Here is a 55,429-nt window from a genome sequence, read left to right as displayed (position 1 = left end):
CGACCGCGCCCACGGTGTCGTGTCCGCCGAACCGATCCCGGACCCACTGGAGGTGGGCCTCGCCCAGTTGCGCCGGCGGGTCGGCTCCCTCCCAGCGCCGCCGTGTCCCGTCCGTCCAGAGGTCGACCCCGGTGTCGATCCCACACATGGCCGCGAGGTCGACGGCCTGCTGGCCGGCCACCAGGACGTGGGGCGTCTCCGTGGCGACGGCGTGAGCGACGTCGACGGCGTGGGCGACGCCGGGCATCGAGCAGGCCGCGCCGGCAGTCCCGTCGGCGGTCATCAGGCCGGCGTCCGTCCGAACCACCCCGTCGCTCTGGACGGCCCCACCGACACCGGCGTTGAACGACGGGGCGCGTTCTAACGGGCGAATCGCCGCGCGGACGGCCTCGGTCGGTGTCGCCGCGTCGCTGGCGACCGTCGCAGCCTCACTGAGTGTCGCGTGGCGATCAGTCGGCTGCTCGGGTACACTCCCGGCCCCGCCGTGGACGATCACGTGCATGTGCCGACATCAGGTGCCAGCCCGAAAGGGGCTTGCACCAGCGCCCGCGTACCAGCCCGGACCGCAGCACCGATAGACAGGCCGTCACCCTCCGTACCGGCCCAGTCGACGGTGTCCGCCCCCGGATTCGCGGGGGCCGGCGACCACGACGGCGCGCGGTTCGTCTCCACCGGCGTCGAAACGGCCGACGGATCGTAGTCACAAGCCCTTTTGTAGGCTCGCCGACTATCTGTAGTATGGACGACGGCGACGCGCCGGAGGAACGACGGGCCACAGACGAGAGCAAGCGGTTCGTCGACGAGTACGAGAACGCCACCGAGGCCGACGTCATCACGGTGGACGAGCCCGCCGGTGACGACCCGGTCGAGGGGGACGACCCCTACGAGGACGGCAGCGAGGTCGGAACCTTCTCGCCTGACGTCGAGGTGACACCCGGACGCCCCCGACTGGAGAGTGTCGTCTTCGTCGCGCTCGGCGTCTACATCGGTCTGTTGGCCGTCGGTGGGATGTTCGCCGGGCCGGCCCTGTCCTCGCCGGCCGTTCTCGGTGGGATGACCGCCGCGGTCGCCGTCGGAGCAGCAGTACTGTACGGGCTGTTCGTTCGTCTCGACCCGGACACTTAATCCTGCGCCGCCCCTAGCGGCTGCTATGGTAGGCTCGCTGACTGTCCCTGTCTTCGCCCCTGCCCAGGTCGACCCACTGTTCGGGCTGTCCCTCTCGGTACTGCTGTTTCTCGCCGGGGCCGGTCTCATCGTCGGGGAGGCGTTGGCACCGGGGACACACTTCTTCGTGCTCGGCGTCGCGCTCCTGACCGCCGGGTTGGTCGGCCTGTTCATCCCTGCGAGCCTAGGCATCCTCGCACCGGTCGTCCTCACCGTCGTCGTCCTGGCGACGACGGCAGTGACGCTGTGGGGGTACCGGAAGCTGGATTTCGCTGCGCCGGGCCGCGGGCAGACGCTCAGTTCCGATTCGCTGAAAGGCCAGTTCGGCGTCGTCACCGAACGGGTCACGGAATCCGAGGGCCAGGTCAAACTCGAAGACGGCGGCTTCAACCCGTACTATCAGGCCCGCAGCATCGACGGGACCATCGAGGAAGGCGAGGAAGTGTTGGTCGTCGATCCCGGCGGCGGGAACGTCCTCAAGGTCGAGCGGGTCGCGGCGGCCGGCGACGACATCGACCGCGCGCTCGAACGGGATCGGGAGCGGTCGACCGAGTCGGAGAAAGCGTGACAGACGTGAGTATGTGACACAGACACCGAAGGCTTTTCTTCGAGGGAGACGGAGTTCCAGGCGTTATGCTCCCCGCGCTAGTACCGCTGCAAATTCTCGGTGGCGTCATCGGGTTCGTCGCCGTGGTGTTCCTGCTCATCGCTATCGCGCTGGTGTACTCCAGCGTCGTGATCATCAGGCCGTACCAGAAAGGTGCCTACACGGTCCTGGGTACCTATCGGGGCGTCCTCGACCAGGGAATTCACTTCATCTACCCCTTCGTCTCCGACGTCACCCGCTTCGACATGCGGACCCAGACGTTAGACGTTCCGCGGCAAGAAGCGATCACCCGCGACAACTCGCCGGTGACCGCCGACGCCGTCGTCTACATCAAGGTGATGGACCCCAAGAAGGCGTTCCTCGAAGTCGACAACTACGAGCGTGCCGTCTCGAACCTCGCCCAGACGACCCTCCGTGCCGTCCTGGGCGACATGGAACTGGACGACACGCTCAACAAGCGCGGTGAGATCAACGCCCGCATCCGGAAGGAACTGGACGAACCCACCGACGAGTGGGGCGTCCGCGTCGAGAGCGTCGAGGTCCGCGAGGTCAACCCCTCCAAGGACGTCCAGCAGGCCATGGAGCAACAGACCTCCGCCGAGCGGAAACGCCGTGCTATGATCCTGGAGGCCCAGGGTGAACGGCGCTCCGCCATCGAGACCGCGGAAGGTGACAAGCAGTCCAACATCATCCGCGCCCAGGGTGAGAAACAGAGCCAGATCCTGGAAGCCCAGGGTGACGCCATCTCGACGGTCCTGCGTGCGAAATCCGCCGAGTCGATGGGCGAACGTGCTATCATCGACAAGGGGATGGAGACGCTGGAAGGGATGGGTCAGTCCGAGTCCACCACCTTCGTCCTCCCGCAGGAGCTCACGTCGCTGGTCGGCCGCTACGGCAAGCACCTCCAGGGCTCCGACGTGAAGGAGAACGGCCACACCCTCGAAGCGCTGGACTTCACCGAGGAGACCCGCGAGATGCTCGGCCTGGACGACATCGAGGAGATCCTCGGCCAGATCGACGAGGAAGCACAGGTGGACGTCGAAGCCATGGAAGAGGAAGCCCAGAAGATCAAACACGGCGAAGACTCCGGCGTCGACAGCGCCGACGACGTCATCGAAGAGATGGACGCCGAGATCGACAACGATCCCAGCAAGACCGACGTCGCCGGCGGTCCCGACGACGACGGCAGCGACCCACCGAACTGACAGTAGCCGAAGCCTTTTTACAGCAGAATCGCCTCCCTCGACATAGATTATGGGTCGGGACGGGGACGTCGACGAGGACAAGCGGGATACGCTGCGTCGCTTTGCCGCCCTCGGCGCAGCGAGCCCGTTTGCCCGGTTCGGCGAGGACAACGGGGGCAGCGACAGCGACGCTCCCGGAGCCATCGCCGGCTACGTCTCGGCCCATCCCGGAACGCACTTCTCGAAGCTCCGTGACGACCTCAAACTCGGGACGGGTGAGACACAGCACCACCTCCACCGCCTGGAAAACGAGAACGTCGTCACCTCTCGAAAGGACGGGGACTACCGCCGATATTTCCCGGCCGAGCAGTTCTCCGAGACGGAACAGGTGGTTCTGGGCTTCCTCCGGCGTGAGACTGCCCGAGGGATGCTCGTGACGCTGCTTCGAACCCCGGAGGTGACGGCCGCGGAACTGGCCGACGAGCTGGGTGTCTCACGGCCGACTGTCAGTAACTACGCCGGCGATCTGGAGGCAGCCGGCCTGCTCTCGCGGGCCGACGGCTACGCGATCACGAACCCGGAGACGGTGTTGACGCTGCTGGTCCGCTACGCGGACTCCTTCGGTGACGACGCCGCCGCACTGGCGAGCGAGGCGGACTCGCTGGTTCGGTACGATCCCGAGTAAGGAGACGGTTCGATAGCGGTGTTCTCGGTGGGGGAGCTACGCTTCGACCATCCACGTCGTCGACGAGGAGTAGCCCCACTTCTCGACGTCGATCGTGGTGGCGCTGTTGGCGATGGCGGTCATGTTTGCGCCGACTTCCTTGGCGGACATCTCCAGTTCGTCGCCGATGAGTCGCGACTTGAAGTAGGTCTGGCTGTCGGCGTTGGCTTCGAGGTACTCCAGGATTCGACGCTGCTTGTCCGAGAGTGGGGCATCGGTCGCCTGTGCGGTCGCGCTCATTGGTACACTACAGGGTAACACCGACACTCCCTTAGGGGGTTTGGTACAGTCGGTTAACGCCGCGCTGTCATGCGGTTTTCCGTCTCAAGTCGTGGAATCGAGACCGCCACAGCGGGCTTACACCGCCGGTTGGTACAGGGGGAAAACAGGCACTGAACCGTCCGGCAGTTCTATAGTGATGGGCAAACAGTAGCGCAAACGGAGGTCTACTACATTGGAAATCTCGGAGAAACTCCTGTGTCTGTTCAGTGCGGACGTGACCGACGAAGGTGACCGATACGTCGTGGAGGTCCCGCGCCGGGAGATCGAAACCGGCGCGGTCGAGGCCGGTGGTACCTATCGCGTCGCACTCATCTCCGCCGACGACGAGAGCGCAGACAGCGAGGGAGCAGCGAGCGAGACGCCCCCGGACCAGCCACAGCCGCCCGTCGAGCCCGGCGAGACACGGTACGTCGAAATCGAAGACATCGGCAAGCAGGGCGACGGGATCGCCCGGGTCGAGCGGGGGTACGTCATCATCGTCCCCGGTGCCGAGATCGACGAACGAGTGAAGATCGAAGTGACGGAAGTGAAATCGAACTTCGCGGTCGGCGAGATCATCGACGAGAACGTCTAGGTCACAGGATCGGCCGGACTCACTCTCTGTGGGTTCCGTCGGGGCGCTTTTGCCCCTCTGAGTCGTGGACGACGACCTCGCCGGCCCCCGTCTCGACCGGCTGGTACTGCTCGCGGACGCCGATCGCTTCTTCGAGTTCACGGACTGCTCGCTCTTTGAGCGCCGCCGCCAGTTCCTCGGCGTCCTCTCGGTCGATCTCCCGGCCCAGTCCCTCACACTCGTGGGCCCGGACCATCCCCGCCTCGTCGACCGCATCGCCCATCGGCTGTGTCGTCCCGCCCAGCGCGACGCTGAACGGGTAGGTCCGACAGATGAGCGGCCGGTCCTCGTGGACCGTACAGGCACCGGTGCCGTCGGTCTCCTCGTAGAAGGTACAGTCGCCACAGTCGTCAGTCTGGAGCGCCCACTCGAACGTCTCGCCCTCGGGGCCGTCCGGGCCGTCGGTGAGCCCGTAGGGCATCGGCCGCGCCACGTCCCGGAAGTCGTACTCGGTATCGCCGGGTCCGGACGCCTGGAGCCGACGGATCTCGTCGGGAAAGACCGTCGCCGTGTGCGGATCGTCGGGAGCTCCGGGTTCGGCCTCGCTGTCACAACCGGCATCGGCCGTACAGCAGGCCCCACAGCGTGTACACTCGAACCCGATCGATTCGATGGCGTCGGCCAGGTCGGCCACGTCGAGGTCCCGGGCACGGTCGAGTTCGGATTCGAGCGATTCCATACGCAGTTGTTCGTCCGAGCGGACAAAAGGTGCGTGTCACGGGCCGCCCTCAAGCGGGCACCACACGCTCGCCGTCCCAGGCGAGCGCGCCTTCGACCGCGAGTTTCTCCAGATGGGCACGGACCGTCGCACGGGCGAGGTCCCGGACGCCGGAGAGATCCTTCTCGTAGGCTACGTCGAGGATCTCGTCGAGAGTAGCCGCGCCGTCCTCGACCGCCGCCCGGACACGCCACTCGCGGTCGAGACGGTGGGCGAGCAGGCGTCGACACGCCTGCTGGGGGTCGTCGATACGGGGGCCATGGCTCGGAAGCAAACGGTCGGGGGCACGAGCGACCAGCCGCCGCAACGAGGTCAGGTACGCCCGCATGTCGCCCTCGGGCGCGCCGACGACGACGCTGCCGGCGGCGACAGCGAGGTCTCCCGAGACAACCGTGTCGTCAGCCTCGAAAGCGACGTGTTCTGGTGCGTGGCCGGGCGTGTCAAGCACCGTCACCGCGCCCTGGCGGGTCGGGATCGTACCCCCCTCGCTAAACGTCCGATCCGGTGCGACACCGGTCGCTCGCTCGAAGGCGGCCGTCCGGCCCGCACGAGCCCAGACGGTCGCCTCTGTCTCCGCCGCGTAGTCGGCGACGCCGCCGACGTGGTCGGGGTGGTGGTGTGTAACCGCGATGTGTTCGACCCTGGACGTGAGAGCGTCGAGCGCGTCGCTCCCGGCAGCGGGGTCGACCAGGAGCGACCGCCCGACCAGATACGCCGCCGTTTGGCCCGTCGGTGCGCGCGTCGCCACGGGAACGTCGACCCGTGTCCAGTCCATGCCCGGACGTGTCGGTCAGGTCGACAAAAAGTACACCTGTTTGCGCGCGTCGGTGAAGCTATACCGGGATTCGACGAGTCCGGAATCCTCCAGCCGGTTCAGCGCGTACCGGACGGTGCGGTCGGGGAGCAACGAAGCGTCTGCCAGTTGTCCCTGCGAGAGCGGCGCCTCGTCTTCGAGCACCTTCGCGACGAGTTTCGCGCTCGGCGGCAGGTCACGGAGCCGCTCGCGAAACTCCTCGGTCGCGAAGGGAGTTGCCAGCGTTTCATCGGAGATCGTACTCATACTGGACAGAGGTACAAACATCCTGGTAAAAGTTGGCTACATGTGTGACCAAACAATACAGAGAGTATTGACTGTATAATGTAACCTTATATGCGCGTTCCCTGCAACGGTTTCTCACCGACTATCGATTCCAGTATCGTTTTATTCTCCCAGCGGGGAGGTTCCAAGCGTGAAAGGGCAGGAGTGGTACCAGGCCGACAACGTGGCCGAGGAGTACGACGACAAGCGCTTCTCCCGCGGTGGCCGGCTCATCGACCGCCGCGAAAAACAGGCCGTACTCGACGCGCTCGGACCGGTCGACGACCGGAGTATCCTCGAAGTCGCCTGTGGTACCGGACGCTTTACCGTCATGCTCGCCGAGCGCGGCGCCGACATCGTCGGACTGGATATCTCCGGCCCGATGCTCCAACAGGGTCGACAGAAGGCCGCTGCGGCCGACGTCGACGACCACGTGGAGTTCATGCGCGGCGACGCTGCCCGCCTGCCGTTCCCCGACGACCACTTCGATGCAGTGCTGGCGATGCGGTTTTTCCACCTGGCGGATACGCCTGCGGCGTTCCTCGCGGAGATGCGGCGGGTCGCCAAAGAGCAGGTCGTCTTCGACACGTTCAATCGGTTCTCGACGCGGTCGACGTACAACTGGGCGCTCCCGATGGGGTCGCGGCTCTACTCCCGGTGGGAGGTCGACCGGCTACTCGACGGCGCGGGGCTCGAACTGACCGAGGCGACCCACGATTGGGTCCTCCCCTACGGGTTCTATCGAAAGATCCCGAACGAACTCGCCGCGTCCTTCCGCTCGATCGACACCGTCATCGGCGGGACGCCCCTGGGCAAGAAAATCGCGTCGGTCTCCTACTGGAACACCCACGTCTAGGCCGTGAACGCGGCCCATCGAGACGACGACTCTGCCCCGCGGGGTTTATGCGGTTCCGGGGAACTACCGGATACCATGGAGCTATCGGTGGTGGTCCCGACGCTGAACGGCCGGGAGGAACTCGCCGGCTGTCTGGACGCACTCGCCGAGCACGTCCCCGACGCGGAGGTGATCGTCGTCAACGGACCTTCTGCCGACGGGACGACGGGGATGGTCAGAGACCGCGACGACGTCTCGGTGCTGGTCGAGATCGCCGACCGGTCGGTCAATACGGCGCGCAACGCCGGCCTCGACAGGGTTACCGGCGAGGCCGTCGCACTGGTCGATCAGACTCTCTCGGTGAGTGAGGGGTGGGCCGACGCGGTCCGCGCCGGACTCGGTGCCGGGTCGGTCGTTACCGGCCCGACCCACGAACGCCTCATGGCCGGGCTGACGACTGACAGCGAGGAGAGACGGACGATCGCTGGCCGGCAGGTGACGTATTTCAACCCCGGAAACGTCGCCTTCCGGCGGGAAGTCTTGGAGGCACTGGACGGGTTCGACGAGTCCGTGGCTATCGGCGGCGCCCGTGACCTGGCACACCGGCTGTCCGGGACGGGTCACGAGGTCATCTGGGATACCTCGATGACCGCCAGCCGGGAGTTCGAGTCCGACGGCGGGATGCTCGCGACCGACTGGGGCAACAAGTATCGGTCGCTCGCGTATCGGCTGGTGAAAAACTACGGGCTCCGCCCGACGGTCGTCCGGCGGATCGTCAGCCACGCGGGCCGGGACGGCGGCGACGCGTTACGAGGCGTCCTCAGAAACGAGACGACCCTCTCGGAGTGGGTAGGCACCGGGCGATCGGTCGTCGGCGGTATCGCCAGCGGGACGAAAGACGGCCTCATCGCGTCGGTCAGGGACAGGACCGACCGTCGCAACCCCAACGGACGGTCGGTGCGGGCCGACCGTGCGGTGACCGTCTACGACTGGCGCTAGAGCGCCAGCGGGTCGAAGACCCGTCCTGGGTTGTTCGAGAACACTTTCTTCATCGCGTCTTCCGGGATATCCAGCGTCAGGATCTCCATCACGGCTACGTTGGGGTGGGCGTCGGGCGCGCCGCTGCCAAAACAGACCCGGTCCGGGTGTTCGCGGATCGCCCGCTCTAGCGGGTCGCGATAGCGGACGAGGCTAGTGTCGAGATAGAGGTCGTCGTAGCTGTCCAGAAGGTCGATCGCCTCGGTCATCAGGTCCCTGCGAAGCGGGTGGGCACCGAAATGTGAGAGGACGACCGGGAACTCCCCCTCGAGCAACGATTCGGCGACCGCTGACGGGGGGAACCGTTCGCCGCCGTGGACCAGAACCGGTTGAGAAACCGTCGATAGTTCCGCCAGCACCGCGGAGTCGGGCAACCCGTCTTCGGCCGGGTCGAGCACGAACCCACAGAACCGCTCGTCGTAGGCGAACTGCTCGATATCCTCGGGAGAGACGTGGTCGGGACCGCGACTGATCGCGAGGTTCCGCAGCGCCGCGGTCGGACCGTCCCCGACCTCCTGGACGCCGTTCAGTCGAGCGAGTGCGACCAACGGGCGCCCGACCGTCGTCCGGGCGACGGCGTTGTTCGCTTTCAGGTAACTTCCTTCCCGTGTGCTCGGATGGACGAGGGCTCTCGTGATCCCGGCCTGGCGCATCTCGCGCTCGAACTGCTCGGCACCGCCGATTCCGGGCCGTGGCCGGCGTCCTTCCTCGGGTTCGATCTGGCCCGCGACATCGACGATACGGAACCCGTGCTCCAGTTCGAGCATCACCGAACGGTACGTCCACCGCCGCATTAAACCACCGGCGAACCGGAGTTGTGGGACCGCCGTCGTCCGCGGATACGAGGGGAACCCTGTTCGGAAGTTTTATATAGAACCGCTTACGACGTTTTAGGTGAGGAAACCCACATATGTCATCTGGCCAGCGACGCATGGGCGGCCAGCCCCTCTTCATTCTCGACGAGGACGCCCAGCGCACACACGGAAAGGACGCACAGTCATCGAACATCTCCGCCGGAAAGGCCGTCAGTGAGTCGGTACGTACCACGCTCGGTCCGCGTGGGATGGACAAGATGCTCGTCTCCGACGACGGGGACGTCGTCATCACCAACGACGGCGCCACCATCCTCTCGGAGATGGATATCGAACATCCCGCGGCACAGATGATCGTCGAAGTCGCCCAGACCCAGGAGGACGAGGTCGGCGACGGGACGACGACGGCGTCTGTCCTCGCCGGCGAACTGCTGGCGAAAGCCGAGGACCTGCTGGACGACGACGTCCACCCGACGACGATCGTCGAAGGGTACCACGCCGCGGCCCAACTGGCCCAGGCGTCCATCGAGGAGAACGTCCTCGACGTCGACCTGGACGACGACACGCTCGTCGAGGTCGCCGAGTCCTCGATGACCGGCAAAGGCACCGGCGACGTCGAAGCGGGTCGCCTGGCCGAAGTCATCGTCGACGCGGTCCGTCACGCCAAGACCGACACCGGTGTCGTCCGTGACAACATCGAGATCTACACCCAGACGGGTGCGGCCTCCTCGGCGACGGAACTCGTCGAAGGCGTCATCATCGACGAGACGCCCGTCCACGACAACATGCCTACCTCCGTCGAGGACGCGGAGATCGCCGTCGTCGACGCCGAACTCGGCGTCAAAGAGAGCAACATCGACGCAAGCTACAACGTCACGAACGTCGACGAACTCAACGCCGCACTCGACGCCGAACAGGAGGAACTGCAAGGCTACGCCAAGGCCATCGTCGACAGCGGCGCCGACGTGGCGTTCGTCACCGACGACATCTCCGATCTCGTCGCCTCGACCCTGGCCAAGGAAGGCATCTTCGCCGCCGAGAACGTCGACTCCTCGACGGCGAAAGACATCGTCGAGACGACCGGTGCCAAGCGCGTCGGCTCCGTCGAGGACTTGACCGAGGACGCCCTGGGTCACGCCGAGAGCGTCGCCGTCGAGAAACACGGCGACGACGAGGTGACGTTCATCCGCGGTGGCGCCGCCGCCGAGTCCGTCACGGTCTTCGCCCGCGGTTCCACCGACCACGTCGTCGACGAGATCGAGCGCGCGCTGAACGACGCGCTGGATGTCGTCGTCGCCGCACTCGACAAGGGCGGCGTCGTCCCCGGTGCCGGTGCGACCGAGATCGCGATCGCCGACGAGATCCGCAGCGAGGCGGCCTCTATCGAGGGTCGCAAGCAACTGGCCGTCGAGGCCTTCGCCGACGCCGTCGACGTCCTGCCCCGTACGCTCGCGGAGAACACCGGGCTGGACGCCATCGACGCGCTCGTCGACCTGCGCTCGGAACACGAGAGCGAGGGTATCGCAGGCGTCATCAGCGAGGGTCAGACGGGCCTCGTCGGCGACCCCGTCGAGTACGGCATCCTCGACCCCGCCGCAGTCAAGCGGGAGGCCGTCGATTCCGCGACCGAGGCCGCGACGATGATCGTCCGGATCGACGACGTCATCTCTTCGTCGTAAGTCCACGGCGACACGTTCGACAAGCCGCTTTTATTTTGCGAGTCGACACCCCACCCGTAGCAGCCGGTGAGTCGGCGAAACACAGCCAGTAGTGGCTGCCGGAGCGAGCGGTCGGGAGAATCGGCGAAAACTGCTGGGAGATTCCGGAGTGCCCGCGGACGCGGGCGAGAAGATGGGACAGACACGAGTCGGCACTCGTGTGTGCGGCGACGAACCGCGCCCACGGTAGACGCCGCCGCGCAGCCATGAACCGAACATGGACAGCTACAGTTCCTGACAGCCACCCCCCGTCGTCCTCCTTGCTCCGGGTCCAGCGAGCGGGAAGCCGGCGTCTCTCGACACACACTCTCCCCGGCAAAGACGTTCACACCAAGCCGCTCGGTGACCCGGCATACAGTTGTTTAGGCTAGCCTAAAGCACAAAAAGGCATCGATCTTTGGCCGGCCTAGATCATTCCTCGACGACGATCGTTCCGACCATCCCCGCGGCCTCGTGGGGCGTACAGAAGTACTCGTGCTCGCCGGCCGTCTCGAAGGTGTGGACGTAGCTCTGGCCGGACTGGACGGCACCCTCGCCGCTCTCCCAGCCTTCGCGGGCCGCCGATTCACTGTCGAAGCCGCCGGAGGCCCAGTAGTCGGCACCCTCGGGGATGCCGTCGTCGTAGGCCACGACGTTGTGTGCCTCGCCGGCGGCGTGTTCGAAGGCGACCGTGTCGCCGACGTTGACGGTCAGTTCCTCCGGGTCGAAGGCGACCGCCTGCATCCCCACGACGTGGTCGGCGTCCTCGGGGACCCCCTCGACGACGTTCGGCCCGCCCGAGAGAGACGGGTCCGACTCGGACTCCCCGCCGGAGCCGCCAGTGCCGCCACTGGGGGCGGCGTCGACGGCACCCACGACGGCGAACTGTGCGGTACGGGCCGCGGCAGCGAAGGAAGCAGGGTCACCGCTGCCGGACTGGAGCCCCTGGACGTAGTCCGAGAGCGCCGACTCGAACCCTTCGTAGGCCGACTGGGAGGCGCTCTCCAGGCGGTCGTGGACCGACGCGTTCTCGAAGGTCTGGAAGATACCCTGCGCGATCGGGACCGGCGCGTCGCTCCCCCCGCTGGCCGCGGTGATCGCCGACACCGTCTCCACGGCGGCGTCGCCGAAGCTCTTGGCGGGCGGGTAGACGTCCTCGCCGTTCTGCGCGGCCGAGATCACTGCGCCGAGCGCCTCGTCCTCGAACCGGTGGTAGAGTTCCTCGTCGGCCTCTTCGAGGGCTTCGTGGTAGCCCGCCGCACCGTTCTCGAAGAAGGCGAGGGCTTGCTGGCCGAGTTCGGCCGCCCGGGCGTCGTGACCCAGCGCGTCGACCGCAGCCGCGTCGAACCCGAGCGCGGCCATGTACGTCGCGCCGGAGCCGCTGGCGACGGCGGGCGTGTACTCGCTCTCGAAGGACAACAGCGCGTCGAGCACACCCTGGTGGTGGGTGTCGACCGCCGCGTCGTCGCCGTTCTCGTAGGCGGTGATCAGGCTCGTGAGATGCTCCTCCTCGAAGGTCTCGTACAGCGACTCGCTGGTCTCCTCCAGCGTCTCGTGGAAGTCCAGTTCGTTGGCCTCGAACCGTTCGAACAGGTCCTGGGTGACGGTGACCGCCTGTGCGTTCTTGTCCTGGCGGTACAGTTCCCGGGCGTCGGCGAAGCGAGCCTTGAAGAAGCCCGACTGGAGGACCGGAGCGGACCCGCCGGCCAGCGCCTCGATGCCGGCCACGAGGTTCGTATCGACCGTCCCGACCGCGTCCCCGATCCCGCTCGTGTCCCCGTCGTCGATCGCCGTCGTCAACGACGAGAGCCCGGACTCGAAGGCCTCGTAGGCCTCGCTGTTGGCCTCTTCGAAGGGATCGTGGGCGGCGGCGCCCTCGAAGTGGGCGAAGACGTCCTGTGCCATCTGGCCGGCGGTGTCGGTACCGCCGCGCCGAGCGAGCCACTGGGCGTCGGCGACCCGCGCCCGGTAGCTGTTCAGGGTCGCCGCGTGTGCGTAGTCCGCGCCGGGACCGCCCAGCAGCGAGACCGCGGCGGCGTCCCAACCTCGGGACTGGAGCGTCGCGAGGTGGCCGGTGTCGGCGACCGCCTGTGCGCTGGCGATGGCGTAGGCTCCCTCGACAGCGGCGTCCAGAGCGGTGCCGGCGGCCTCGACGACGCCCTCGCCGTCGCCGCTACCGGCCGCCGACTGCACCGTCGACAGCGCGCTCTCGAAGCGCTCGTAGACCCCCTCGTCAGCCGATTCGAGGACATCGTGGACGAGGCCGTCTTCGAACGAGATGGTGGCCGCCTCGGCGACCGGCCCGGCCGCCTCGACGGCTCCAGCGCGGGCCAGGCCGCCGGCGTTGTTCGCCCGCGATCCGATCACGAGCAGGTCGAACACGCGGGTCGCCCTCTGGGTCGTCGCGGCCTGCTGTGCGGTCTGGAGGGCACTGCTGGCCGTGTCCGCCGCGTCGGCGGCGGCTTCGACGTTGCCCTCCGAGAGCGCCGACTGGAGGTCACCGAGCGCTCCCTCGAATCCCTCGTAGGCCGCCTCGGATGTCGATTCCAGCCGTTCGTGGGCGCCGTACTCGCCGTTCGCCCCCTCGAAGCGAGCGAAGATGTTCCCCGCGACGGTCGCCCCTGCGGCGGGCGCACCGGCGCGCCCGAGCGCCACGGCGTCGTACAGTCGGGCACGGTAGACCGACCACTCGGCCGCGACGGCGGTCATCGGGCCGACCGGCGTCGGCTCAGCGGTCGCCGTCGGCTCCTCGGTCCGTGTGGCCGTCTCGGTCTGTGTGGCCGTCGATCCGTCGTCGGTCTGTGCGTTCGAACTCGAACCCGGACAGCCAGCGAGCAGGCCACTCGCTGCGATACCGACCGTCTTCAACAGGTCTCGTCTGTCTGGCATATTTGATTAGGCTGGCCTAAAGAACTTAACCCCGTCGATTTTTCGGCCACCCTAAAACATGATAGACCGAACGGATTCGGCTACAACGCCAGGGACACTGGATCGCCGACGCCGACGCCGAACGCGTCGTCGCCCCGCCCCTGGGTGACCGCGAGTTCGACGTTGCCGTGGCTGCCGACGGTCACCAGTCTGTCCCCGGGATCGAGGGCCGCGTAGGCGCGGCGGACTGGGATCGGGTCGCCGTCGACGGTGACGGTCCCGCCGAAACGACTCTCCAGGATCGATCCGGGTATATTCGTGACGACGTTGCCGAAGCCGTCGACGACGAGTACCTCGCCGCGCGCGCCGCCGTCCACGAGTTCGGCGGTCGGGAACTGCAGGTCGACGTAGTCGTCGGTCGGCGTCGTCCGGTCGAGTTCGGAGACGACGTCGACACCGGCCTCGTGGACCGCGGCCGCGGCGGGCGCGAAGACGTCCCGCCCGTGAAACGTCGAACTGGCCGGGTCGTCGTAGGCCCAGGTGAACACCTCGACAGAATCGGCCAGTTCACGAGCGACCGGAAGGGCGACGCCGTTGTCGGGGGCGACGAGCGCGTGCGTGCCGGCGCGGACGACGACGGCGTCCCTGTCTGTGCCGACGCCGGGATCGACGACCACGCAGTGGACTGCCGGCGGGAAGTACGGGAGCGTCTGTGTGAGCCAGAACGCCGCGGCACGGACGTCCTGTCGGGGGAAGTCGTGGGCGATGTCCTCGATGCGAGCGTCGGTCCGCGTACAGATCACACCACGCATCGCGGCCGGATACGGCGTCCCGAAGTCCGACGCGAGCGTGATCATCCGTCCTCGCCGACCGCCGGCCGGTCGATCTTCTCGTCCTCGGCGGTGTAGCGGTCCAGCGAGTCGCTGTCGGAGACGTGCTGGAGGCGCTTGACGCCGTGGATCTCCTCGATGACGTCGACCACCGAGTCCGGGACCCGGTCGCGCCAGGACTCGTCGTGGATCATCCGCTGGCGGATCTCGCTGCCTTCGAGACGGTCCCGGTCGAACATCGGGGACTGCCGGACCTCGATGCCGCTCTCCTCGAAGAGTCGGACGACGAGCGGGTTGTTCGAGTAGGCGACGTCGAAGTCCGGGCACATACTCTCTACGTGGCTCACCCAGACGGCGTTGCGGTTGATGTCCTCCAGCGGGACGACGTAGGTCGTCAGGTCGAACTCCGCGACGGCTTTGGTGATCATCATGATCCGCTCGCCGGCGGTAAACGGGTCGTGTGTCGTATGCGAGTCGTCGGCGCTCCCGATCCCGAGGACGAGTTCGTCGACCTCGTCGGTGATCCGATCGACCATCGCGTGATGGCCGTCGTGATAGGGCTGGAACCGCCCGATGTAGAACCCACGCATACCCGACTGTGTGACTGGTGGTTTGATAAACCCGACGACGGAGGCGAGCGGAGGACCTGACGACGGCCGGATCGGGAGCCCTCGTGCGGTTTTCGGTGTGTATCGACCCCGGATGCGGGGAGAAAGTATATCAGTAGACAGCCCTTGAAATCCGGTGTTAGCAACGTTTGTATGAGCGATAATACCGAACACGACGCGGCTCCCGACGCCGGCCGGGAGAACACCGACGCCGGCGAGGCCACGGCGGCCGACAGCCCTGCTGAGACGGACGACGAGCGGGCGTCAGAGCCGACCGTCGACGGTGACGACGGGGATACGACCCTCGGAAGCGACGTCGAGGTCGAGGGAGAGAGCAACCTCGACGGCGAAGAGGAGGACTTGCTCGGCGGTCTCGAAATCGATTCGACCGCCGACATCGAGGTCCCCGACCGTCTCGTCGATCAGGTCATCGGGCAGGATCACGCCCGGGACGTCATCAAGAAAGCGGCCAAACAGCGCCGACACGTGATGATGATCGGCTCGCCCGGGACGGGCAAGTCGATGCTGGCCAAAGCGATGAGTCAGTTGCTCCCCCGTGAGGAGCTCCAGGACGTCCTCGTCTATCACAACCCCGACGACGGCAACGAGCCGAAAGTCCGGACGGTCCCCAGCGGGAAGGGTGAACAGATCGTCGACGCCCACAAGGAGGAAGCCCGCAAGCGCAACCAGATGCGGACGTTCCTGATGTGGATCATCATCGCTATCGTCATCGGCTACTCGCTGATCATCGCCCAGCAGATCCTGCTGGGCATCCTGGCAGCGGGTGTCATCTACCTCGCGTTCCGCTACGGGTCGCGAGGCAGCGACGCGATGATCCCGAACCTCCTGATCAGCACCGCCAGCCAGAAGACCGCGCCCTTCGAGGACGCGACCGGTGCCCACGCGGGTGCGCTGTTGGGCGATGTCCGCCACGACCCGTTCCAGTCCGGCGGCATGGAGACCCCCAGCCACGACCGCGTCGAGGCCGGTGCCATCCACAAGGCCAACAAGGGTGTGTTGTTCGTCGACGAGATCAACACCCTGGACATCCGCAGCCAGCAGAAGCTGATGACGGCCATCCAGGAGGGCGAGTTCTCGATCACGGGCCAGTCCGAGCGCTCCTCGGGCGCGATGGTCCAGACCGAGCCGGTCCCCTGTGACTTCATCATGATCGCGGCGGGGAACCTCGACGCGATGGAGAACATGCACCCGGCGCTGCGCTCCCGGATCAAGGGGTACGGCTACGAGGTGTACATGGACGACACCATCGAGGACGACCCCGAGATGCGCCGGAAGTACGCCCGCTTCGTCGCCCAGGAAGTCGAGAACGACGGGCGGCTCCCACACTTCACCGAGGAGGCCGTCGAGGAACTCATCCTCGAAGCCCGTCGCCGTGCGGGTCGGAAAGGCCACCTCACCCTGAAGTTCCGTGACCTCGGTGGCCTGGTCCGTGTCGCGGGCGACATCGCTCGCGCGGAGGACAGAGAGCAGACCGAACGCAAAGACGTCCTGCAAGCGAAACGGCGCTCCCGGTCCATCGAGCAACAGCTCGCGGACAACTACATCGAACGCCGCAAGGACTACGAGCTCACCGTCAACCAGGGCGACGTCATCGGCCGCGTCAACGGCCTGGCAGTCATGGGCGAGGACAGCGGAATCGTCCTCCCCGTGATGGCAGAGGTCAGCCCGTCACAGGGTCCCGGCCAGGTGATCGCGACCGGTCAGCTCAAAGAGATGGCCGAGGAGGCCGTCCAGAACGTCTCGGCGATCATCAAGAAGTTCAGCGACGAGGACATCTCCGAGAAGGACGTCCACATCCAGTTCGTCCAGGCCGGTGAAGGCGGCGTCGACGGCGACTCGGCCTCGATCACGGTCGCAACCGCCGTCATCTCGGCGATAGAGGACGTCCCGATCAAACAGAACCTCGCGATGACGGGCTCGCTATCGGTCCGGGGCGACGTGCTCCCGGTCGGCGGAGTCACCCACAAGATCGAGGCCGCCGCAAAGGCCGGCCTCGATACGGTCATCATCCCCGAGGCCAACACCCAGGACGTCATGATCGAGGAGGAGTACGAGGAGATGGTCGAGATCATCCCCGTCTCCCACATCTCGGAAGTCCTGGAGGTCGCGCTGTCGGGCGAGACCGAGAAGGACTCGCTGGTCGACCGCCTGAAGTCCATCACGGGCAAGGCCCTCGAACACGAGGTCGGCCGCCAGGGCGGCAGCCCCAGCCCGCAGTAGAGCCGTGCCCGGTTGGGCCGCCTTCGTCGGCCTGACGGGACTCCTTCTGACCGCGTTACTCGCGCTCGCGCGCCTTTCGCAGGGACTCACCGACGAGAGCGGTCTCTCGGCAACCGCGGAGGGCGTCCCGTCACTGGAGGAGCACGCCGACACGCCGACGCCTGATCCCGTCATCCCACGGTTCGAGACCCCGGAGAGCGCCCGGCGACGCCGTTGGGTCGAATCGCGACGCTCGAACCGACCCGAGAGCATCTCGACCGGGGCGTTGCTGGCGAACGTCGCGCTCACCCAGGGGCTGTTCGGCGCGCTCTTGGTGGCGGCAGCGTTCTACTACCGGATCCCGGTCAGTGCGTTCGGTGTCAGCGCGGCCCCGCTCTCGACGGGCTGGCCAGCACTCGCTGTCGGCGTCGCGGCCGGCGTCGGTTTCTGGCTGGGCAACGAGGCCGCCGCGTCACTGGCCGCGGGGTTCGACATGGCCTTCGACGAGTCCGTCCGTGGGCTGTTGGCACCGGATTCGGCCGGTGGCTGGGTGGTCCTGCTCGGCGTCATCCTGCCGATCATCGCGGTCGTCGAAGAACTGCTCTTTCGTGGGGCGGCGATCGGCGTCCCCGTCGCCGGACTGGGCGCGCCGGCGTGGGCGATGGCCATCGTCTCCTCGGTCGCGTTCGCGCTGGGCCACGGTGCCCAGGGACGTGTCGGTATCCTCGTCACCGGGGCGCTCGGGCTGGGACTCGCCGGCCTGTTCGTCGTCACCGACAGTCTGCTCGCCGTCGTCGTCGCCCACTACCTCGTCAACGCCCTGGAACTGGGCGTCCACGAAGGGCTGGGGATCGAACGGCTATCGCTATAACCCCTCGACCGACCGAAGCTTCTGTTCGACCGCCGGTGGGGCGCTACTAGGTCCGTCACGAACCCGGTGATCGGGGATGAGAAGCGGGACCGGATTGCCAGCCAGCGCCTCGCGGACCGCGGCGAGGTCGTCCTGTTCGGTCGCGTCCAGGTCCGGCGTCATCCGTGCGACCTGCTCGACGGTGGCGTTCTCGCCGTAGGGGACCTCACGGACCGCCTCCAACACACGACGCTGCTCTGTGGGCACAGTCAGCCCGACGGTCACGTCCTCGAAGCCGTCTTCGGTTCCGGAGAGATAGTCGTCGATACGATCCAGCAGTGCGTGGTCGTCGCTGGTGACGTCCTCGGGGTGTGTCGGGAACGACAGCGAGATGACCCGGTCACCGGCCGCCCCGAACTGGACGTACCGGTCGAGGTAGTCCGACTCCCGCGCGTAGATGCCCGCATCGTCGCTCGATGTCTCCATAACCGGAGTGACGACCCGGCGTGTCTTCAACCTGCGGCCCGTTCCCGAGGGTAACCCTTATGTACACTTCTGTACGTTAGTGTTCAGTGATGGACGATAGTGTAGGTGCGATCGCACCGGAAGTGGAGTCGATACTCGCGGCGGCACGCGAGCGCGTCGGGGGGAGCGACCGGGTCACCGTCGACGCGCGCTCGCTGCCGGCGGCGTTCGAACAGGCCGAGGCCGGCGGACGCGTGCCGCTGGTCGCCGAGATCAAGCCGACCAGTCCAACGACCGACGGCGAACGGACCGACGACCCGGTAGAGCTGGCCGAGCGGATGGTCGCGGGCGGCGCGGCGGCGCTGTCGGTCCTGACCGAACCGGACCACTTCGGCGGTTCAGCGGAGACGCTGGAACGGGTTCGCGAGGCCGTCGACGTCCCGGTCCTGCGGAAGGATTTCATCCTCCACGAGGCGCAGTTAGACGTCGTCGAGGCCGACGTGGTCCTGCTGATCGTCCGGTTCCTACAGGAAGACGGGACCGACGACCTGTCCGACCTGGTTGCTGCGGCCCGTGACCGGGGGTTCCAGGTCCTCGTCGAGACCCACACAGAGGCCGAGGTCGAGACCGCTCTCGAAGCCGGTGCGGACATCGTCGGCGTCAACAACCGCGATCTGGCGAAGCTCGAAGTCGATCTGGAGACCTTCGAGCGAGTCAGTGAATCGGTCCCCGGGAGCGTCACCCTCATTGCCGAAAGCGGCATACACACGCCGGAGGACGTTCGGCGGATGCGCGGGGCCGGTGCCGACGCACTGCTGGTCGGCTCGGCCATCATGGATCACGGCGCGGACACCGACGTGACAGCGAACACGCGGCGACTGACCGATGCGGAGACGGAGACACAGACATGAGCACGGACGACGCACACGACCCCAAGTTCGGCGAGTACGGCGGACAGTACGTACCCGAGGCGCTGATGCCGGCCATCGAGGAGCTGGCCGACGCCTACGAGCGGTACGTCCTGGAAAACGAGGACGGCTTCATGGACGAGTTCCGGGAGCGCCTGGCCGACTTCGGCGGCCGCCCGACCCCGTTACAGTACGCCGAGCAGCTCTCGGCCCGGTACGACACCGACGTCTACCTGAAACGTGAGGACCTGCTGCACGGCGGCGCACACAAGCTCAACAACGCGCTGGGCCAGGTCCTGTTGGCGAAGTACATGGGCAAAGAGCGCATCATCGCCGAGACCGGCGCGGGCCAACACGGCACCGCGACGGCGATGGCGGCGGCGCATCTGGATATGCCCTGTGAGATCTACATGGGCGAGACCGACATCGCCCGCCAGCGACCCAACGTCTTCCGCATGCGGATCAACGGTGCCGACGTCAACCCGGTCACGGTCGGCCGGGGAACGCTCAAGGAGGCCATCTCCGAGACGATGCGCGACTGGGCGACCACCGTCGAGAACACCCACTACGTCATCGGGAGCATCGTCGGCCCGCACCCGTTCCCGAAGATGGTCCGGGACTTCCAGGCGGTCATCTCCGAAGAGGCCCGCGAGCAGACCATCGAGAAGACCGGTGGGCTCCCGGACGCCGTCCTGGCCTGTGCCGGCGGTGGCTCGAACACGATGGGCACGTTCGCGGAGTTCGTCGACGACCCCGACGTGGCGCTATACGCCGTCGAGGCCGGCGGCTCCTCGCTGTCGGTCGACGAAGAGCGCGGCGTCGCACCCAACTCCGCGACCCTCTCGACCGGCGAGGAGGGGGTCCTCCACGGTGCCCGGACGAAGCTCCTGCAGGACTCGGACGGCCAGATCATGGAGTCACATTCGGTCTCGGCCGGCCTGGACTACGCCGGTGTCGGCCCGGAGCTGGCCCACCTCGTCGACGAGGGTCGCGTGACGCCGGTCAACGTCGACGACGACCACGCCCTGGAGGCGTTCCACCGCCTCTCCCAGGACGAGGGGATCATCCCGGCGCTGGAGACGGCCCACGCCTTCGGATATCTCGAAGAACACCACGACGACCTGGGGGAGAGCGTGGTCGTCAACGTCTCCGGTCGCGGCGACAAGGACCTGGAGACGGTCATCGAGGAGACGAGCAAACGGGACCTCGACATCGCTCCCGACATGTCCGTCTTCGACACCGGCGGGATGATGAACCCCGACAGCGGCCACACGGACGGTGACCACTGATGGGACTGGAGCGAGTCTTCGAGCGCGACGATCCGGCCTTTATCCCCTATCTCACCGCGGGAGATCCCGACTACGAGGCCTCACAGACCTACATCGAGGCGTTAGAGCGGGGCGGAGCCGACCTGATCGAACTCGGCTTGCCCTTCTCGGAACCGATCGCCGAGGGGAAGACCATCCAGGACGCAATCGTCCGCTCGCTGGAGGCGGGGATGACCGTCGGTCGGTACTTCGAGTTCGTCGAAGAGTTGGACGTGGACGTACCGGTGGTCTGTATGACCTACTACAACCTCGTGTTCCAGTACGGGGACAGCGAGGAGGGTCCACGGCCCTTCGTCGAGAAAGCCGCCGAAGTCGGCATCGAGGGGCTTGTCGTCGTCGATCTCCCCGCCGAGGAGGCCGGCCCGCTGCGGGCGGCCTGTGACGAGTTCGGCCTCGATCTGGTGTTCATCGTCGCGCCGACGACGACCGGCGACCGGTTGGACAGCATGAAGACACAGGTCTCGGGGTACGTCTACGTCCAGGCCCGCCTGGGCGTCACCGGCGCGCGCGACGACGTCGACGACGCTACCGAGGAGTCGTTGGCCCGGCTGAGCGACTGGGACGTGCCAAAGGCCGTCGGTTTCGGTATCAAGACCGGCGATCACGCCGAGCGTATCGTCTCGGCGGGCGCCGACGGGATCATCGTCGGCTCCGCGCTGATCGACATCGTCGCCGAGGGCCACGAGAACGGCGACGATACCGAGACTGTCGCCGACCGCCTCGAAGCGAAGGCACGCGAACTGAAGGAGGGTGCCCGTCGGGGAGCACAGAACCGGCCGCAACCGGAACGCACTTGACATCCTTCCGTACCTGAAGACAGGGGAATCCCACGGTTCCACACCGCTGGATTGGGATATTAAGGTTTGCAGTCTACCACCTCTGTCCGAGTAGACTCTGCTATCGACAGTGGACTGTGGAATGGGTTGTCGGATTCGTTCCGCGCCTGAAGGCGCGGGTACACTTCTCAATCTTTATAAGCGTACTTGCCACACTGTCCCATAACATGAACGCAGGGAAACGCGCACGGCTCACACGCATCGGGACAGATGGGCAGTACGTCATCGTCCCGATGGACCACGGGATCACGATGGGAGCAGTCAAAGGGCTGAAAGACATCGAATCGACGATCGACGCGGTCACACGCGGCGGTGCCGACGCCGTCCTCACCCAACGGGGCATCGCCGACCGCGTCCACCCGAACAAGAACGACGCGGGCTACATCGCACATCTCAACGGCTCGACGACGATCGGTCCGGACGAAAACGACAAACGGACGACCGGGACCGTCGAAGACGCTATCCGGGTCGGTGCCGACGCGGTCTCTTTCCACATCAACGTCGGCAGCACCTACGAGCGCGAACAGATCGAGGAACTGTCGACGCTGACCAGCGAGGCCGACCGCTACGGCTTGCCTGTCCTGGCGATGGCCTACGCCCGCGGCCCCGAGATCGATCCCGAAGCGGACGGCTACAACCAGGCGGTCGGGCACGCGGTCCGACTGGCCGAGGAACTGGGGTCGGACGTGGTCAAGACGGGCTACACCGGCGACGCCGAGAGCTTCCAGCACGTCGTCGAATCCACCTCGCTGCCGGTCGTCATCGCCGGCGGGTCGAAAGGGACCGACGAGGAGACGCTGGACATGGTCCGGGGCGCGATGGACGCGGGCGCCGCCGGTATCTCGATGGGTCGGTCGATCTTCCAGCACGACGAACCGGAGAAGATCGCCCGTGCGGTCTCGGCGGTCGTCCACGACGACGCCGACGCCGTCGACGCGCTCCGCGAGGCGGGGCTGGCAGTCGAAGCTTAACGATCGAACACGTCCTGGAGTTGTCGGCCGAACGAGTGGGGCGACGTACCCACGTTCCCGACCGCCTGTTCGATATCGTCGGTACTAGTATCCGATCCCCCACTCTCCGAGTCCTGAGGTGTCCGGCTACCGTTGCTCCGGTCTCCAGTCGCCGACCCGTCACACGCAGTGCTGTCGGTCCGTCCCATCGCCGAGGAATTCGCTGTGGTCGGCTCCGCCAGACGACGAGCGATCTTCCGGTACGCGACGGCCGCGCCGCTGTGTGGGGCATGCTCGACGACTGGCTCCCCGTGCTCCTGTGCGTACGGAACCGCATCGTCCTCAGGGACACGGCCGAGTACGGAAACGTCGAGACAGGACGCGACGTGGTCCGCGACCGCCGGGGTACCCGCCCCCGACTTCGTGAGAACGAGTCCGCTGACAGCCGTCTCGACGTGGTCCGCGAGTGGCAGTGTCTCGTTGGCGTTCCGGACCGACGAGACACGCGGCGTCGAGACCAAGACGGCTTCGTCGGCGAGTTCCATCGCCTGTACCGTCTCCTCGCTCAGTCCCGCCGGCGTGTCGACCATGATAGCGTCGTGGCGCTCACGGAGCGTGTCGACGACGCCTGGGAGCGTAGAGAGGTCGGTCCGAGCGTACCCCTCCAGTGACGTTCCGCTGGGGACGAGCGACAGTCCGCCAGCGGCGGGATACGTCGCGTCCGCGACGTTCGCCTCCCCCGCGAGGACCCCGTGGAGCGTCGTCGTCGCCTCGACATCGAGGAACTCGGTGAGGTTCGCCATCGCCAAGTCGAGTTCGAGGACGGCGGCGTCGTGGCCGGCGTTCGCCAGGGCCACCCCCAGGTTGATGCTCGTCGTCGTTCGACCGACCCCACCCTTCGCACCCGCGACCGTGTAGACAGTGCATCCATCGGTTGACATCTGATAGTGATCTCCTGCTGTGATCCGCTAGCACGCCACATCCACATTGTATTATGTCGATTACCGTCGGGCAGACCACAGTAAACACTCTTAGCCGGCAGTCGCAGAGAGGGCAATCGGGTCATATCTGGACGGTCGGCTGCCAACCCTACATCCTCCGACGAGGCGCCGTTGCCCAATCCGCCACGTTCAAGCCCCGGCGTCGCGCACGTGGGCGTATGACACGAAGCGTGTGGCTCAAAGCCGACGATGAGGTCGGCGACTGGGAGACACGGAAGCGCCGTATCACCGCCGGCCTCGAAGCCGGCGTCGACTGGGTCCTGGTCGACGAGAGCGATGTCGACCGGGTAGAGGAACTGGGTGCCGTCAACATCGCCGCCTTCTCGAACGGTGACGTTCACGTCATGGAGGCCGAGGAGGAAGCGATCACGAGCGACGCGACCATCGTCGGAAAAGACGGCGAGGGTGACGGGACGGTCGATCTCCCCGCTGATTTCTCCGGCTCTGCGGACCTCTCGACGCTGCGGCGCAACGGGACGACGACCGACGGCGGCTACGTCCGGATCTTCGACGAAGACTACGAGGCCTTCGCCGAGGCGGTCGCGGCCGAGGCCGACTTCACGATCGTCATCGGCGAGGACTGGCAGATCATCCCCCTCGAGAACCTCATCGCCCGGGTCGGCGACGAGACACAGCTCATCACCGGCGTCCAGACCGCAGAAGACGCCCGCACCGCCTACGAGACGCTGGAACACGGCGCCGACGGCGTCCTACTCGACACCGACGACGTCGACGAGATCCGCAAGACCTGCGAGGTGCGCGACGCCGTCGGCCGCGAGCAACTCGACTTGCAGTACGCCGAAGTGACTGCCGTCGAACAGACCGGGTCGGCCGACCGGGTCTGTATCGACACGGGCAACCTGATGGAACACGACGAGGGGATGCTCGTCGGTTCGATGGCCCGCGGGCTCTTTTTCGTCCACGCGGAGACCGCCGAATCCCCCTACGTCGCCTCCCGGCCGTTCCGGGTCAACGCCGGTGCCGTCCACGCGTACGTCCGAACCCCCGACGGCGGGACGAAGTACCTCTCGGAACTCCAGTCGGGCGACGAAGTACAGGTCGTCGACAGCGAGGGACACACTCGCGAGGCGATCGTCGGCCGTGCGAAGATCGAGAAACGCCCGATGTTCCGGGTCCAGGCCGAGACCGAAGACGGGGACCGGATCGAGACGCTCCTGCAGAACGCCGAGACGATCAAGGTCCACACCCGCGAGGGCCGGACCGCTGTCACGGACCTGGAGCCGGGCGACGAGTTGCTGGTCTACTACGAGGACACGGCGACACACTTCGGCGAGAAGATCGAAGAGAGCATCATCGAGAAATAACGGCGACGCGGGCGGCTCGTTCTCTCGTCGTTCACACTACCCGGTTTGCTGTCCGACGTGTCCGTCTTTGTCCACGAGATCCCCCGAGCGGAGCGTCAGCGTCGCGAGGCCGGCGAGCGCGAGCAGCGCGGCCCCGGCCAGAAACGACGGGGTCCAGCCGGTCCGGGCGATCAGGAAGCCGGCGACGGTCCCACCCAGGATACCGCCGGGGACTTTCGCCGAGTAGACGAGCGCGTAGTTCTCCGACGAGCGAGCGCGCCCGTAGTAGCGTCCCACGAGGGAGGGAAAGACCGCGAACACCGGGCTGCGGAAGAACGCGGTCGCCCCGACCAGAAGGACGAACAGCGGTGCGAGTCCACGGACGCCGACGACGACCGCACCCGCGAGCGAACAGCCACACAACAGCAGGGAGGCCCCGACGGTCCGTTCGCCGCCGAGCCGATCGGAGAGCGCGCTGACGACGACGATACCGCCCGCGTCGGCCAGCGCGATCACCGACGCGACCGTCGTCGCCGTCCCGGAACCCATCCCCAAACCTCTGGTAAACCCGACGGACTGCCCGATCAGCATCAGCCCCACGCCGTTGACGACGGCCATGACGCCGAACAACACCCAGAACTGCCAGGACCGGAGCACCGACCGCCAGCCGATCGCCGCCGTCTCGTCGACGCTGACCGCATCCCCGTCGTCCGTGGCGTCGGTACCCGTCGGCGGATCGCGGAGCACGAGCGCCGCCAGCAGCCCCGCACCGCCGACCACGACAGCCAGTGTCAGCAGCGTCGCCCGGTAGGAAGCGTCCAGTCGAGACTGCAACAGCGGGATCGCGGCGACGCTGACCGCGCCGTAGGCCATCGTGACCGCCCCCGTCGCCAGGCCCCGCCGGTCGGTGAACCACTTGACCGGCGTGTTGACCGCGACCGTGTACGCGATCCCGCAGCCGACACCACCGAGCGTGTAGGCGGCGAGGACCAACGGATACGATCGAACTACTGCCAGTCCAGCGTACCCGCTTGCCAGGAACAGCGCGCTCACCACTAGAATCGCCCGCGGCCCGTAGCGGTCCCTGATGCTGCCGGCCGGGAACTGGACGAGCGTCTGGGCGACGATATAAGCGGTGAACACGTTACCGAGTCCGGTGGGAGACGCGCCGACACGGCTCCCGACCGGACCGCTGAGGGAGCTCCAGGCGAACTGGTACGTTCCGGCAGCACCCATCACCCCCGCGGCGACGACGACCAGCACCCAGCGGGTCCCGGGTCTCGATAGATCGTCGGTCACGTCACTGGGTCGAGTCCGCGCCGGCGTCCTCGGCGGCCGACAGCTCGGTCGTACACCAGTGGCAGAAGTCGATATCCTCGTCGAGTTCCTTCCCGCAGTTTGGACAGGTCAACCCGTCGGCGACAGCCCCTTCGTGTTGGCTCTGTGTCGCCATCCAGTAGGCGTCGGCCATGCTGAGAACGGTAATCGCCAGCAGTGCGAGCGACGCCTCCAGCGGGAGCCCACGGGAGGCAGCGAGGAGGGCATCGACGGACAGCTCCGTCGGAAGGTCGCTCTCACCCAACAGCAGCGTCGTGGTGCTGAACACGAGTCCGAACCACAGAACGGCACGCACCCACTCCCGAAGGTAGATGTGACCCAGCCCCGGGTAGACGAGCGCCAGGAGGACCGCCAGCCAGGGCCGCTTGCGTCCCGTATCGGTCATATCTCCGATGTCCGACAGCCACGCCCCTATATCTTCCGAAGGCAAGAACCGGCTGGTCCTGCGGTCGGCGACAGCTTATAGACATCCCATACGCTACCAGTTGCTATGACCGACGCCGACACACCACGGACCTACGCACGCCGACGCGTATTACAGGGAGCGAGCGTACTCGGGGGGCTGGTGGCCGCAGGTGTGAAACCGACCGCGGCAGCTACGACCGAGTCCACCCCCACCGGGTTCGGGACCGGTGGGTACGGTGCGGGTCGGTACGGCGGCACGACACAGTCCCAGGTCGGTCGGTTCGATACGAACGGGACGCCCGGCATCCAGCGGTCGGAAGTTCTTGCGGCCATCACGGCCTACGACAACCAGGAGCGAATCGGCGGGCAAACCGTGACTGCCGATGACGTGATGGCCGTCATAGCGGCGTACAACGCCTGAGAATCGGTCGAGGGGTCACTGATCGTTCCGGAGTTGGGCGATCAGTGAGCGTAGCGTCGCCAGGTCGTACTGCCCGGGCGCGGTCGCGTCCGCGGGGTCGACCGGTGCGTACCCGATCCGTGAACCATACAGCGGCGCGACGGCTCGGGAATGACGGCCGGCCGCGCCCATACACATCGTCGCCACCGACTCGCCGGCGACCGTGAGTTCTCTGGTCGCACCCAGTATCGCCAGCACGTCGTCGGGCGAGTGGGCAGTCGATGCCAGCTTCCCCACGTCGCCGTACTCACAGGCCCGTCGGAGCCGGTCGGCGATCTCTTTCCGTGCCGGCGTCGACTCGAAGTCGTGGGTGGAAACGACGACCGACGCACCGCGATCACGGGCGGCGTCCGCGACCCGTCCCGCGTCGTACTCCCCCGCCCCGGCGAGCGCTGCCAGTTCGAGATCGACAGCCGAGACAGCCTCGTGTTCGAGCGCCGCTTCGAGCGTGTCGAGCCTGCCGGCCGTGTCGGCTGCCTCACCGCCTTCCCACTCGACACGGTTCGTCACGAGAACCGGGAGACTCCCTTCGTAGGCATCGAGCTGTGCGAGTGGCTCGTCCGCGAAGTCCATCCGGAGTTCGACGCCGTCGGCGTGTTCGCGGGCGTCGGGCTCGACAGTCAGGTCGTCGGTCGCAGCGAGCAACGTGAACGACTCGAAGTTCATACCCGTGGTTCGGCCGAGTCTGTCAAAAAGCGTCGGACTCCCACTCGATCGGGGCGTGTGTAACACGGTATCCGTCGTCGGTTCCCTCGACGGTATCGGCGGCGTAGAACCGTATCTGACGCTCCTGTTTCGTGTTGACCGGGAAGTCGTAGAACTCGGCGGTGTAACCGGGCTCGTTACCGTCGTCCCGCCGTCGGTGGACCCACTCGCGGTGGTCGTCCAGCCGCTCGCGGCCGATCTCACGGGAGCGGGCCGGCGCTGTCCCGACCCGACCGTCGAGCGCCGAAAGCAACTCCGGGTCGCGGTCGATCCCGACCGAGTCACGGGCAGTAACCATCGCCGCCAGCGTCGTCGTGCCGGTCCCCACGAACGGGTCGAGCACGGTGTCGCCGTAGACGGAAAACATCGAGATCAGTCGGTACGGGACGACTAACGGGAACGCGCCGGATCGATCCCGCAGCCCCTCCTGGAGGTCCTGTGGCTCACCGCGAAGCTCCCAGAGGTCCGAGAACCACTCGTTGCGCTCCTCCCAGAAGTACGCGCTCTCGTAGCGACGGGTCGACCCCGGTTCGAGGCGGCGGCGCTCGCCGTTGCGGAACACGAGGATCTGCTCGTGTTCGAGCGTCGGATAGGCGTTCGGTGGGACCATCCCCGATCCCATGAACTTCGCGCCGCTGTTCGTCGGTTTCCGCCAGAGGATATCCGGCAGCGCCCGCAGCCCGTGATCGGTGACGCGGGCGGTCACCTCGGCACCGTTGGGATACGATCGAAAGCCGTCGTCCAGCGAGCGGGTCGCGTCGCCGACGTTGAGACAGGCGATCCCCCCGGGAGCGAGGACGCGGGCGACTTCCGCCCAGACCTCCTCGAGGACATCGTGCATCAACTCGAAGGCTCGGTCGCCGTCCCCGGCCGACAGCGCGTCGGCGATAGCCGGGTCCAGCTCCCCGAAGATGTCGTCCCACATCTCGATCATCGGGTACGGCGGGGACGTGACGACGAGTTCGACGCTGTCGTCGGGCAGCGGGATCTCGCGTGCGTCACCGGTGACGACCCGGTGTGTCGTCTCCATACCGGCCCGAGAAGGTGGGGTGACTCGTGTCTTGTGGTTAGCGGTCGCCGACGGCGTTCTTGAGTTCGGTGATCTTGGCGGTCTGTTGCTCGTTGGCCGCGGCGATCTGTTCGATCTGCTCGGCGACTTCCTCGGCGTTGTCGGCGGTCATGTCGACCATGCTGGCGACCTCCTCGGTCGAGGCGGCCTGTTCGTCCGTCGCGGAGGCGACCTCCTCGGCACCGCGGGCAGCCTCCTCGACGGACTCGTCGATCTCCCGGAGGATCTCGACGGTCCGACTGACCTGCTCGATGCCGGACTCGACCTGTTCGTTGGCGTGTTCGATGCTGTCGACGGTCTCCTCCGTGTCCGATTTGATGTTGGCGACGAGCTGTTCGATCTCGGTCGCGTTCTGCTGGGACTCCTCGGCCAGCGATTTGACCTCGTCGGCGACGACGGCGAAGCCCTCGCCGGCCTCCCCGGCCCGGGCGGCCTCGATCGAAGCGTTCAGCGCCAGCATGTTCGTCTGGTCGGCGATGTCGTTGATCACCTCGACGATCTCGTCGATCTCGTCGATGCGCTCCTGGAGCTGTTCGACGTCCTTTGAGACGTCGGTGTTGGCCTCGTCGACGGCTTCCATCGCGCCGATAGCGTCGTCGGCGACTTCACGTCCCTCCGCAGCGAGTTCGCGGGCGTCGTCGCTGACTTGCCGGACCTGGCTCGCACTGGAAGCGACTTCCTCGACGGTCGCCGACAGGTTCGATACCTCGCCAGCGACTTCACGCATGTTCTCGGATTGCTGGTCGGCGAGATCGCTGATCTCCTGGGAACTGGACGAGACGTTCTCGGAGACGCGAAGCAGTTCGTCGATCGCGGTCCCGATGTTCTCGCCGGTGATATCACCGACACTGTCCGTACCGGTGCTGCCGATATCAGAGGCCATAGCTCATCGGCCGAGAGCCAGCGGATTAAACGTACCTCCGCAGTTATCAGCGGTGATTTTCCGCCACAGCGGTCCGGTTACGCGACCGGAAGGTCCTGCTCGGCTTCGAGCAGTTCGTGGTACCGGTTGCGGATCGTGACCTCGGAGATGTCCGCGACTTCGCTGACGGCCGCCTGGGTAGTCTTCTCGTTGGTCAGCAGGGCAGCGGCGTAGACAGCCGCCGCCGCGAGACCGACGGGCGATTTCCCGGAGTGGACGCCCTGTTCTTTGGCGTTCTGGAGCAACTGACGGGCGCGGTGTTCGGCCTCGTCGGAGAGTTCCAGCGAGGAAGCGAACCGGGGAACGTAGCTCTCGGGGTCGGCCGGCGCGACTTCGAGCCCGAGTTCCCGGACGACGTAGCGATAGGTGCGGGCGATCTCGCTTTTCTCGACGCGGGAGACCTCCGTGATCTCGTCCAGCGACCGCGGGACGCCTGCCTGGCGGGCCGCGGCGTACACCGAAGACGTCGAGACGCCCTCGATGGAACGACCGGGCAGGAGGTTCTCGTCCAGCGCACGCCGGTAGATCACACTGGCGGTCTCGCGGACGTTCTCGGGCAGGCCAAGTGCGGAGGCCATCCGATCGATCTCGCCCAGCGCCTGCTTGAGGTTGCGTTCCTTGGAGTCCCGTGTCCGGAACCGCTCGTTCCACTTGCGGAGCCGCTGCATCTTCTGGCGCTGTTTGCCCGACAGGGAGTTGCCGTAGGCGTCCTTGTCGCGCCAGTCGATGTTCGTCGAGAGCCCCTTGTCGTGCATCATGTTCGTCGTCGGCGCACCGACGCGGGACTTCTCGTCTTTCTCGCTGGCGTCGAAGGCACGCCACTCCGGGCCACGGTCGATCTCGTCGGTCTCGACGACCAGGCCACAGTCCTGGCAGACTGTCTCGCCGTGTTCGTCGTCCATGACGAGCGTGCCGCTACACTCCGGGCAGGCCGTCTCTGTCGAGGCAGACTCCTCGGTCTGTTCGTCCGTCTGTCGTCGCGTACGTGTGTGTTCGCTCATTGGATGCGAAGGCGGGTGCTCACCGGGCAGGGACAGGCCTAAAGAAACCCGGAGGCAATCGGTAAGCCTGGCTTCGGTCGAAAGTCATTTAACTCCTGTGGTATCGCTTCGAGGAGTGGCAGTTCACGCCGCGAACACCGGCTCTGTGTCTCCCACGCACACCCATTGAAATACGTATTTAGACAACTTCTCTACGGTTGTTCCGCTAACTCCCGAGCGGAAACTGTGCCTCCCCCAGGCAGATAGTTGATACGGTGAGCGACGAGCGAGCGACCCTCCTGGGAAGGGTGTGGGCGGTGCGGTACTGGGTGGGGCGGCTACGGTGTGGAGCAGGGCGGCCGCGGTCACCGTCAGCATACGCGGCGCTTCGCGCCGCGTTTCACTCGACCGAACGCCGAAGGCGTGAGATCAAGCAGTTTTTACCCGAGTTTTTGCAGACGGGGGTTCCCGCAGGGCCGCAGGCCCGAGGAACCCCCGTCTGTAGAAAGTGGCTAGTCGTCAGCGGGGGTCGCGCGACTCGTCAGGTCCACGTCGGCAGCGTCGACCTCCAGTTCGTCCAGCGCAACCTGTGCGGCCCGCTTCCCGGAGACGAGCATCGCGCCGAAGGTCGGCCCCATCCGCGGGAGGCCGTAGGTCGTCGCGGTCGCCATGCCGGTGACGACAAGCCCGTCGTGGGCCAGGCCGGTGTGTTCGACGACGGCGTCCTCGCTCTCGCCGACCCACATGGAGTCGTGGCCGGGCGAGTCGTGACCGGGGGCGCCGTAGGTGTCGTCGTCGGTGGCGTCCATACCGGCATCGCCCTCCTCGATACCCGGCGCGTCCAGGACGCCCCGTTCGTCGAGTTTCTTGACGGCCATCGCGTCGTGTCCCGTCGCGTCGATGACCAGATCGGCCTCGACGGCGATCGGGTCGACGCAGGTGATCTCGCGGGGCAGCGCGTGGACAGGCGTCCAGTTCATCACGATGCCGCCGACGCGGTGGTCCTCGCGGATCACGATGTCCGTGAACTCGGTCATGTTCTGCATCTTCGCGCCGGCGTCGCAGGCGGCCTTGATCAGCCCCGAACAGGCCTCCGGCCCGTTGGCGATGTACAGTCCCTCGCTGTCCTGGGACCGCTTGAAGTCGACATCGAGTTCCTCTAAGACCTGCTGGGCCGGGTCACGCACCGTGACCTTGTTCATGAGGAAGCCGCCGAGCCAGAACCCCCCGCCGAGGTAGTTGTTCTTCTCGACGACCATCGTCTGGACACCCCGTTCGGAGAGTTCTTTCGCGGCCATCAGCCCGGAGGGACCGCCACCGACGATGATGACGTCCGAGTCCGAGAAGTCCATGAACTCCTCGGTCCACTCCTGGCCGATCGCGCGTGTCACTTCTGCCTCGCCGACGTCGCTGAACTGATCGAAGTTCTGCATACCACTTGGTAATATTCTGCTGTGGTAGAAAGGCGTTGTGGTGTGAAGAGCCGTCGCTCCGTGACTGACGAACCGAGCCGCGGGGAGTGGTTACGACCAGGCGTGCAGTCCGGCAGCGGTCAAGACCTGCTGTCCGCCGTCGGGCTGACAGACCGCCCACCGTCCCAGGTCGGCCGCCTCGGGGAACAGGTGTTCCGGGACGAGCGGCATCGGGACCGGTGCGTACCCCTCGTGTCGCATCGCGGTCGGGCCGGAAAACCGCTCGACCACCTCACCCTGTGCAGTGACCTCGAAGCGGCCGTCGTCGGCCCGCCGGTAGGCATGTTGAAAGGCGTGACGCGGCGGGGCCGCCAGGTCGTCGATACTCTCGAAGACGGCGACGACTTCGGTACCGACGCCCAGTTCCAGTCGCGGCCGCTCCTCGCCGACCGGCACCTCCCGCCACTGGAGGTCGGCCGTCGCCGCTCGGGCACAGGCGTAGCTCCCGTCCGAGAGCGGGACTCTATCCGGCCCCTTGTAGAAGTGCCGGCCGTCCGGCCCGTCGTCGGCGACACAGGCCGGTTCGCCGAGCACCGTCGCGACGACCTGTGTGAGCGTCGTCCCGGTCGATTCCGTCGAGGGAACCACGAACAGACAGTCACGGCCCTCCCGGACTGCGTCGGCAAAGCGCGGGACCAGTCCGGCCGGACCGACATCGGCCTCTGTAAGCGGTTCGACGGCGACCGGCCGCGGGTCCTCGGGGTCGACGAGCCCGACGGCGTCCCGCGTGGGTGCCGCGACCACGGGCGGCCGCCGTCGGTCGTCGGTCGGCTCGATCTCGTAGCCGGCCCGCTCGCACAGCTCGACACCGTGATCGCGGACCGAAGGATAGACGGGCATTCGCCGGTCGTAGGTGCCCGAGTCGCAAGAAGGTCCCGCCGGTCAGTCCAGCGCCGTCGTCCCGTCGGCCTGAGCGTACCGGTCCCGGCCCTCCCAGTTCTCGATACTGGAGTGTGTCTCCCAGACCGCGGTCTCTAAGTGTTCCTGTGCGAGGTCCGAACCGTCACGGAGCGCCTCGCGTGCCGCGTCCTCCGCGAGAAGTTCGAGGTCACTGGCGGCGTACCCCTCGGTGTGCTCGACGATCGGCGCCCAGTCGATCCCCTCGGTGATCGGCCGGTCTTCCAGGTGGATCTCCAGGATCTGTCGGCGGGCCTCGGCGTCGGGCGGGGGCACTTCGACCCGCTCGTCGAACCGGCCCGACCGACGAAGCGCACCGTCGATGTCCTCGACGAAGTTCGTCGCGGCCACCACGACGACGTCGTCCTCGGAAGCGCCCTCCAGTTCGGTCAGCAGTTGGTTGACAAGCTGTTGCTCGCTGGTGTTCATCGAGCCGTGTCGCGAGCCGGCGATGCCGTCGATCTCGTCGATGAAGAGGACACACGGCGCGTTAGCCCGCGCGATCTCGAACACCTCGGCGACGTTCTGTGCCGGTTCTCCCATCCACTTGCTGGCGATGTCCGCGGGCGTGATCTCGACGAAACTGTGATCGAGTTCTCCCGCGAGCGCCCCCGCCAGGTGAGTCTTCCCACAGCCCGGTGGCCCGTAGAGGAGCAACCCGGAGAGCACGTCGATGCCGTACTCGGCGTAGGCCTCGGCGTTCTGGAGCGGGTCGATGACGGTATCGTCCAGTCGCTGTTTCAGGTCGTCCATCCCACCGACATCGGCGAAGTCCCGGCCGGGATCAGTCTCGACCAGCGTGGAGGCCTGCAGGTCGACGCCGTCGGGCTGGACGACACCGTCGACGGCGACGTCTTCGGGATCGACCCAGTCTTCGATACTCGTCTCGGACTCCTCGACGACGGTCATGAGGTGGTCAGTACGGATCGGGGCGTCCTCGCGTAACGCCTCGCGGGCCGCGTTCTCGGCGATGAGTTCGAGGTCGCTGGCCGCGAACCCGGCCGTCTCCTCGACGACAGTGTCCAGCGAGAGATCGTCGGCGGTGGGCCGGCCGGCCAGGTGGATCGACAGGATCTGCCGCCGTGCGTCGGCGTCCGGCGGCGGCACCTCGACCCGCTCGTCGAACCGACCCGACCGGCGGATCGCGTCGTCGACGTCCTCGACGAGGTTCGTCGCGGCCACCACGACCACGTCCTCCTCGGCGATCTCCTCCAGTTCGGTCAGCAGCTGGTTGACGAGCTGTTGCTCGCTGGCGTTCATGTTGCCCTCGCCGCTCCGGGAACTGGCGATACCGTCGATCTCGTCGATAAAGAGGACACACGGCGCGTTGGCCCGCGCGATCTCGAACAGTTCCTCGATCTTCTTCGCGGGTTCGCCCATGTACTTGCTGGTCACGTCCGCCGGCGTGACCTCGACGAAGCTGTGGTCGATCTCGCCGGCGAGCGCACCTGCGACGTGGGTCTTCCCACAGCCCGGCGGCCCGTGTAACAGGACGCCGTTGACGACGCCGATGCCGTATTCCTCGAACGCCTCGGGGTTCTGGAGCGGGCGGGTGACCTTGTGGTTCAGCGTCTCCAGGAGTTCGCTCATCCCGCCGACGTCGGCGAAGCTCCGTTCCGGATCGGGATCGACCAGCGAGTCGGCGTCCATCTCGACGCCGTCGGGCTGGACCACGGTATCGTCGTCGGACGGGCGCTCGCGGTTGATCGTCGGAGCGCCGTCTGGCTCGTTCTCGGGACGGTCTCGCCCGTCCGGTCGCCGCTCCTCCTCGGCCTCCTCGACGCGCTCGCGGATGTCACGTTCGAGCCGGTCGGGGTCGACCTCGTAGCCGTAGGTCGCCAGCCGACGCGGGTCCGCGCTGACGTACTCGGCCAGCCAGGCGTGCCGGCGAAGTTCGTCTGTATCGACACCGGGATCGCGGAACGAGACCATCACGACGTCCTCGGTATGGGGAGCGTGAAACTCCGCCAGCCAGAAGGGGAGATAGACCCGTTTGACCGACTGGACGCCCTCGAACCCGTCGGGGTCGAAATCCCCGGGGAGCCCGTAGGCCTCCCGGAGCTTCCGCAGGAAGACGTTGGCCGTCCCGGCGTTCTGTTCCCGGTACTCGGTGAGCCGACTGGGGAGGATCGACGCCGCGTCGTCGGTGGTCCCCTGGAACTGCAACAGGACCGATCGACCCAGCGACGGCGTATCGGTGCCGAAGTCGAAGCCGTCGGTCGACAGTCCGCTCACGTGCTCCGCGCTGTCGGCGTACTGTGAGAGCGCACGGTCGTTGTCGGCCCAGAGCCCGTCCAGCAGCGCGCTCGCGTGCCGGCGCTCTGTCCCGAACAGTTTCCCCTCGCCGGTCTCGTAGGTGTACTCGACTCGGAACGCCGGGTAGAACACCCGGTGGAGGCGTTCGAGTCGTTCGTCGTCGCCCAGTTTCGTCAGCGTCCGGTCGGCCAGCGTCTCCCGGACCGACGCCTCGTCGGGGAGACCTCGGTCGATGTCGATCGAGGGCGGGAGGCTCATGCCTCCACCTCCCGGATGCGCCGCTTCGCGTCGGCAAGCGCCGCGTCGGCGTCGAACGTCTCGATGGCCGCTTGCTGAGCGGCGGGATCGCCCGCCAACTCGCGGGCGTGTTCGGTGATAGTGGGGATCGCCCGGATGATGTTGTCGACGATCGGGACCGTCGCGACTTGTGGCGAGCGGCTCAGCGGGTTCAGATCGACGACGAGTTCCGTCTTCCCCATCTCGCCCAGCGCCTCGGCGCGGTCGCCGTCCTCCAGCGGGACGAGCACCACGTCGGCGTCGTAGATCCCGTCGGAATCGACCTTCGCGCGCTCGTGATCGAGTCCGGGGATACGGGCGTCCGCGTCGAGCCCCTTGACGCCCTCGGCGCCGTGTTCGCGGAGGTAGTCGGCGATCGCTTCGATCCGCTCCCGGGTCCGATTGAACAGGTTCACTTCCAGTTCGGCGCCGGTCACGTCGGCCAACTCGACCAGTTCCTCGGGGACCAGGGCAGCGGCGTTCCCGTTGACGGAGACGACCGCGTGCTCGGCGGACAGGAGGTAGGCCGCGGCCGCACGCGCCGCACGGTCGGCACTGTCGGTGGTTTCCTCACCGAGCAGATAGTCGAACGCTTCCCCCCGTCCCTCCGCGATGAGTCCCTGCTTGGAGGTGATACCGCGCTCGACGCCCGCCTCGATGCGGTGGCGCGTCAGCAGCGACTCGTATCGCGGGTGACTCTCCGGTACGGAGACCTCTTCAGTCATACCTTCCGTTGGCTCCCCGAGGGTAGAAAATCCGTCGGTCAGCCGCCGTCCTCGACTGTCCCACCCGGCGGATACACCTCACAGACCGCAGCGTCGTAGCCGGCGTCTGTCAGTCCGGTTCCCAGCGTGAACACCGTCTCGCCGAGCATCGCCATCGAGGGGTCGCCGCCGGCGTCGGCCACCTCGCCGATGACCTGTGTGAGCTCGGGCGTCAGGAGATCGGCTTCCCGTGCGAACTGTCGCGAGGCTCGCATGAACGTCGACAGCGTGGGCTCGCGGACCACTTGCGAGATCGCCCGTTCGCCGGCGGCGGTCAACGCCTCCGTCTCGCCGTCGATGACCTCGGCGGTCGAGAGTTCACCCAGGGAGTGGTACTCGACGCGGGTCCGCGCCGGGACCGCGTCGACGTAGTTGTACTGCGGCCCGCCGGGTTCGAGCCGTAACGGGATGCCGCCGCGGGCCTGCGCGACGACGTCACCGAGCCCAGTTCCCGCCTGGACCTCTGCCCCGTGTGCGATCGTGACCAGTTCGTTGTACGACAACCCCCGGTCGAAGGCTGCGTTGGCCGCCAGTGCCGTCCCCAGTGCCATCCCACCGGAGACGCCAAAGCCCGCACCCAGCGGAAGGTCCGTCTCGGCACTGACCCGTGCCTTCGCCCGCAATGCATCCAGAACCCGATCGACCGCATCCATCTCGATGTCGGTGCCGTCGAGTGCGATCGTCGTCTCCTCGGCTCGCTCGACGGTCACGCGAACCCCGTCGGAGAGCGCCAGCCCGCCCCCGCGAGAGCCCGCTTTCGTCGGATCGTCGTCCCAGTCGACGGTGAAAAACCCCGTCACGTGTCCCGGAACGAACGCGTGTGCCTCCTCGCTCATACCCCACCACTCGGGCCGGGGACGGTTTAACGGTTCGCGGTCGACCGAGAAGACGAGGTCAGCCGCAGGTCCCCTGATCGAGCGCGCTCCTACAGGTCGCGGGCGACGCGAATCTCGCTGTCGGTGACCGTCGCGACGCTCTCGGCGGGAACCTCGATATCGTCGGCGTCGGCGTCACCGAACCCGAGTCCCTGGACGATGGCCTCGGTGACGTCGGGTTCGGGCTCGACGTAGGCGATCTGTTCGTCCGGATCGACCTCGGTGACGATCCCGATCTGCTCGCCCTCGTTGTCCATCAGGAACTTCCCTTCGTCGTTCGTCGACAGGACTGTCATGTCACTCGGAAATCGAAAGGCGATCGACAAATAACCCGATGGTTCTAGTTGCACCGCTGTCTCCGGTCACAGGATGCGGGTGTCAGCGAACAGCGGACAGAAAGAGTGGTTTCAGGACCGTCGAAGACGGATTCCCTGCTCGGTAGGTGTGCGAGTCTAACGCGCTCCTGTTCGCGGGCAACAACAACTCTTTGTGTTACTATATGGAAATTTTTTAGCATGAGTCCAGGTCCACCGTCGACCTCCGGATGGTGGTCGTGGAAGTGGACGGCGACGTTCGCCGTGATGTTCGGGTATTTCGTCGGTGCGATGCTCTGGATGAGCGGATTCCAGATTCCTGCCGTACTGGTCGGAATCGTCGCTACACTTCTTGGGATGTACGTCCTCTCATCCGGCTAATCAAATCGATTTCGAACCACCGTGTCCTGAATGTAGGGCCTCTATCGGTCAGTCTCTGAACGACACACGTCCTGGACTGATCAGATCGGGGGAGCGAAAAACGAGCCTATGAGTCGTTGTCTGTCGTCCTCTCGGTACCGTCGACTCCGACTGTGTCGCTGGGACGATTCCGCCGGTGAGTCGAGCCCCTAGGGACGTAGACCGGCCGGACGAGTGTCGACCACGTGGGCGCCGGGACGATGGCTGCTGGGACCCGGTACCGATGGCATCCGGCGCCCACAGCGGCGTGTCTAGTGCCTGTGTCATGACCGCTGCTATGAGCGGACTGTAGGACTACCGAGAGCTACCGGGCGATCAGTGCTCCCGGCCGACACGCACTCACCGGAACCGAACGACAGACCGCGGTGGCCCCGAACGCTCTTTGTCCCGCTGACTGAAGCACGGCCATGGCCGCCACCGTCCAGACCGAGCCCCAGGTCCTCGCCCGGGCAAAACAGCGACTCTTCCCCGAGGACGCCCCGGACCAGTACGTCGTCGCCGACACGCAGTTCGCACAGGAACAGTGGCTCGCGGAGACGCCGATCCCCGAACGGACACGGGCGAGCCTGGCCCCGTTCAACCACGTTCGTGTCGGCTCGGGCTACCCCGATCTGGTCGGCGTCGGCCGGATCAACGACGAGGTCCTCGCGATCGACCGGCTGGGCGACCAGCCGCCGCTGATCGCCGTCGAGGCCAAAGGTGCGACCAGCCACGGGACCACCGACGTCGAACGTGGCGTCGTCCAGGCACACGACCGTCTCGGCGAAGCGAACGTCGCCTTCCTCGCCGCGCCGACCGGAGCGATCACCCAGTCGACCCGGACGCTGGCTCGCCAGGTCAACGTCGGCGTCCTCGGCGTCGATAGTGAGACCGTGACAGTCCTCGAACGGCCCCGTGTCGTCGGCACCCGCTCGCCCGACGAGGCGACCGCGATCCGCTTCCAGGCCAGCGCACAGGGGGTCACCGACCGGAGTTTCGGACTGAACCACCCGAAGAACTACCTCGCTGTCCCGCTGGCGGTCGTCCACGATGGAGCAACCGACGACCTCGTCGCCGAGCGCGTCGTCGGTGCCGTTGCCGACGCCCGCCGAGGGGCTGTCTTTTTGGGACTGCTCGATCGCGGCCCCGAAAACGGGCTGACGCCCCTCGGCCGCGAGGTCGTTCGGTTCGGCCTCCGGGAGTACGGGTCAGTCGACGACGCCCTGGCTGCCTTCGGAGCGTGGAAGCGCTCCCGGAAACGGTTCGTCGACATCGCCCCGCGGTGGGGCCAACTCACCCGCCGTGTCGTCTACGCGTATCCGGCGACACAGTTACTCGTCGAGGAACTCCAATGTCTCCACGACGACGGCTTTCCCTCGCCGTCGCTCGTCGAGTTCGTCGAGTATCTCCACGCGACCCACCCCACGTTCACTGTCGAGTTGTTCCTGCGTGGCGACGGCGACGTTCGGAGCCGCGTACTGACCGACGACGGTGGGCTCCGCCGGCCTGCGCTGACCGACGGCGGCGTCTATCATTCGCCGACAGTGTTCCAACTCAAAGCGATGCTGTACCACGCGGGCGTTCTGACCGAACGGGGTTCGGAACCCTCGAAGCTCGATCCGGAGACGGACACGTGGGCACTCCGGGAACCAGTGTCCGGACACTGACAGCGGTGCGGAACCACTACGGACGGCTCCGCTCTCGGCTAGGGAACGGAAGGAAAACGAGTGGGCCAACGCGGATTTGAACCGCGAACCTCCCGGTTATCAGCCGAGCGCTCAACCTGATTGAGCTATTGGCCCGCTGAACGCATCAGACTGTACCCGAGGGGTAGTGAAAAGGGTAACGTTTCACCGGCGTTCGGGTGTGAAACCACACCAGGGCAGCCACTACCGGTCCGAATCCTCGAAGTCCACGTCAGTGGCGTCGTCGGGGTCGAAACCCGACCCGGAGCCCCCGCTGGGCTGGGAACCGCCGTCCGGTCCCTGCCCCGCTCCCATCCCGCCCTGTCCCTCGTCGGGGAAGCCGCCGATGTACACCTGTCCGCTGGCGAAGCCGCCCGTCTTGGCGTCGATGTAGGGTCTGACGACCCAGCGGTTGGTGGCGGCGCGGATCGGGTAGCGGGTGAACGGGATCGCCAGCAGAAGACCGACGGCGTCGGTCACCAGGCCCGGGGTGAGGAAGAACGCGCCGGCGGCGATGAGCAGGCCGCCGTCGACGAGTTCGTCCGTGGGGACTTCGCCCTGAGCGAGTTTCTGCTGGATCTTCCTGAGCGTCGCCCGACCTTCGGCGCGGACCAGGAGCATGCCGACGAGGGCGGTCAGGACGACCAGTGCGACCGTCACGAGGGGGCCAAAGAAGGGGATCGCGACAGCCACGAGTAACACGATGTCGAACAGCGGGATGAGCAACAACAGCCCGATGACCCGGAGCATACCCGCCCTTGCAGGGCCGGCCCCAAACCCCTTTCGAGAGCGGGAGGTTGGGGCCGGCTACCGGTCGCGAACCCGAATCTGGATCGGTTCGGCCGGCGAGAGAGTGATCTGCATGGCCAACTCCAGCGGTGGTTCGGTGACCGGCTCGACGGCGAACCGTTGGGCGATCGTCGCCAGCGCGAGTTTCGCCTCCATCCGGGCGAAGCGCATCCCGATGCAGTGTCGGGGACCGCCGCCGAAGGGGTAGTAGGCGTAGTCGGGCAGTGTCGACTCGAAGTCGTCGGTCCAGCGGTCCGGACGGAAGGCGTCGGGATCGTCGTACCACCGCTCGTCCCGGTGGACGAGCCACTGTGGGAGGGTCAGTTGCGCGTCGGGGCCGATCTCGTAGCCGCCCAGCGAGACCGGTCGGGCCGGCTGGCGGAAGACGGTAAACGCCGGCGGGTAGAGCCGCAGTACCTCCGAGAGGACCCGATCCAGGTAGGGGAGTTCGAATAGGTCCGCCACCGTCGGGGTCGCCCCGTCGAGCGTCTCGTCGAGTTCCTCGTGGAGTCGGCGCTGGATCTGTGGGTGGGTCGCCAGCAGGAACCAGGCGTACGACAGGGTCAGCGACGTGGTGTCGTGGCCGGCCACGAGAAAGGTCAGCAACTGGTCGCCCAGCCGCTCGCGGTCCATCGTCTCCTCGTCCATCGAGAGCAACAGCGAGAGGACGTCGTCACGGGCCTCGCGAGTCGTCTCGTCCTCTCGCCGGCGGGCGGCGACGATGTCGTCGAGCGTCGCCTCGAAGGCCGAGAGCGACCGGTTCACGCGGCGGTTGATCGGCGTCGGGACCCACAGTGGGAGATACGCCGACAGCGTCCGCGGGTCGAGGCGGTGCCGGAGCGCCGAGAGCAGCGGTTCGAGCGCGTCGGCGGTCGTCTCGATCTCCACGTCCAGCAGCGTCTTCCCGAGAATCCGCAGTGTGAGCGCCTGCATCGACGGCCGGGCGTCGACGACCTCGCCGTCGTCCCACTCGTCGGCGGTCGCCGCTGCGAAGTCGGTCATCGTCTCGCCGTAGGTCTCGATGCGGTCCCGGTAGAAGGCCGGCTGGAGGGCCGTCCGCTGGCGTTGCCACTCCTCGCCCTCCAGGAGAAAGAGGCCCTCACCGACGAACTCCCCGAGCGTGCGCTGAAGCAGTGCGCCCTTCTCGTAGTCGCTGGCGTCGGTGACGAGCACCTGTTCGATCAGGTCCGGGTGCGTGAGGAAGTAGCCGGTCGTCCCCGCGACGTTGTAGCCGACGACGTCGGCCTCGTGGTCGCCGACGCGGTCGTAGAACGCCAGTGGGTCCCGCAGCATCGCGACGGTGTTGTCGACGACCGGCAGGCGACCGAGACGCGGCGGTCGGTCGCCCGGCGTGACCGGCGTGTCGACCGACCGACCGGTCTGGTGGGCACACATAGCCAGCAGTTGGGCCGGCCGACCAATCGGTCTTTCGTCGAGTGACGACCGGGGAGTGAAGGGCCTATGTACGCGCAGGGCCGACGGCCGGTATGGACGAGTTCGCGGCGGAGACGAAAGTCGAGTGGCGCGAGTGGGGGCCAGCGGCCTTCGAGGCAGCCGCCGACAGCGGCCGGCCGGTCCTGCTCTCCCTGACCGTGCCCTGGAGCGGGGAGTGTCGGGCCATGGACCGGGGGACCTACGGCGAGCCACGCATCGCGGCCAACATCAACGACGGGTTCGTTCCGGTCAGGGTCGACGCCGACCGCGACCCCCGTGTCAGGGAACGGTACACGATGGGCGGGTTCCCCTCGACGGTGTTTCTCACCCCCGCCGGTGAGGTCATCACCGGCGCGACGTTCCTCGGCCCGGACGGCTTCCGCGGCATTCTCGATAGCGTCCGCGAGGCCTGGGACTCCCGGGGGGCGGAGGCGGGCTCGATCCCGAGACAGCTCCAGGACGAGGCGCCGCCGGCCGGCGAGTTACGCCCACGCATCGAGGAACACATGATCGAGCAGTTGCTGGGCGCCTACGACGAGGAGTTCGGCGGCTGGGGGACGGACGTGAAGTTCCCGCTGGCCCGGACCGTCGAGTTCGCGCTGGTCCGGGCCCGTGACCAGGCGACCCGGAGCCTCGAAGCGATCCACACACACCTGTTCGATACGTACGACGGCGGCTTCTTCCGGTACGCGACCGACCGGAACTGGTCGAACCCGCGCCGGGAGAAACTGCTCGACGAGAACGCCGCCCTGGTCCGTGCGTTCGCACACGGCTACCGGTACACCGGGACCGAGACCTACCGCGACGCCGCCCAGCGGACCGCCGAGTACCTCACGACGACGCTGTGGGCCGACGACGCGGACGCCTTCGCCGGGAGCCAGGCCGGCGTCGACGACTACTACCGACTCGAACCCAGCGAACGCGAGGAGGCGGATCCGCCTCACGTCGACGAGACGGTCTTCGCCGACCGGAACGGCCTGGCGGTCGACGGTCTGCTGTGGCTGGCGGCCTACACCGACGACGAACGCGCCCGTCGGTACGCCCAGCGAGCCAGGGATAGCGTCTGTGACCGCCTCGTCGAGGACGGCGCGGTCGCCCACTACGACGGCGAGGGGAGCGATCGCGGCCTCCTGGGCGACCAGGCCGGCCTCCTCCAGGGACTGACGACGAGTTGGCAGGTGACCGGCGAGTCCGGCCCCGCTCGTGGGGTCGCCGACTGGACGATCGAACACCGCCAGGAGCAAAGCGGCGCGTTCCGGGACGGTCCCGAGAGCGGTGCCGGCCTCTGTAGCCGGTCGCTACATCCCCTGGATACGACTGTCGAACTCGCGGACGCCCTGGTCGACCTCGCCGCGCTGACCGGCGAAGACCGATACCGCCGGGTCGCGACCGAGGCGGTCGAGGCCTTCGCCGGGGCCGCCGAGCGGATGGGTGTCGAGGTGGCCGGCTACGCCGCCGTGGCTGCACGGCTCCGAGATCCGCAGGCGGTGGTCGTCGGCACCGAGGCGGGGACCGACCTCCATCGGGCGGCGCTACGACTGGCCGACCACGAGACGACGGTCGTCCCCGACCCGGACGGAGACGGCGTCGCGCGGCTCCGGGAAGACGGGACCGTCACGGCCGAGGCCGAGACGCCGGCCACGCTCGAAGCGGCGCTGACCGGTGAGTAGCCCACCGGGGAAAACGGTAAACACGGGGCTAGTTTTTAGGTAGGCCCAGTGCATGTCCAGATATGGCGAGTTTACGCGACCTCGGTCTCTCCGAATACGAGGCACGGGCCTATCGATCGCTACTGGAGACGGGTCCGACGACGGCGAAAGAGCTGTCACGGGCCAGTGACGTTCCGATGGGCCGGATCTACGACGTTCTCAACAGCCTCGTGACCTACAATCTGGTCCGGAGCCAGACGGCGAGTCGACCGAAGAAGTACGTCGCCGTCGAACCGGAGACCGCGCTCGATCGCCTGCTCGAGGACAAGAAGCGGGAACTCGAAGAGCAGTCCCAGCAGTACGAGAGCATCGTCGACGACCTCGCAGAGCAGTTAGAGAGCGCCGAACCGGTCGAGGAACCGTTCTGGACCGCCGCGGTCGGCCCCGAGGACTCGCTCGATCTCCTGTTGGAGCGCCTGGCCGCCGCCGACCGGCGGATCGTCATGGTCGGGTCCTCGCCGGCACGGCAGGTCGACATCCGCGCCGGGACCGAGCGGATCGTCGACGAACTGGAGACCGCACTGGAGCGGGGCGTCGACGTCTCCCTGTTGGTCCGCCCCGACCTCTTCGAGAACCTGCCGGCGTCGGCCAACCAGGAGTACTACGACCGACTGGCACCCTACGACAACTACACCGCGCGGGCCAGTTCGGACATCACGACCACCTTCGAACTCATCGACGACATCGAAGTGTGTATCGAGGTGCCCCACCCGCTGGGGCTCGAAGAGACCTTCGGCGTCATCGACCTCAAGGACCCCGACTTCACCGAGGACATCAGCGAGGCCTTCGTCGACCACTGGGAGAACGCGACGCCGATCCGGCCGCCCTGAGCCGAGCAGTCGGACCCACCTGTAATGGTTCGCCAGTGAGTGACAGGAGAGTATGGACGACACGCCGACGAACCGCCGGGGGTTCCTCCGGACCATGGCAGGGCTTGCCGGTCTCGTCTCCACCGGCGGCTGTCTGAACCTCCAGGAGCCGACCGAACGGACGGTAACCGAGTCGCCGGTCCGGTCGGCGACGGCGACACGGCGCTCTACCGATCGGTCCTCACCGACGGCCTCGGCCGTGTCGACCCCGGAGGTTCCGGAGTCGGCACGGTGGGCACAGCGGACGCGAGCACCCGTCTATCAGCCCCCAGTGACGGCGAACGGAGTGGTCCTCGTCGGGAGTAGCGACCGGCGTCTGTACGCCTTCGACGCCGCTGACGGCACCCGGGCGTGGGTCAGGGAGTTCGAGACCGAACCGCACGTCTCCGTCGCTGACGGGACCGCTGTCGTGTTGAGCGACTACCGCGTCCACACACTCGACGTGGCGACGGGCGAGACCCGATGGGAGAAGCCGTCGGAGGCCAGCGATCATCGCCCGCTCGTCGTCGACGGCACCGTCTTCCTGGCCGCTCGTGCCAGAGAGGGAGCGCGCGTCGTCGCCCGTTCGCTCTCCTCGGGTGACGTATCGTGGATATTCACCGAACGGGACGCCGACGAGCGGACGATCGTCGTCAAACAGCCAGCGTACGAAGACGGGGTCGTCTGTGTCGCGGCGGGGAAAGGCAACCGGCGGCCCAGCACACACAGCGCGGCCTACGGGATCGACGCCGACTCCGGCGAGAAACAGTGGGAGACCGCTATCGACGCGAACTTCGGTGAGACGAACGTCGCCTCTGCGGGCGGCTACGCGGTCAGCGGCGGGGACGAGGGGTCCATCCGCGCGTTCGACGTGACTACCGGCGAACGGGCGTGGCAGCGCAGCGACCTCGACGTGGATTTCGTCGGGTCGGTCGGTGAACGTATCGTCGTGGGTTACGAGCGACTCCTCGCGCTGGACCCCTCGACCGGACGCACAGCGTGGGCGTTCGAGGGTCGTGACGCGGAGCTGTTCTCCCCACCCGCCGTCCGCGGCGATACGCTCTTTGCCCCGTCGACCGGGCCGCTCCACGAGCTGAGTAGCGACGGACAGCCCCGGGGAACTGTCGAACTGTTCGATGCGTTGCCGACTGGGGCCGCTGCCGACGGGAACGGGGTCTACGTCGCCGCTGACGACGCGAACGTCTACGCGTATCCACATCCCGGCTCCGGCCCGTGAACGGTCAGCTCTCGATCCGGTAGACACCGATCTTCCCGGACCCCAGTACGATAACTCGCCGACCCACGGCGAAGACCAGATCGGCGGAGAGGGGGAGCTCCCGTTCGACGTGAACCGTCCCGGTCTCGGCGTCGATCCCGAGCAGCGTCCGGCCACGCGCTGTCCAGACCACGCCCCGGGCGGCCGCCACGGGGGAGAACCGCTCGTCCCGCTGGACGCGCCAGCGGCGGTCCCCGGTGGTACGGTCGAGCCCGTAGACAGCGTTGTCGCCCGCGGAGAAGGCCAGTGTCTCGCCCCACGCGTCGAACGAAACGGGGGCGCCGAAGGGTTCGTACCGCCAGACGACCTCGTTTGCCGTCGGGTCGTACGCGACGACCGGATCGTTCGCCCGTGGTTCCGGCAGGTACACCGTCCCCTCGTGTGCGAACAGGATGCGTGGGTGTGGGAACCGCCCCGCGTTGACTCCCGGGATGCCGGACGGTTGTTGTTCGGTGGGGAGTCGCGTCCCGTCGCCCGCCGCGTACCCCCGGAAACTGTCGCTGAACCCGAGGTAGAACCGCCCGTCGACGGCCGGCGAGATGGAGTTCGGCCGGTCGATCCCGTCGATCCGCCACCGCCGCTGGCCGCTCTCCAGTGACACCGCATCGACCAGCCCGGCCCGCTCGTCGTCGAACCGGACGGGGACCAGGACCGTCGCTTCCTCCGGGATGACGACGGGTTGGACCCGCAGTGCTCCCGGGGTATCGTAGCGCCACCGCTCGCTCCCGTCCGAACGTGCGAGCGCGTGGATCGTTCCCCCGACCGTTCCCATCAGGACCGTCGAGCCGACGATCCGTGGCCGAAGGCTGACCGCAGTGTCGAACGTCGCTCGCCACCGCTGGCTCCCGTCCCGGAGCGCCCGTGCGACACAGATCCGCCCGTCGGAGCGCTGTGTGAGGACGGTTCCCTCCGCCGCCACGCCGGCGTGTGAGAACGCCAAGTCCGCCTCGTGGCTCCACTCGGTCGAGAGCGAGGCGGGGGTGAGAGCCGATCCCGAGTCCGACGGTGCTGCGGTCGCAGTCGTCGTCCCGTCTGTCGATCGTGTCCGGGGCTCGTCCGTTCCGGGTGCCGGCGTCGAGTCGGCGGCCCTCGAACTCCGAAGACACCCACCAGTCAGAGCGGTTCCGAGCGTCGCCAGTACGCGGCGTCGGGTCGGCCTGGACACGACCATTCGTCGGTTCGCTGTTTGCGGACGGGACGGGATAACAGTACCCCACAACTGGAGTCACGGGCCGACGGGCCGACTGGTGTCAGTCGTCGGCGGTGGCTTCGTCGGCGGTGACCTCCGCACGCAGGTCACCGAGTTTCGCCACGCGTTCGGCGTGGGCGTTGTGTTGGTGGATCGACTCGTCGTTTGACTGTTTCATCGTGACGATGGCATCGTCGGCCAGATCGGGGAACCGATCGACGACGCCATCCGCGAGCGCGCGGACACAGTCCTCGACGAACTTGGCGTCCTTGTGTGCCTCGTAGGTCATGTGGTCCTCGTCGGGACGCTTGGCGAGGTTGTAGATCCGGGCGCTCATCGAATCACGGGCGACCTCGATGAGTTCGTTGAGGTCGACCTCGGGTGCGCCGTCGCTCTCGACGGTCAGCGTGGCGTGACCCCGCTGTGAGTGGCCCGCCTGGGGCATCTCTTCGAGGAACTCGTCGATGACCTCGTCCTCGACGCCCATCCCCCGCAGGGTCTGGCGGGCACGGGCCGCCGACATCCCCTGGGAACAGGGGCAGACGGTCATACCGGTGACGCGGGCACCGATCTCCTCGCTCGTCCCGTCCTCGGTAGCCGTCGCCGAGGCGATGATGTCGGCCGTCGACTGGGTCGCCACGTCGGACTGTGGCGTCCGCTCGTGGGTGACGTACTCCGCTTCCATGCGAACCTCGGCTTTGGTCGTATAGTCGTGTTTCTGCAGGAGCAGTTCCGCGGCGTCGCCACAGACGTCCTCGACCCGGTACGCCTCCTCGGAGACCGCGGTTTCTAGGGTCTCGTCGATGACTTCCATGTTGCGAGACATGTCTGCCCCTTTCCGCCAGGACGGCAGGTCGACGAACACCTCGAACTCCGCCATCAGGACGATCGGATCACGGTCGCGTCGCCCCAGCTTGACGAGCTTCTCGACACCTGTCACACCGACGCGGTTGAGGCCGACGGTGACATCCGGACTCGACGCCTGTACGTCCGGGAGTTGCTGACTCATTGACCACCCTAAGGAAGAGACACCGTTAGTGCTTTCGGAAGGGTAGCTCGGGGCGACAGCGCTAGAGCGGCGGTCCTCACTCGACGTCGGGCCACTCGTGTTCCGATCCGATGTCGGCGAACATCTTCTGGAAGTCCTGGTCGTCGAGCGACGCGGTCAACTCGTCGAGTTCGGCACGTTTCTCCGTCATGGTCGACTCCAGCGAGCCGAACTCCGCGCTGGCTTCGAGTTCGTCGAGCGGCTTGCTCGACCGGAGCGCGGCGTACTTGGCTGTCAGCGAGTAGTACTCCCGGAGCTGGTTCTCGTAGTCGACACACCGATACAGGCGTTCGATCGTCTCGAACAGCTCGTCCGGGGAGACCGGCTTGACGATGTAGTCGTCGAAGGGCATCTCGATGATTTCCAGATCCGGATCGACCGCTGTAACCATCGCGACCCGTGCATCGATTCCCCGCTCGCGGATCTCTTCGAGTACCTCGTCACCGGAGATATCCGGCATCCGGCGGTCGAGCAGGACGACGTCGATCTCCGCCGACAGTTGCTCCAGTGCCTCTTGGCCACTGTAGGCGACTTCGACCTCGTACCGCTGGCCGACGGTCTCGGCGTACGCGTCAGCGACAGGCGACTCGTCGTCGACGACCAACACCGTCAGGCTCCCCTGGTGTGTCATTTGGTACCACTGTAAGTATCCTTACGACGGACAAAAACGTTCCGGCGGAGCCCGACCGGGACGCTGGCCCGACACCGCGTGCCGGCGGTCACTCGCCGACGATGTCGTCGTACCGTGCCCCGGTCTGTTTCAGCGTCGCGGTCGAGTAGAGCCGGTCGTGATCGTAGGGGAGGTGGGCCGTCGCCAGGTCGTCGATCTTCGCGTCGACGGCCTCGCTCTCCCGGCCGTGGATCATCGTAAAGAGGTTGTACGACCACGCCTGGTCCGGCCGACGCGGCCGGTGGTAACACAGCGTCACGTACGGCAGTTCGCCGACGGCTTGCCCGCGCTCGTCCAGCGCGTCGTCGGGTACGTCCCAGACGACCATGCAGTTGCTGTCGAAGCCGGTGACGATGTGGTTGACCACGCAGCCGATCCGTTTGATGCAGTTGTCCGCGAGCAGTTTCTCGACTGCGGCGAGGACGTCCTGAACCTCGGCGCCGACCGCGTCCGCGACGTCCCGATACGGGGTCGCCGTCAGCGGGAACCCCTCCTGGATCTCCAGGAGGAGCCGGCGGTCCAGCTCCGAGAGGTCCGCGGCGGCGTCCTCGCTGATTCGGGTGGCGCTGGCGTCGGTCTGATCGAGACGCTCTCCGGCTCGCGGGTCCGCTCGCTCGTCCGGAGCCCCGCTGTCCGAGCGTGCCTCCCGGGCGAACCGGTCCCCGTTGACGACCGGGAACTCCAGGTCGATGTAGTAGTCGGTCAGCATCGGGAGCACGAGCACGTCACAGCCGGTCCGGGCCTCGATGTCGGCGATGATCTCGTCGCGTGTGGCCCGCGAGCCGGCGGTGACGACGAACCACATGTTCCACTCGTGGTCGCGTGCGTAGTTGTGGTTGACCTGACGATAGCCGTTGATCACCTCGGCTACCTCGTCGAACCGGTCCTCGGGGGCGCTGACCGCGGCGAGCGTCGAGGAGCCGATCACCGGCGGGTTGAGGACGGGGCCGAACCGCCGGAAGACGCCGTCGTCCCGGAGCCGGCGGACGCGGTCGAGTGCCTCCGCGGGGTCGACGCCCAGTTCCCGACCCACCGCCTCGAAGGGCCGTTCCTCGATCGGAAAGTCGCTCTGGAACCCGTCGATGAGAGCAGCGTCCACGTCGTCGATACGCTCGCGCCAGTCACCCGACTGGAGGCTCATTGGCATTCGTTAGGAGTCGAGGGGTGTATCCCTTTCGTCCTCCCGGGCCGTTCCCACGGAGTGGGAACGAAACGCAGGGGCTTTTGAACTCGCGCCCGAACGGGTTCCCATGGCTCAAGCGACCCGGGAGTACGGCGAATGGCCGCTCAAACGACTGATGACCGAGGTCGTCGGCTCCGGTCACAAGTCCGCCGACGACATGACACGCGATCAAGCCCGGGAGGCGTTCCAGCGCATCCTCGGCGGCGAACCCGATCACACGACGCTCGGCGCGTTCTGGCTCGCCAATCGCTGGAAGCGCAATACGCCCGAGGAACTGGGCGCCTACGTCGACGTGATGCACGAGGAGTCGGCCGTCACCGCCGAACCCGAGGCCGACCCCGTCGACTGTGGCGCGAACTACGACGGCAAGGGTCGGTCCGCCATTTTCGGTGTCGCCGCAGGTCTCGTCGCGGCCGCCGCCGGCACGCCCGTCGTCGTCCACTCGGGCGATCGGGTACCGACACAGAAACAGGACGCCTACAAGCACGTGCTGGACGAACTCGGCGTCCGAACGGAGATCGACCCCCAGGAGAGCGCCGACATGGTCGACGACGTGGGCTTTGGCTTCTACTACCAACCGGCGTTCAACCCCGGGATCGACGCGTTGTTCGACCGGCGTGACAACATGGGCGTGCGCTCCTTTGTCAACACCGTCGAGACGCTGGCCAACCCCGCCGGCGCCGACGTCCACCTGGGGAGCTTCTATCACCTCGCGTTCGCGAAGAAGATGGTCCGCACCCTCACCAACTCCGAACAGAGCACCGTCTCGCGGGCCCTGTTCTTCCAGGGGATGGAGGGGTACGACGACGTCCGCCCCGGCGAGACCATCGTCGCCGAGTGGCCCGTCGAGGGCGCCAAGTCCGACGAGGAGGACATCGCGGACTTCGAGATCCGCACCGCCGACTACGGCATGGATGTGGTCAGCGAGGACCTCCAGGTCGAGGACGTGGCCGAGGAGTCAGCGGCGATCACCGAGGCGGTCCTGACCGGCGAGCGCGAGGACGGCTTCGCCGACGCCGTCGCGCTCAACGCCGCGTTGCGCATCTACGCCCGCGAGGACGCCGACAGCATCGAAGAAGGTCTCGAACAGGCCCGGGCGGCGATCGAGGACGGCAGCGCCGCCGACGCGCTCGACGCGCTCCGGGCGTTCTGACGCTTTATCCGTCGTTTCCCTCGTGGGCAGCAGCGACGTGCTGGCGCGCTTCTTCTGGCGTCATCCCACGGACGCCACAGGCACAGGCGAGCAGTTCCGGGTCCCGTACTTCGTCGACCTGTTCGCGCTCGGTCCGTTCCAGTTCGTCGCTATCGGCGTCGTACGCGAAGTACACCCGGTAGTTGACCTGCGTGACCCCCTCGATCCGGTGGTCCTCGTCCGGGTCCGGGTTGGCGATGGCGTCGTCGTGTTCCGCCTGCATGGTCTCTTTCCACTCCTGGAGGCTGGCTTCGGGGTCCCTGTCGTCGGTCATGTCGGGTCGCTGGCTCCGGAGCGTGAAAAGTACCGGTATCACCGCGCCCGATCCGACCGACACCGACATTGTCCCGCAGGCAAACGTTCGGTCGATGGCACCGACGCCTCCCGACGGCGATCACTGGACGGTTCCCGACGACGGCCGGGCGTGGGACCACGCGACCGCCGAGACGAACGGGGTCACGCTCCACACTGTCACGGCCGGCCCCGAGGACGGCGACCTGGTCGTCCTGTTGCACGGCTTCCCGGAGTTCTGGTACGCCTGGCACCACCAGATCGAACCGCTGGCGGAAGCCGGCTATCGGGTCGTCGCACCGGATCTCCGCGGATACAACTGTTCGGAGAAACCCGAGGGTGTGCGTGCCTACGACATCGACGAACTCGTCGCGGACGTGGTCGGCCTGATCGACGGAATCAGCCGCGATACGGCCCACGTCGTCGGCCACGACTGGGGCGGACTCCTGGCCTGGTACGTCGCTGCCCGGGGGGACGTGGTGGACCGACTGGCAATATTGAACGCTCCCCACCCGTCAGCGTACGAGCGGGCGCTGCGCTCGTCGCCGACACAGGTGGCCAAGTCGTGGTACGTCTTCTTCTTCCAACTCCCGATACTCCCGGAAGCCGCCTTCCGCGCTCGGGACTTCCGGGTAATAGAGGAGATGCTGACCGACACAGCGGTCCGTGCGGACGCGTTCAGCGAGACGGATATCCGGTACTACAAGACCGCACTCGGGCGGCCGGGCGCACTGACTGCGGCCGTGAACTACTACCGGGCGATGGCCCGCCGGAGCGCGAGACGGCTGCTGACCCGCGCCGGCGCACCCGAACTCCCGGTCGAGCGACCGACGCTGCTCCTCTGGGGAGAACAGGACCGGGCGCTCGACGTCTCGCTGACGGAGGGTCTCGACCGCTGGGTGTCGGACCTCCGGATCGAGCGGTTCCCCGACGCGAGCCACTGGGTACAGTTCGACGCGCCCGAGCGCGTGACCGACTCACTGCTTGCCCACCTCGCCGGCGGGGAGCGTACGCAGTGAGATCCCCGCTCCACGAGCGGGCCGCCGTCGTTTTGGAGAACCCCAGCCTCGTGGTCGCTGCACAGCGACGTGGTACCACAGTACACGTCCAGTGGGCAGGCTTTTCCGCCGGGGACGCCTCTTGCCGGGCATGAGCGATCTGACAGCGACCCTGCACACGACAGAGGGCGACATCGAGATCGAACTGTACGACGAGAGAGTTCCCCGAACGGTCGAGGCGTTCGTCGACCACGCGACCGAGGCGGACGACTACGACGCCGCTTCGGTCGGTCCCGGCGAGGGCGCCTGGGAGGACCCCGAGAGCGGCGAGAAGCGTATCGACCCGCTCTATACCGACATCGAGATCCACCGGATCATCGAGGACTTCATGATCCAGATGGGCGACCCGACCGGCACCGGCCGGGGCGGCCCGGGCTACCAGTTCGACGACGAGTTCCACGACGAGTTGACCCACGACGACGCCGGCGTCGTCAGCATGGCAAACGCCGGTCCCGACACCAACGGCTCGCAGTTCTTCATCACGCTGGACGCCCAGCCCCACCTCGACGGGAAACACGCCGTCTTCGGCCGCGTCATCGACGGGATGGACGTCGTCGAGGCGATCGGCAACGTCGAGACCGACCGCAACGACGCTCCCAAATCAGAACTGCTGCTCGAATCCGTCGAGATCCACGACTGAGCGACGACCGGTTCGTCGCGGTTCCTGTGTGCCGGCGAAGTACTCCGCCGGGTGCCATCGCGGTCCCCGTTCGAGACAACTGATTTATCCGTCCGCTGCCACCCACCCGGTAGTGGCACACATCGAGCGACTCACCGTCTATCCGGTCAAGGCACTGGACGGCATGGACCGCGAGACGAGCGAGATCCGCCCCGGTGGGACGCTCGCGCTCGACCGCGAGTTCGCGCTCCACGACGCCGACGGGGACGCGTACAACGGGAAGCAAGCCGTCGAGGTCCACGACCTGACGACGACGTTCGTACCGTCGACACGAACGCTGACGGTCGACTCTCCGGACGACCGCTGTGAGTTCGCGCTCGGGAGCGAGGACGGCCGAGCGCGGGCAGCCGAGTGGTTCAGCGACTTCTTCGGTGTCGACCTCGAACTGGTTCGCGATACCGATCGGGGCTACGTCGACCGGCGGGAGATGGGGCCGTCGGTGATCAGCACGGCCACGCTGGAGACCGTCGCCTCGTGGTTCGACGACGTGACCGTCGACGGGGCGCGCCGACGGCTCCGCGCCAACGTCGAGGTCGGCGGGGTTCCGGCCTTCTGGGAGGACCGCTTCGTCGGGACCGACGCGCCGGCGTTCGAGGCCGGCGGCGTCCGTATCGAAGGCGTGACCCCCTGTGGCCGCTGTGTCGTCCCGGAACGGGACCCCGACACTGGCGAGCCGACGCCGGAGTTCCGCGAGCGGTTCGTCGAGCGCCGCCAAGCGACGTTCCCCGACTGGGCCGACCCGGACGCGTTCGACCACTTCTACACGCTGATGCTCATCGCTCGGGTCCCCGAGGCCGACCGCGGGAAGACCATCGCGGTCGGCGACGCGGTCGAGGTCGTCGACGGGTAGCTGTTGTCCGCAGCAGTCAGTCGTCCTCGGGGGTGACGATCTGCCGATCCGGGAGCGACGGGTCCGGCTCTCGACCCAGGGTGAGCAACCGCTCGGTCCGGGTGAGTTCCTCCACGCTGGGATTGGGTTTGTCGATCCCCTGGTAGTCGACGACGATTCCCTCGTCTTCGGCCGCGATACGGACGGCACAGAGCTGGTAGGAGGGATAGAACACCGGCGGGAGCCGGCCGGCGATGACGTCCCGCCGGTGGAGTCGCTTCAGCCACGTTCCGGTGTTGACGAGCAGCCGACCGTCGAGTTCGGTCGTCCGCGGTCGGTGCGTGTGGCCGTAGCAGTAGATCGCCGTCTCGGGGTGTTCGTCGAACACTGCCCTGGCGGCGTCCGTGTACGGCTCGTCGGGATCGACGGTCAGTTCGGTTTCGAAGATCCCGAAGCGGTCGATCGTCTTCCTGACGTCCCGTATCAGGAACGACACCGGGATGCCGACGATCAACAGCAGGCCGGCGACGGCGACGTTGACCGACAGGATCAGGTACACCGTCGCACCGGCCTGGCCGAACTGCCCGAGGAACGCCTCCGTCTGAGTGACCGGGAGCGACCAGATACCCGCGAGATCCAGCCCGGCGAGGATCGCCAGCACCGCGCTGACGTTGAACAGGAACAGGAACGGGATGATGGCGTACCGTATCAGCGGGTTCATCTCCCGGTAGAAGTACTTCGAGACGAGCCAGTTCGGCATCCGCTCGGTCGGCGTCACCGCCTGGACATCTTTCAGCCAGTTGAACCGGCCCCGGTCGGAGAGCTGGCCGGCTCGACTGGTCACGAGCGTGTTGTAGTAGTAGCCAAGCGGCGACGCGTTGGGGTTGCCGAAGTCCTCGATCCGGTTGTTCGGGTCCTGTTGGTGGCCGTGCTCGAACCAGATCGTTCGGTCGCCGACCGGGCGGGTGATCGACTCGGCCTGGACCAGATCGACGTTGTACTCGGCGAACCACTCGACGTACTCGTCGTAGGCCGCCAGTTCGTGGTCGTGGTTCCCGGGAAGCAACGTGATCGGGATCGTCTCGCCGGTCGCCCGGAACTGTTCGAACAGTTCTGGATACTTCTCGACGAGGATATCGAACTTCTGGGGGCCGTCGATCCCGGTGAACTCCCAGAGGCCGAAGGCGTCGCCGTTGATGAGCAGTTCCGCGTCCTCGTCGGTCGTCTCCAGGCGCTCGAGAAACGCCAGGAGTTCGTCGAGGAACTCGACGTGTTCCAGCTGCTCGTCACCGCCGATGTGGAGGTCACTGATGACGTAGTAGACTGCATCGTCGGCGGCGTCTGGCATTGTCCCCCTCTCTTCCCGGACGGTAATAGATGTTGTCACGACGCCGTCGAAGCGAACTCTCCCCGCCGATACGGGGTTGTCAACACATTGATGTCCGAGTCGGCGGACGGTCGGGGCACTGGCTGCCCGCAACCGATAGTCGAAAGTCC

56 protein-coding genes and 1 tRNA gene (1 of these 57 cut by a window edge) are annotated in these 55,429 nt (G+C 66.8%); 25 read left to right on the top strand and 32 right to left on the bottom strand.

Features of this window, described 5'->3' with window-relative positions; all coding sequences use genetic code 11:
* On the bottom strand, positions 1 to 502 hold the 5' portion of the coding sequence (locus tag P0204_RS13800) for an isoaspartyl peptidase/L-asparaginase (RefSeq protein ID WP_276180185.1). Its footprint begins 350 nt before the window's first position; the window shows 502 of its 852 coding nt (coding positions 1-502); the start codon lies at positions 500 to 502; the stop codon falls past the left edge of the window.
* Between the two features lie 236 nt (positions 503 to 738).
* Here P0204_RS13800 and P0204_RS13795 point away from each other — a divergent pair, with 236 nt between their 5' ends.
* From P0204_RS13795 to P0204_RS13780, 4 genes are all read left to right on the top strand, one after another.
* The gene (locus tag P0204_RS13795) at positions 739 to 1,125 is read left to right on the top strand and encodes a hypothetical protein (protein WP_276180183.1); all 387 of its coding nucleotides are present in this window, start codon (positions 739 to 741) and stop codon (positions 1,123 to 1,125) included.
* A 25-nt stretch (positions 1,126 to 1,150) separates the two neighbouring features.
* Positions 1,151 to 1,732 (top strand): NfeD family protein, encoded by a 582-nt coding sequence (locus P0204_RS13790; RefSeq protein WP_276180181.1) that lies wholly within the window; start codon positions 1,151 to 1,153, stop codon positions 1,730 to 1,732.
* A 65-nt stretch (positions 1,733 to 1,797) separates the two neighbouring features.
* Positions 1,798 to 2,976, top strand: a complete 1,179-nt coding sequence (locus tag P0204_RS13785) for an SPFH domain-containing protein (RefSeq protein WP_276180179.1) — start codon at positions 1,798 to 1,800, stop codon at positions 2,974 to 2,976.
* A 49-nt stretch (positions 2,977 to 3,025) separates the two neighbouring features.
* Positions 3,026 to 3,640, top strand: coding sequence for a winged helix-turn-helix transcriptional regulator (locus tag P0204_RS13780; RefSeq protein ID WP_276180177.1), 615 nt, complete (start codon positions 3,026 to 3,028; stop codon positions 3,638 to 3,640).
* A gap of 36 nt (positions 3,641 to 3,676) precedes the next feature.
* Here the strand turns inward: P0204_RS13780 and P0204_RS13775 are convergent, their stop codons facing one another.
* Positions 3,677 to 3,919, bottom strand: coding sequence for a DUF7123 family protein (locus P0204_RS13775; RefSeq protein ID WP_276180175.1), 243 nt, complete (start codon positions 3,917 to 3,919; stop codon positions 3,677 to 3,679).
* 214 nt (positions 3,920 to 4,133) lie between these two features.
* Between P0204_RS13775 and P0204_RS13770 the strand changes: the two genes are divergently transcribed.
* Positions 4,134 to 4,535 (top strand): TRAM domain-containing protein, encoded by a 402-nt coding sequence (locus P0204_RS13770; protein ID WP_276180173.1) that lies wholly within the window; start codon positions 4,134 to 4,136, stop codon positions 4,533 to 4,535.
* A 19-nt stretch (positions 4,536 to 4,554) separates the two neighbouring features.
* On the opposite strand, the gene P0204_RS13765 is transcribed toward P0204_RS13770, so the two are convergent.
* The 3 genes from P0204_RS13765 to P0204_RS13755 are packed head-to-tail and all read right to left on the bottom strand — an operon-like array spanning position 4,555 to position 6,352.
* Positions 4,555 to 5,253, bottom strand: a complete 699-nt coding sequence (locus tag P0204_RS13765; protein ID WP_276180171.1) for a YkgJ family cysteine cluster protein — start codon at positions 5,251 to 5,253, stop codon at positions 4,555 to 4,557.
* A 49-nt stretch (positions 5,254 to 5,302) separates the two neighbouring features.
* Positions 5,303 to 6,067 carry an MBL fold metallo-hydrolase gene (locus P0204_RS13760; protein ID WP_276180169.1) on the bottom strand — a complete coding sequence of 255 codons (765 nt, stop codon included), beginning with the start codon at positions 6,065 to 6,067 and terminating at the stop codon, positions 5,303 to 5,305.
* Positions 6,068 to 6,082: 15 nt separating this feature from the next.
* Positions 6,083 to 6,352 carry a MarR family transcriptional regulator gene (locus P0204_RS13755; RefSeq protein WP_276180167.1) on the bottom strand — a complete coding sequence of 90 codons (270 nt, stop codon included), beginning with the start codon at positions 6,350 to 6,352 and terminating at the stop codon, positions 6,083 to 6,085.
* Between the two features lie 169 nt (positions 6,353 to 6,521).
* On the opposite strand from P0204_RS13755, the gene P0204_RS13750 reads away from it, so the two are divergent.
* Together P0204_RS13750 and P0204_RS13745 are read left to right on the top strand one after the other, a co-directional pair.
* The gene (locus tag P0204_RS13750) at positions 6,522 to 7,226 is read left to right on the top strand and encodes a class I SAM-dependent methyltransferase (protein WP_276180165.1); all 705 of its coding nucleotides are present in this window, start codon (positions 6,522 to 6,524) and stop codon (positions 7,224 to 7,226) included.
* Positions 7,227 to 7,301: 75 nt separating this feature from the next.
* Complete coding sequence (locus P0204_RS13745; protein WP_276180163.1) at positions 7,302 to 8,204, top strand: glycosyltransferase family 2 protein; 903 nt, start codon at positions 7,302 to 7,304, stop codon at positions 8,202 to 8,204.
* Here P0204_RS13745 and P0204_RS13740 read toward each other — a convergent pair.
* Positions 8,201 to 9,010: an amidohydrolase family protein gene (locus P0204_RS13740; RefSeq protein ID WP_276223285.1), complete on the bottom strand. Its 810-nt coding sequence runs from the start codon at positions 9,008 to 9,010 to the stop codon at positions 8,201 to 8,203. The two genes, P0204_RS13745 and P0204_RS13740, sit on opposite strands and share 4 nt — an antisense overlap.
* A gap of 164 nt (positions 9,011 to 9,174) precedes the next feature.
* Between P0204_RS13740 and thsA the strand changes: the two genes are divergently transcribed.
* Positions 9,175 to 10,734 carry a thermosome subunit alpha gene (thsA, locus tag P0204_RS13735; protein ID WP_276223284.1) on the top strand — a complete coding sequence of 520 codons (1,560 nt, stop codon included), beginning with the start codon at positions 9,175 to 9,177 and terminating at the stop codon, positions 10,732 to 10,734.
* A 450-nt stretch (positions 10,735 to 11,184) separates the two neighbouring features.
* Here thsA and P0204_RS13730 read toward each other — a convergent pair whose 3' ends face one another.
* From P0204_RS13730 to P0204_RS13720, 3 genes are all read right to left on the bottom strand, one after another.
* Complete coding sequence (locus P0204_RS13730; RefSeq protein ID WP_276180161.1) at positions 11,185 to 13,641, bottom strand: DUF5059 domain-containing protein; 2,457 nt, start codon at positions 13,639 to 13,641, stop codon at positions 11,185 to 11,187.
* A gap of 80 nt (positions 13,642 to 13,721) precedes the next feature.
* Positions 13,722 to 14,477, bottom strand: a complete 756-nt coding sequence (locus P0204_RS13725) for an SAM hydrolase/SAM-dependent halogenase family protein (RefSeq protein WP_276180159.1) — start codon at positions 14,475 to 14,477, stop codon at positions 13,722 to 13,724.
* Positions 14,474 to 15,040, bottom strand: coding sequence for a nicotinamide-nucleotide adenylyltransferase (locus P0204_RS13720; protein WP_276180157.1), 567 nt, complete (start codon positions 15,038 to 15,040; stop codon positions 14,474 to 14,476). The genes P0204_RS13725 and P0204_RS13720 overlap by 4 nt, the downstream gene beginning before the upstream one ends.
* Positions 15,041 to 15,211: 171 nt before the next feature.
* On the opposite strand from P0204_RS13720, the gene lonB reads away from it, so the two are divergent.
* Together lonB and P0204_RS13710 are read left to right on the top strand one after the other, a co-directional pair.
* Positions 15,212 to 17,299, top strand: coding sequence for an ATP-dependent protease LonB (gene lonB, locus P0204_RS13715; protein ID WP_276180155.1), 2,088 nt, complete (start codon positions 15,212 to 15,214; stop codon positions 17,297 to 17,299).
* A gap of 4 nt (positions 17,300 to 17,303) precedes the next feature.
* On the top strand, positions 17,304 to 18,149 hold the full coding sequence (locus tag P0204_RS13710; protein WP_276180153.1) for a CPBP family intramembrane glutamic endopeptidase: 846 nt from the start codon (positions 17,304 to 17,306) through the stop codon (positions 18,147 to 18,149).
* Here P0204_RS13710 and P0204_RS13705 read toward each other — a convergent pair.
* Positions 18,144 to 18,614 (bottom strand): MGMT family protein, encoded by a 471-nt coding sequence (locus P0204_RS13705; RefSeq protein WP_276180150.1) that lies wholly within the window; start codon positions 18,612 to 18,614, stop codon positions 18,144 to 18,146. The two genes, P0204_RS13710 and P0204_RS13705, sit on opposite strands and share 6 nt — an antisense overlap.
* Positions 18,615 to 18,703: 89 nt before the next feature.
* On the opposite strand from P0204_RS13705, the gene trpC reads away from it, so the two are divergent.
* The 4 genes from trpC to P0204_RS13685 all read left to right on the top strand — a co-directional run bounded on the left by trpC (position 18,704) and on the right by P0204_RS13685 (position 22,636).
* A complete protein-coding gene (gene trpC, locus P0204_RS13700; RefSeq protein WP_276180147.1) occupies positions 18,704 to 19,504 on the top strand; it encodes an indole-3-glycerol phosphate synthase in 801 nt (266 codons plus the stop codon).
* Positions 19,501 to 20,790, top strand: a complete 1,290-nt coding sequence (gene trpB / locus P0204_RS13695; protein WP_276180145.1) for a tryptophan synthase subunit beta — start codon at positions 19,501 to 19,503, stop codon at positions 20,788 to 20,790. The genes trpC and trpB overlap by 4 nt, the downstream gene beginning before the upstream one ends.
* A complete protein-coding gene (trpA, locus tag P0204_RS13690) occupies positions 20,790 to 21,626 on the top strand; it encodes a tryptophan synthase subunit alpha (protein ID WP_276180143.1) in 837 nt (278 codons plus the stop codon). The genes trpB and trpA overlap by 1 nt, the downstream gene beginning before the upstream one ends.
* 206 nt (positions 21,627 to 21,832) lie before the next feature.
* The gene (locus P0204_RS13685; RefSeq protein ID WP_276180141.1) at positions 21,833 to 22,636 is read left to right on the top strand and encodes a 2-amino-3,7-dideoxy-D-threo-hept-6-ulosonate synthase; all 804 of its coding nucleotides are present in this window, start codon (positions 21,833 to 21,835) and stop codon (positions 22,634 to 22,636) included.
* Here P0204_RS13685 and P0204_RS13680 read toward each other — a convergent pair.
* On the bottom strand, positions 22,633 to 23,556 hold the full coding sequence (locus tag P0204_RS13680) for a P-loop NTPase (RefSeq protein WP_276180139.1): 924 nt from the start codon (positions 23,554 to 23,556) through the stop codon (positions 22,633 to 22,635). The two genes, P0204_RS13685 and P0204_RS13680, sit on opposite strands and share 4 nt — an antisense overlap.
* Before the next feature lie 218 nt (positions 23,557 to 23,774).
* On the opposite strand from P0204_RS13680, the gene P0204_RS13675 reads away from it, so the two are divergent.
* The gene (locus P0204_RS13675; protein WP_276180137.1) at positions 23,775 to 24,941 is read left to right on the top strand and encodes a 3-dehydroquinate synthase II; all 1,167 of its coding nucleotides are present in this window, start codon (positions 23,775 to 23,777) and stop codon (positions 24,939 to 24,941) included.
* 36 nt (positions 24,942 to 24,977) lie between these two features.
* On the opposite strand, the gene P0204_RS13670 is transcribed toward P0204_RS13675, so the two are convergent.
* Both P0204_RS13670 and P0204_RS13665 read right to left on the bottom strand, forming a co-directional pair.
* Positions 24,978 to 26,219: an MFS transporter gene (locus tag P0204_RS13670; protein WP_276180135.1), complete on the bottom strand. Its 1,242-nt coding sequence runs from the start codon at positions 26,217 to 26,219 to the stop codon at positions 24,978 to 24,980.
* A gap of 1 nt (position 26,220) precedes the next feature.
* Entirely contained in the window at positions 26,221 to 26,643 is a 423-nt protein-coding gene (locus tag P0204_RS13665) for a zinc ribbon domain-containing protein (RefSeq protein ID WP_276180133.1), read from the bottom strand.
* Positions 26,644 to 26,748: 105 nt separating this feature from the next.
* Between P0204_RS13665 and P0204_RS13660 the strand changes: the two genes are divergently transcribed.
* Complete coding sequence (locus P0204_RS13660; protein ID WP_276180131.1) at positions 26,749 to 27,084, top strand: hypothetical protein; 336 nt, start codon at positions 26,749 to 26,751, stop codon at positions 27,082 to 27,084.
* A gap of 15 nt (positions 27,085 to 27,099) precedes the next feature.
* Here the strand turns inward: P0204_RS13660 and P0204_RS13655 are convergent, their stop codons facing one another.
* From P0204_RS13655 to P0204_RS13610, 10 genes are all read right to left on the bottom strand, one after another.
* Complete coding sequence (locus P0204_RS13655; protein WP_276180129.1) at positions 27,100 to 27,789, bottom strand: type I 3-dehydroquinate dehydratase; 690 nt, start codon at positions 27,787 to 27,789, stop codon at positions 27,100 to 27,102.
* Positions 27,790 to 27,811: 22 nt separating this feature from the next.
* Positions 27,812 to 28,858 carry a DNA-methyltransferase gene (locus P0204_RS13650; RefSeq protein ID WP_276180127.1) on the bottom strand — a complete coding sequence of 349 codons (1,047 nt, stop codon included), beginning with the start codon at positions 28,856 to 28,858 and terminating at the stop codon, positions 27,812 to 27,814.
* Positions 28,859 to 28,895: 37 nt separating this feature from the next.
* Positions 28,896 to 29,780, bottom strand: a complete 885-nt coding sequence (locus tag P0204_RS13645) for a methyl-accepting chemotaxis protein (RefSeq protein ID WP_276180125.1) — start codon at positions 29,778 to 29,780, stop codon at positions 28,896 to 28,898.
* Positions 29,781 to 29,857: 77 nt separating this feature from the next.
* Positions 29,858 to 30,820, bottom strand: a complete 963-nt coding sequence (locus P0204_RS13640; protein ID WP_276180123.1) for a transcription initiation factor IIB — start codon at positions 30,818 to 30,820, stop codon at positions 29,858 to 29,860.
* Positions 30,821 to 31,311: 491 nt separating this feature from the next.
* Positions 31,312 to 32,232 (bottom strand): sulfide-dependent adenosine diphosphate thiazole synthase, encoded by a 921-nt coding sequence (locus P0204_RS13635; RefSeq protein ID WP_276180120.1) that lies wholly within the window; start codon positions 32,230 to 32,232, stop codon positions 31,312 to 31,314.
* A gap of 90 nt (positions 32,233 to 32,322) precedes the next feature.
* The gene (locus P0204_RS13630; protein WP_276180117.1) at positions 32,323 to 33,111 is read right to left on the bottom strand and encodes a hypothetical protein; all 789 of its coding nucleotides are present in this window, start codon (positions 33,109 to 33,111) and stop codon (positions 32,323 to 32,325) included.
* A gap of 42 nt (positions 33,112 to 33,153) precedes the next feature.
* The gene (locus tag P0204_RS13625) at positions 33,154 to 35,682 is read right to left on the bottom strand and encodes an AAA family ATPase (RefSeq protein WP_276180115.1); all 2,529 of its coding nucleotides are present in this window, start codon (positions 35,680 to 35,682) and stop codon (positions 33,154 to 33,156) included.
* Complete coding sequence (locus P0204_RS13620) at positions 35,679 to 36,425, bottom strand: 4-phosphopantoate--beta-alanine ligase (RefSeq protein ID WP_276180113.1); 747 nt, start codon at positions 36,423 to 36,425, stop codon at positions 35,679 to 35,681. Before P0204_RS13620 ends, P0204_RS13625 begins: the two co-directional genes overlap by 4 nt.
* Before the next feature lie 38 nt (positions 36,426 to 36,463).
* Positions 36,464 to 37,300 carry a pantoate kinase gene (locus tag P0204_RS13615; RefSeq protein WP_276180110.1) on the bottom strand — a complete coding sequence of 279 codons (837 nt, stop codon included), beginning with the start codon at positions 37,298 to 37,300 and terminating at the stop codon, positions 36,464 to 36,466.
* A gap of 89 nt (positions 37,301 to 37,389) precedes the next feature.
* Complete coding sequence (locus P0204_RS13610) at positions 37,390 to 37,635, bottom strand: hypothetical protein (RefSeq protein ID WP_276180108.1); 246 nt, start codon at positions 37,633 to 37,635, stop codon at positions 37,390 to 37,392.
* Positions 37,636 to 37,854: 219 nt separating this feature from the next.
* Here P0204_RS13610 and P0204_RS13605 point away from each other — a divergent pair, with 219 nt between their 5' ends.
* Positions 37,855 to 38,034 (top strand): hypothetical protein, encoded by a 180-nt coding sequence (locus P0204_RS13605; RefSeq protein WP_276180106.1) that lies wholly within the window; start codon positions 37,855 to 37,857, stop codon positions 38,032 to 38,034.
* Positions 38,035 to 38,480: 446 nt separating this feature from the next.
* On the top strand, positions 38,481 to 39,719 hold the full coding sequence (locus P0204_RS13600) for a hypothetical protein (RefSeq protein WP_276180104.1): 1,239 nt from the start codon (positions 38,481 to 38,483) through the stop codon (positions 39,717 to 39,719).
* 61 nt (positions 39,720 to 39,780) lie between these two features.
* Here the strand turns inward: P0204_RS13600 and P0204_RS13595 are convergent.
* The 3 genes from P0204_RS13595 to P0204_RS13585 form a co-directional block, all read right to left on the bottom strand.
* Positions 39,781 to 39,854, bottom strand: a tRNA-Ile gene (locus P0204_RS13595).
* 87 nt (positions 39,855 to 39,941) lie between these two features.
* Entirely contained in the window at positions 39,942 to 40,487 is a 546-nt protein-coding gene (locus P0204_RS13590) for an FxsA family protein (RefSeq protein ID WP_276180102.1), read from the bottom strand.
* 57 nt (positions 40,488 to 40,544) lie between these two features.
* Entirely contained in the window at positions 40,545 to 41,921 is a 1,377-nt protein-coding gene (locus P0204_RS13585) for a cytochrome P450 (protein WP_276180100.1), read from the bottom strand.
* A 92-nt stretch (positions 41,922 to 42,013) separates the two neighbouring features.
* Here P0204_RS13585 and P0204_RS13580 point away from each other — a divergent pair, with 92 nt between their 5' ends.
* The 3 genes from P0204_RS13580 to P0204_RS13570 all read left to right on the top strand — a co-directional run bounded on the left by P0204_RS13580 (position 42,014) and on the right by P0204_RS13570 (position 45,754).
* A complete protein-coding gene (locus P0204_RS13580) occupies positions 42,014 to 43,630 on the top strand; it encodes a DUF255 domain-containing protein (protein ID WP_276180098.1) in 1,617 nt (538 codons plus the stop codon).
* A gap of 62 nt (positions 43,631 to 43,692) precedes the next feature.
* A complete protein-coding gene (locus tag P0204_RS13575; RefSeq protein WP_276180096.1) occupies positions 43,693 to 44,499 on the top strand; it encodes a TrmB family transcriptional regulator in 807 nt (268 codons plus the stop codon).
* A gap of 52 nt (positions 44,500 to 44,551) precedes the next feature.
* Positions 44,552 to 45,754, top strand: coding sequence for an outer membrane protein assembly factor BamB family protein (locus P0204_RS13570; protein ID WP_276180094.1), 1,203 nt, complete (start codon positions 44,552 to 44,554; stop codon positions 45,752 to 45,754).
* Positions 45,755 to 45,758: 4 nt separating this feature from the next.
* Here P0204_RS13570 and P0204_RS13565 read toward each other — a convergent pair whose 3' ends face one another.
* From P0204_RS13565 to ahbB, 4 genes are all read right to left on the bottom strand, one after another.
* A complete protein-coding gene (locus tag P0204_RS13565) occupies positions 45,759 to 46,964 on the bottom strand; it encodes an outer membrane protein assembly factor BamB family protein (protein WP_276180092.1) in 1,206 nt (401 codons plus the stop codon).
* A gap of 79 nt (positions 46,965 to 47,043) precedes the next feature.
* Positions 47,044 to 47,991: a GTP cyclohydrolase MptA gene (gene mptA / locus P0204_RS13560; protein WP_276180090.1), complete on the bottom strand. Its 948-nt coding sequence runs from the start codon at positions 47,989 to 47,991 to the stop codon at positions 47,044 to 47,046.
* Between the two features lie 76 nt (positions 47,992 to 48,067).
* Positions 48,068 to 48,661, bottom strand: coding sequence for a response regulator transcription factor (locus P0204_RS13555; protein WP_276180088.1), 594 nt, complete (start codon positions 48,659 to 48,661; stop codon positions 48,068 to 48,070).
* A gap of 88 nt (positions 48,662 to 48,749) precedes the next feature.
* Positions 48,750 to 49,841 carry a siroheme decarboxylase subunit beta gene (gene ahbB / locus P0204_RS13550; protein ID WP_276180086.1) on the bottom strand — a complete coding sequence of 364 codons (1,092 nt, stop codon included), beginning with the start codon at positions 49,839 to 49,841 and terminating at the stop codon, positions 48,750 to 48,752.
* A 109-nt stretch (positions 49,842 to 49,950) separates the two neighbouring features.
* Between ahbB and P0204_RS13545 the strand changes: the two genes are divergently transcribed.
* Complete coding sequence (locus P0204_RS13545) at positions 49,951 to 51,036, top strand: anthranilate phosphoribosyltransferase (protein ID WP_276180084.1); 1,086 nt, start codon at positions 49,951 to 49,953, stop codon at positions 51,034 to 51,036.
* A gap of 4 nt (positions 51,037 to 51,040) precedes the next feature.
* Here P0204_RS13545 and P0204_RS13540 read toward each other — a convergent pair whose 3' ends face one another.
* The gene (locus P0204_RS13540; RefSeq protein ID WP_276180082.1) at positions 51,041 to 51,349 is read right to left on the bottom strand and encodes a hypothetical protein; all 309 of its coding nucleotides are present in this window, start codon (positions 51,347 to 51,349) and stop codon (positions 51,041 to 51,043) included.
* A gap of 94 nt (positions 51,350 to 51,443) precedes the next feature.
* Between P0204_RS13540 and P0204_RS13535 the strand changes: the two genes are divergently transcribed.
* The 3 genes from P0204_RS13535 to P0204_RS13525 all read left to right on the top strand — a co-directional run bounded on the left by P0204_RS13535 (position 51,444) and on the right by P0204_RS13525 (position 53,953).
* Positions 51,444 to 52,385 carry an alpha/beta fold hydrolase gene (locus tag P0204_RS13535; RefSeq protein ID WP_276180080.1) on the top strand — a complete coding sequence of 314 codons (942 nt, stop codon included), beginning with the start codon at positions 51,444 to 51,446 and terminating at the stop codon, positions 52,383 to 52,385.
* 130 nt (positions 52,386 to 52,515) lie between these two features.
* A complete protein-coding gene (locus tag P0204_RS13530; protein ID WP_276180078.1) occupies positions 52,516 to 53,064 on the top strand; it encodes a peptidylprolyl isomerase in 549 nt (182 codons plus the stop codon).
* Positions 53,065 to 53,176: 112 nt separating this feature from the next.
* Entirely contained in the window at positions 53,177 to 53,953 is a 777-nt protein-coding gene (locus tag P0204_RS13525; RefSeq protein ID WP_276180076.1) for an MOSC domain-containing protein, read from the top strand.
* 16 nt (positions 53,954 to 53,969) lie between these two features.
* On the opposite strand, the gene P0204_RS13520 is transcribed toward P0204_RS13525, so the two are convergent.
* A complete protein-coding gene (locus P0204_RS13520) occupies positions 53,970 to 55,280 on the bottom strand; it encodes a metallophosphoesterase (RefSeq protein WP_276180074.1) in 1,311 nt (436 codons plus the stop codon).
* Positions 55,281 to 55,429: the final 149 nt, after the last annotated feature.

It is taken from the genome of Haloarcula halophila (assembly GCF_029278565.1).
GTDB classification, from domain to species: domain Archaea; phylum Halobacteriota; class Halobacteria; order Halobacteriales; family Haloarculaceae; genus Haloarcula; species Haloarcula halophila.
This window is presented reverse-complemented; position numbering and strand designations above follow the sequence as displayed.

Bases quoted from the DNA above. Each gene is read 5' to 3' on its own strand.
- ahbB (WP_276180086.1), bottom strand. From the start codon at position 49,841: ATGAGCCTCCAGTCGGGTGACTGGCGCGAGCGTATCGACGACGTGGAC.
- P0204_RS13760 (WP_276180169.1), bottom strand. From the start codon at position 6,067: ATGGACTGGACACGGGTCGACGTTCCCGTGGCGACGCGCGCACCGACG.
- P0204_RS13740 (WP_276223285.1), bottom strand. From the start codon at position 9,010: ATGCTCGAACTGGAGCACGGGTTCCGTATCGTCGATGTCGCGGGCCAG.
- P0204_RS13795 (WP_276180183.1), top strand. From the start codon at position 739: ATGGACGACGGCGACGCGCCGGAGGAACGACGGGCCACAGACGAGAGC.
- P0204_RS13675 (WP_276180137.1), top strand. From the start codon at position 23,775: ATGACACGAAGCGTGTGGCTCAAAGCCGACGATGAGGTCGGCGACTGG.
- lonB (WP_276180155.1), top strand. From the start codon at position 15,212: ATGAGCGATAATACCGAACACGACGCGGCTCCCGACGCCGGCCGGGAG.
- P0204_RS13590 (WP_276180102.1), bottom strand. From the start codon at position 40,487: ATGCTCCGGGTCATCGGGCTGTTGTTGCTCATCCCGCTGTTCGACATC.
- P0204_RS13545 (WP_276180084.1), top strand. From the start codon at position 49,951: ATGGCTCAAGCGACCCGGGAGTACGGCGAATGGCCGCTCAAACGACTG.
- P0204_RS13610 (WP_276180108.1), bottom strand. From the start codon at position 37,635: ATGACAGTCCTGTCGACGAACGACGAAGGGAAGTTCCTGATGGACAAC.
- P0204_RS13765 (WP_276180171.1), bottom strand. From the start codon at position 5,253: ATGGAATCGCTCGAATCCGAACTCGACCGTGCCCGGGACCTCGACGTG.
- P0204_RS13790 (WP_276180181.1), top strand. From the start codon at position 1,151: ATGGTAGGCTCGCTGACTGTCCCTGTCTTCGCCCCTGCCCAGGTCGAC.
- P0204_RS13620 (WP_276180113.1), bottom strand. From the start codon at position 36,425: ATGACTGAAGAGGTCTCCGTACCGGAGAGTCACCCGCGATACGAGTCG.
- P0204_RS13780 (WP_276180177.1), top strand. From the start codon at position 3,026: ATGGGTCGGGACGGGGACGTCGACGAGGACAAGCGGGATACGCTGCGT.
- trpC (WP_276180147.1), top strand. From the start codon at position 18,704: ATGGACGATAGTGTAGGTGCGATCGCACCGGAAGTGGAGTCGATACTC.
- P0204_RS13680 (WP_276180139.1), bottom strand. From the start codon at position 23,556: ATGTCAACCGATGGATGCACTGTCTACACGGTCGCGGGTGCGAAGGGT.
- P0204_RS13580 (WP_276180098.1), top strand. From the start codon at position 42,014: ATGGACGAGTTCGCGGCGGAGACGAAAGTCGAGTGGCGCGAGTGGGGG.
- thsA (WP_276223284.1), top strand. From the start codon at position 9,175: ATGGGCGGCCAGCCCCTCTTCATTCTCGACGAGGACGCCCAGCGCACA.
- P0204_RS13570 (WP_276180094.1), top strand. From the start codon at position 44,552: ATGGACGACACGCCGACGAACCGCCGGGGGTTCCTCCGGACCATGGCA.
- P0204_RS13625 (WP_276180115.1), bottom strand. From the start codon at position 35,682: ATGAGCCTCCCGCCCTCGATCGACATCGACCGAGGTCTCCCCGACGAG.
- P0204_RS13565 (WP_276180092.1), bottom strand. From the start codon at position 46,964: ATGGTCGTGTCCAGGCCGACCCGACGCCGCGTACTGGCGACGCTCGGA.
- P0204_RS13585 (WP_276180100.1), bottom strand. From the start codon at position 41,921: ATGTGTGCCCACCAGACCGGTCGGTCGGTCGACACGCCGGTCACGCCG.
- P0204_RS13685 (WP_276180141.1), top strand. From the start codon at position 21,833: ATGAACGCAGGGAAACGCGCACGGCTCACACGCATCGGGACAGATGGG.
- P0204_RS13745 (WP_276180163.1), top strand. From the start codon at position 7,302: ATGGAGCTATCGGTGGTGGTCCCGACGCTGAACGGCCGGGAGGAACTC.
- P0204_RS13520 (WP_276180074.1), bottom strand. From the start codon at position 55,280: ATGCCAGACGCCGCCGACGATGCAGTCTACTACGTCATCAGTGACCTC.
- trpA (WP_276180143.1), top strand. From the start codon at position 20,790: ATGGGACTGGAGCGAGTCTTCGAGCGCGACGATCCGGCCTTTATCCCC.
- P0204_RS13655 (WP_276180129.1), bottom strand. From the start codon at position 27,789: ATGAACTTCGAGTCGTTCACGTTGCTCGCTGCGACCGACGACCTGACT.
- P0204_RS13575 (WP_276180096.1), top strand. From the start codon at position 43,693: ATGGCGAGTTTACGCGACCTCGGTCTCTCCGAATACGAGGCACGGGCC.
- P0204_RS13645 (WP_276180125.1), bottom strand. From the start codon at position 29,780: ATGGCCTCTGATATCGGCAGCACCGGTACGGACAGTGTCGGTGATATC.
- P0204_RS13540 (WP_276180082.1), bottom strand. From the start codon at position 51,349: ATGACCGACGACAGGGACCCCGAAGCCAGCCTCCAGGAGTGGAAAGAG.
- P0204_RS13640 (WP_276180123.1), bottom strand. From the start codon at position 30,820: ATGAGCGAACACACACGTACGCGACGACAGACGGACGAACAGACCGAG.
- P0204_RS13615 (WP_276180110.1), bottom strand. From the start codon at position 37,300: ATGAGCGAGGAGGCACACGCGTTCGTTCCGGGACACGTGACGGGGTTT.
- P0204_RS13775 (WP_276180175.1), bottom strand. From the start codon at position 3,919: ATGAGCGCGACCGCACAGGCGACCGATGCCCCACTCTCGGACAAGCAG.
- P0204_RS13665 (WP_276180133.1), bottom strand. From the start codon at position 26,643: ATGACCGATACGGGACGCAAGCGGCCCTGGCTGGCGGTCCTCCTGGCG.
- P0204_RS13720 (WP_276180157.1), bottom strand. From the start codon at position 15,040: ATGCGTGGGTTCTACATCGGGCGGTTCCAGCCCTATCACGACGGCCAT.
- P0204_RS13730 (WP_276180161.1), bottom strand. From the start codon at position 13,641: ATGCCAGACAGACGAGACCTGTTGAAGACGGTCGGTATCGCAGCGAGT.
- trpB (WP_276180145.1), top strand. From the start codon at position 19,501: ATGAGCACGGACGACGCACACGACCCCAAGTTCGGCGAGTACGGCGGA.
- P0204_RS13660 (WP_276180131.1), top strand. From the start codon at position 26,749: ATGACCGACGCCGACACACCACGGACCTACGCACGCCGACGCGTATTA.
- mptA (WP_276180090.1), bottom strand. From the start codon at position 47,991: ATGAGTCAGCAACTCCCGGACGTACAGGCGTCGAGTCCGGATGTCACC.
- P0204_RS13725 (WP_276180159.1), bottom strand. From the start codon at position 14,477: ATGATCACGCTCGCGTCGGACTTCGGGACGCCGTATCCGGCCGCGATG.
- P0204_RS13535 (WP_276180080.1), top strand. From the start codon at position 51,444: ATGGCACCGACGCCTCCCGACGGCGATCACTGGACGGTTCCCGACGAC.
- P0204_RS13705 (WP_276180150.1), bottom strand. From the start codon at position 18,614: ATGGAGACATCGAGCGACGATGCGGGCATCTACGCGCGGGAGTCGGAC.
- P0204_RS13600 (WP_276180104.1), top strand. From the start codon at position 38,481: ATGGCCGCCACCGTCCAGACCGAGCCCCAGGTCCTCGCCCGGGCAAAA.
- P0204_RS13530 (WP_276180078.1), top strand. From the start codon at position 52,516: ATGAGCGATCTGACAGCGACCCTGCACACGACAGAGGGCGACATCGAG.
- P0204_RS13650 (WP_276180127.1), bottom strand. From the start codon at position 28,858: ATGGAGACGACACACCGGGTCGTCACCGGTGACGCACGCGAGATCCCG.
- P0204_RS13555 (WP_276180088.1), bottom strand. From the start codon at position 48,661: ATGACACACCAGGGGAGCCTGACGGTGTTGGTCGTCGACGACGAGTCG.
- P0204_RS13630 (WP_276180117.1), bottom strand. From the start codon at position 33,111: ATGCCCGTCTATCCTTCGGTCCGCGATCACGGTGTCGAGCTGTGCGAG.
- P0204_RS13635 (WP_276180120.1), bottom strand. From the start codon at position 32,232: ATGCAGAACTTCGATCAGTTCAGCGACGTCGGCGAGGCAGAAGTGACA.
- P0204_RS13755 (WP_276180167.1), bottom strand. From the start codon at position 6,352: ATGAGTACGATCTCCGATGAAACGCTGGCAACTCCCTTCGCGACCGAG.
- P0204_RS13785 (WP_276180179.1), top strand. From the start codon at position 1,798: ATGCTCCCCGCGCTAGTACCGCTGCAAATTCTCGGTGGCGTCATCGGG.
- P0204_RS13605 (WP_276180106.1), top strand. From the start codon at position 37,855: ATGAGTCCAGGTCCACCGTCGACCTCCGGATGGTGGTCGTGGAAGTGG.